At 26.0% G+C, this 57,671-nt stretch carries 42 protein-coding genes, 1 tRNA gene and 3 rRNA genes (2 of these 46 cut by a window edge); 33 read left to right on the top strand and 13 right to left on the bottom strand.

The genetic code is table 11. The features are described from left to right. The 3 genes in view from proC to proB are tightly spaced (at most 12 nt apart) and all read left to right on the top strand, a layout consistent with a single transcriptional unit that may run on beyond the window. Window positions 1-159 carry the 3' end of a pyrroline-5-carboxylate reductase gene (proC, locus tag IGS63_RS01320; RefSeq protein ID WP_190615252.1) on the top strand. Its footprint begins 615 nt before the window's first position, so only the last 159 of its 774 coding nucleotides appear in the window; its start codon lies beyond the left edge, outside the window; it ends in the stop codon at window positions 157-159. A gap of 12 nt (window positions 160-171) precedes the next feature. Continuing rightward, entirely contained in the window at window positions 172-1,416 is a 1,245-nt protein-coding gene (locus IGS63_RS01315) for a glutamate-5-semialdehyde dehydrogenase (protein WP_190615251.1), read from the top strand. Window position 1,417: 1 nt separating this feature from the next. Further along, entirely contained in the window at window positions 1,418-2,491 is a 1,074-nt protein-coding gene (gene proB / locus IGS63_RS01310; RefSeq protein ID WP_232521255.1) for a glutamate 5-kinase, read from the top strand. A gap of 35 nt (window positions 2,492-2,526) precedes the next feature. Here proB and lnt read toward each other — a convergent pair whose 3' ends face one another. The 6 genes from lnt to IGS63_RS01280 form a co-directional block, all read right to left on the bottom strand. After that, window positions 2,527-3,999, bottom strand: a complete 1,473-nt coding sequence (gene lnt / locus IGS63_RS01305) for an apolipoprotein N-acyltransferase (protein WP_190615250.1) — start codon at window positions 3,997-3,999, stop codon at window positions 2,527-2,529. 10 nt (window positions 4,000-4,009) lie between these two features. Beyond that, window positions 4,010-6,871, bottom strand: a complete 2,862-nt coding sequence (locus tag IGS63_RS01300) for an ABC transporter permease (protein ID WP_190615249.1) — start codon at window positions 6,869-6,871, stop codon at window positions 4,010-4,012. A 9-nt stretch (window positions 6,872-6,880) separates the two neighbouring features. Beyond that, window positions 6,881-7,552, bottom strand: coding sequence for an ABC transporter ATP-binding protein (locus tag IGS63_RS01295; protein WP_190615248.1), 672 nt, complete (start codon window positions 7,550-7,552; stop codon window positions 6,881-6,883). An 87-nt stretch (window positions 7,553-7,639) separates the two neighbouring features. After that, entirely contained in the window at window positions 7,640-9,205 is a 1,566-nt protein-coding gene (locus IGS63_RS01290) for an Rqc2 family fibronectin-binding protein (RefSeq protein WP_190615247.1), read from the bottom strand. Window positions 9,206-9,215: 10 nt separating this feature from the next. Beyond that, window positions 9,216-10,385, bottom strand: a complete 1,170-nt coding sequence (locus IGS63_RS01285) for a vWA domain-containing protein (protein WP_190615246.1) — start codon at window positions 10,383-10,385, stop codon at window positions 9,216-9,218. Further along, window positions 10,382-11,464 (bottom strand): AAA family ATPase, encoded by a 1,083-nt coding sequence (locus IGS63_RS01280; protein WP_190615245.1) that lies wholly within the window; start codon window positions 11,462-11,464, stop codon window positions 10,382-10,384. Before IGS63_RS01280 ends, IGS63_RS01285 begins: the two co-directional genes overlap by 4 nt. Before the next feature lie 242 nt (window positions 11,465-11,706). Here IGS63_RS01280 and IGS63_RS01275 point away from each other — a divergent pair, with 242 nt between their 5' ends. From IGS63_RS01275 to rrf, 9 genes are all read left to right on the top strand, one after another. Further along, the gene (locus tag IGS63_RS01275) at window positions 11,707-13,050 is read left to right on the top strand and encodes an FAD-dependent oxidoreductase (RefSeq protein WP_190615244.1); all 1,344 of its coding nucleotides are present in this window, start codon (window positions 11,707-11,709) and stop codon (window positions 13,048-13,050) included. A 403-nt stretch (window positions 13,051-13,453) separates the two neighbouring features. Then, complete coding sequence (locus IGS63_RS01270; RefSeq protein ID WP_190615243.1) at window positions 13,454-14,143, top strand: response regulator transcription factor; 690 nt, start codon at window positions 13,454-13,456, stop codon at window positions 14,141-14,143. Next, on the top strand, window positions 14,140-15,153 hold the full coding sequence (locus IGS63_RS01265; RefSeq protein WP_190615242.1) for a sensor histidine kinase: 1,014 nt from the start codon (window positions 14,140-14,142) through the stop codon (window positions 15,151-15,153). Before IGS63_RS01270 ends, IGS63_RS01265 begins: the two co-directional genes overlap by 4 nt. After that, window positions 15,140-15,895, top strand: coding sequence for an ABC transporter ATP-binding protein (locus IGS63_RS01260; RefSeq protein ID WP_190615241.1), 756 nt, complete (start codon window positions 15,140-15,142; stop codon window positions 15,893-15,895). The genes IGS63_RS01265 and IGS63_RS01260 overlap by 14 nt, the downstream gene beginning before the upstream one ends. Further along, on the top strand, window positions 15,870-17,306 hold the full coding sequence (locus IGS63_RS01255; RefSeq protein WP_190615240.1) for a hypothetical protein: 1,437 nt from the start codon (window positions 15,870-15,872) through the stop codon (window positions 17,304-17,306). The genes IGS63_RS01260 and IGS63_RS01255 overlap by 26 nt, the downstream gene beginning before the upstream one ends. Window positions 17,307-17,632: 326 nt before the next feature. After that, window positions 17,633-19,158: ribosomal RNA gene (locus IGS63_RS01250) — 16S ribosomal RNA — on the top strand. 40 nt (window positions 19,159-19,198) lie between these two features. Beyond that, window positions 19,199-19,275 (top strand) — tRNA-Ile (locus IGS63_RS01245). 37 nt (window positions 19,276-19,312) lie between these two features. Continuing rightward, window positions 19,313-22,230, top strand: a 23S ribosomal RNA gene (locus IGS63_RS01240). A 30-nt stretch (window positions 22,231-22,260) separates the two neighbouring features. Next, window positions 22,261-22,375, top strand: a 5S ribosomal RNA gene (rrf, locus tag IGS63_RS01235). The 16S, 23S and 5S rRNA genes sit together here with 1 tRNA gene alongside, the layout of an rRNA operon. Before the next feature lie 190 nt (window positions 22,376-22,565). Here rrf and IGS63_RS01230 read toward each other — a convergent pair. The 3 genes from IGS63_RS01230 to IGS63_RS01220 form a co-directional block, all read right to left on the bottom strand. Then, the gene (locus tag IGS63_RS01230) at window positions 22,566-26,267 is read right to left on the bottom strand and encodes an Eco57I restriction-modification methylase domain-containing protein (protein WP_190615239.1); all 3,702 of its coding nucleotides are present in this window, start codon (window positions 26,265-26,267) and stop codon (window positions 22,566-22,568) included. 11 nt (window positions 26,268-26,278) lie between these two features. Beyond that, window positions 26,279-29,491, bottom strand: coding sequence for a helicase-related protein (locus tag IGS63_RS01225; RefSeq protein ID WP_190615238.1), 3,213 nt, complete (start codon window positions 29,489-29,491; stop codon window positions 26,279-26,281). A 339-nt stretch (window positions 29,492-29,830) separates the two neighbouring features. Further along, the gene (locus IGS63_RS01220) at window positions 29,831-31,540 is read right to left on the bottom strand and encodes an AAA family ATPase (protein WP_190615237.1); all 1,710 of its coding nucleotides are present in this window, start codon (window positions 31,538-31,540) and stop codon (window positions 29,831-29,833) included. A gap of 822 nt (window positions 31,541-32,362) precedes the next feature. On the opposite strand from IGS63_RS01220, the gene abc-f reads away from it, so the two are divergent. Continuing rightward, entirely contained in the window at window positions 32,363-33,949 is a 1,587-nt protein-coding gene (gene abc-f, locus IGS63_RS01215) for a ribosomal protection-like ABC-F family protein (RefSeq protein ID WP_190615236.1), read from the top strand. Between the two features lie 90 nt (window positions 33,950-34,039). Here the strand turns inward: abc-f and fsa are convergent, their stop codons facing one another. Further along, window positions 34,040-34,699 (bottom strand): fructose-6-phosphate aldolase, encoded by a 660-nt coding sequence (fsa, locus tag IGS63_RS01210; protein WP_190615235.1) that lies wholly within the window; start codon window positions 34,697-34,699, stop codon window positions 34,040-34,042. Between the two features lie 166 nt (window positions 34,700-34,865). Here fsa and IGS63_RS01205 point away from each other — a divergent pair, with 166 nt between their 5' ends. From IGS63_RS01205 to IGS63_RS01180, 6 genes are read left to right on the top strand one after another with little or no spacing between them, the layout of a single operon-like run. Then, complete coding sequence (locus tag IGS63_RS01205; protein ID WP_190615234.1) at window positions 34,866-35,423, top strand: flavin reductase family protein; 558 nt, start codon at window positions 34,866-34,868, stop codon at window positions 35,421-35,423. After that, a complete protein-coding gene (locus IGS63_RS01200; RefSeq protein ID WP_190615233.1) occupies window positions 35,416-36,030 on the top strand; it encodes a hypothetical protein in 615 nt (204 codons plus the stop codon). The genes IGS63_RS01205 and IGS63_RS01200 overlap by 8 nt, the downstream gene beginning before the upstream one ends. A 13-nt stretch (window positions 36,031-36,043) precedes the next feature. Continuing rightward, a complete protein-coding gene (locus IGS63_RS01195; protein ID WP_190615232.1) occupies window positions 36,044-36,853 on the top strand; it encodes a hypothetical protein in 810 nt (269 codons plus the stop codon). Then, window positions 36,828-37,841 carry a phenylalanine--tRNA ligase subunit alpha gene (gene pheS / locus IGS63_RS01190; RefSeq protein WP_190615231.1) on the top strand — a complete coding sequence of 338 codons (1,014 nt, stop codon included), beginning with the start codon at window positions 36,828-36,830 and terminating at the stop codon, window positions 37,839-37,841. The genes IGS63_RS01195 and pheS overlap by 26 nt, the downstream gene beginning before the upstream one ends. Before the next feature lie 11 nt (window positions 37,842-37,852). Beyond that, complete coding sequence (gene pheT, locus IGS63_RS01185; RefSeq protein ID WP_190615230.1) at window positions 37,853-40,216, top strand: phenylalanine--tRNA ligase subunit beta; 2,364 nt, start codon at window positions 37,853-37,855, stop codon at window positions 40,214-40,216. 11 nt (window positions 40,217-40,227) lie between these two features. After that, window positions 40,228-40,590 carry a hypothetical protein gene (locus tag IGS63_RS01180; protein WP_190615229.1) on the top strand — a complete coding sequence of 121 codons (363 nt, stop codon included), beginning with the start codon at window positions 40,228-40,230 and terminating at the stop codon, window positions 40,588-40,590. 31 nt (window positions 40,591-40,621) lie between these two features. On the opposite strand, the gene gcvH is transcribed toward IGS63_RS01180, so the two are convergent. Continuing rightward, on the bottom strand, window positions 40,622-40,969 hold the full coding sequence (gcvH, locus tag IGS63_RS01175) for a glycine cleavage system protein GcvH (RefSeq protein ID WP_190615228.1): 348 nt from the start codon (window positions 40,967-40,969) through the stop codon (window positions 40,622-40,624). A 196-nt stretch (window positions 40,970-41,165) separates the two neighbouring features. On the opposite strand from gcvH, the gene IGS63_RS01170 reads away from it, so the two are divergent. The 11 genes from IGS63_RS01170 to IGS63_RS01120 all read left to right on the top strand — a co-directional run bounded on the left by IGS63_RS01170 (window position 41,166) and on the right by IGS63_RS01120 (window position 52,251). Next, window positions 41,166-44,336, top strand: a complete 3,171-nt coding sequence (locus IGS63_RS01170; RefSeq protein WP_190615227.1) for a PD-(D/E)XK nuclease family protein — start codon at window positions 41,166-41,168, stop codon at window positions 44,334-44,336. Window positions 44,337-44,350: 14 nt separating this feature from the next. After that, entirely contained in the window at window positions 44,351-45,481 is a 1,131-nt protein-coding gene (locus IGS63_RS01165; RefSeq protein ID WP_190615226.1) for a cysteine desulfurase family protein, read from the top strand. A 36-nt stretch (window positions 45,482-45,517) separates the two neighbouring features. After that, the gene (locus IGS63_RS01160) at window positions 45,518-46,396 is read left to right on the top strand and encodes a YicC/YloC family endoribonuclease (RefSeq protein WP_190615225.1); all 879 of its coding nucleotides are present in this window, start codon (window positions 45,518-45,520) and stop codon (window positions 46,394-46,396) included. Between the two features lie 38 nt (window positions 46,397-46,434). Then, window positions 46,435-46,728 carry a DUF370 domain-containing protein gene (locus IGS63_RS01155; protein WP_190615224.1) on the top strand — a complete coding sequence of 98 codons (294 nt, stop codon included), beginning with the start codon at window positions 46,435-46,437 and terminating at the stop codon, window positions 46,726-46,728. Then, window positions 46,725-47,351: a guanylate kinase gene (gene gmk, locus IGS63_RS01150; RefSeq protein WP_190615223.1), complete on the top strand. Its 627-nt coding sequence runs from the start codon at window positions 46,725-46,727 to the stop codon at window positions 47,349-47,351. Before IGS63_RS01155 ends, gmk begins: the two co-directional genes overlap by 4 nt. A 4-nt stretch (window positions 47,352-47,355) precedes the next feature. Beyond that, entirely contained in the window at window positions 47,356-47,583 is a 228-nt protein-coding gene (locus IGS63_RS01145) for a DNA-directed RNA polymerase subunit omega (RefSeq protein WP_190615222.1), read from the top strand. 4 nt (window positions 47,584-47,587) lie between these two features. Then, the gene (locus IGS63_RS01140; protein ID WP_190615221.1) at window positions 47,588-48,118 is read left to right on the top strand and encodes a hypothetical protein; all 531 of its coding nucleotides are present in this window, start codon (window positions 47,588-47,590) and stop codon (window positions 48,116-48,118) included. A gap of 2 nt (window positions 48,119-48,120) precedes the next feature. After that, a complete protein-coding gene (locus tag IGS63_RS01135) occupies window positions 48,121-48,552 on the top strand; it encodes a type II secretion system protein (RefSeq protein ID WP_190615220.1) in 432 nt (143 codons plus the stop codon). Then, window positions 48,542-49,810, top strand: coding sequence for a HEAT repeat domain-containing protein (locus IGS63_RS01130; RefSeq protein WP_190615219.1), 1,269 nt, complete (start codon window positions 48,542-48,544; stop codon window positions 49,808-49,810). The genes IGS63_RS01135 and IGS63_RS01130 overlap by 11 nt, the downstream gene beginning before the upstream one ends. Before the next feature lie 37 nt (window positions 49,811-49,847). After that, entirely contained in the window at window positions 49,848-50,384 is a 537-nt protein-coding gene (locus IGS63_RS01125; protein ID WP_190615218.1) for a ComF family protein, read from the top strand. A gap of 175 nt (window positions 50,385-50,559) precedes the next feature. Beyond that, complete coding sequence (locus IGS63_RS01120; RefSeq protein WP_190615217.1) at window positions 50,560-52,251, top strand: fibronectin type III domain-containing protein; 1,692 nt, start codon at window positions 50,560-50,562, stop codon at window positions 52,249-52,251. Window positions 52,252-52,313: 62 nt separating this feature from the next. Here IGS63_RS01120 and IGS63_RS01115 read toward each other — a convergent pair whose 3' ends face one another. Beyond that, window positions 52,314-54,227 carry an ATP-binding protein gene (locus IGS63_RS01115; protein ID WP_190615216.1) on the bottom strand — a complete coding sequence of 638 codons (1,914 nt, stop codon included), beginning with the start codon at window positions 54,225-54,227 and terminating at the stop codon, window positions 52,314-52,316. A 423-nt stretch (window positions 54,228-54,650) separates the two neighbouring features. Here IGS63_RS01115 and IGS63_RS01110 point away from each other — a divergent pair, with 423 nt between their 5' ends. From IGS63_RS01110 to IGS63_RS01100, 3 genes are read left to right on the top strand one after another with little or no spacing between them, the layout of a single operon-like run. Further along, entirely contained in the window at window positions 54,651-55,370 is a 720-nt protein-coding gene (locus IGS63_RS01110; protein ID WP_190615215.1) for an ABC transporter ATP-binding protein, read from the top strand. Continuing rightward, a complete protein-coding gene (locus IGS63_RS01105) occupies window positions 55,360-56,007 on the top strand; it encodes a hypothetical protein (RefSeq protein WP_190615214.1) in 648 nt (215 codons plus the stop codon). Before IGS63_RS01110 ends, IGS63_RS01105 begins: the two co-directional genes overlap by 11 nt. A gap of 29 nt (window positions 56,008-56,036) precedes the next feature. Continuing rightward, a complete protein-coding gene (locus tag IGS63_RS01100) occupies window positions 56,037-56,717 on the top strand; it encodes a hypothetical protein (protein WP_190615213.1) in 681 nt (226 codons plus the stop codon). Window positions 56,718-56,947: 230 nt separating this feature from the next. On the opposite strand, the gene IGS63_RS01095 is transcribed toward IGS63_RS01100, so the two are convergent. Next, a protein-coding gene (locus tag IGS63_RS01095) for a hypothetical protein (protein WP_190615212.1) crosses the window boundary here: on the bottom strand, window positions 56,948-57,671 show its final stretch. It continues 854 nt past the right edge of the window; 724 of the gene's 1,578 nt are visible here — the last part of the coding sequence; its start codon lies off the right edge, out of view — the gene reads right to left on this strand; the stop codon is at window positions 56,948-56,950.

Raw genomic sequence — 57,671 nt, 5'->3', positions numbered from 1 at the left:
TTAGAAGAAGAAAAAATAGAATTTTCAGCATTAAGACAAATGGTTTCGTCTCCTGGTGGGGTTACGATACAAGGACTTTATTCTATGGAAAAAAGAGGAATAAAAGGAACAATTATGGAAGGTATTTATGAATCGTATCAAAAGATGAATAATATGTAAGGAGTGATTCTTATGGAAGAACTTTTAGAAAAAGTTGAGAAACTAAAAAAAGCTTTTGAAATATTAAAGTTAAAAAACGCAAATGAAAAAAATGAAGCAATTTTAAGAATAGCTGAAGCTTTGAAAAAAAACGAAAAATATATTTTAAAAGAAAATGATAAAGATGTTCAAATAGCTATAAAAAAAGGAATTAAGTCTTCTTTGATTGATAGGTTAAAATTAAATTCTAAAAGAATAAATGGAATGATTAAAGCATGTAAAGAAATAATTGAGTTAAAAGATCCTATAGGAGAAATTTATGATTCTTTTTTAAGAAAAGATGGAATTAGAATAAGTAAGGTGCGAATACCAATAGGATTAATAGGTATTATTTATGAATCAAGACCAAATGTTACACTTGAGGCAAGTATTTTAGCTATTAAATCGGGAAATACACTATTATTAAGAGGCGGATCTGATGCTATAAATTCAAATTTAGCAATAGTTAAAGCTATAAAAGAAGGTTTGAAAAATTCTTTAATTCCTACAGATAGTGTGCAAATAATTGAAGATACTAATAGAAGCATAGTAAATGAAATGTTGACATTGAATAAGTATATAGATTTAATAATACCAAGAGGAGGAAAAGATTTAATAGATTTTGTAATTGAAACTTCAAAAATTCCTGTTTTAGAAACTGGTACGGGAATATGTCATATTTTTGTTGATGAAAGTGCTAATATAGAAAAATCTATAGAAATTATTGATAATGCTAAAACACAACGTCCTGGAACGTGTAATACAGTTGAAACTGTTTTAATACATAAAAATATTGCAAAAAAAATATTACCAAAATTAAAAGATAAACTTTTAGAAAAAAATGTACTAATTAGAGGATGTAATGAAGTAAAAAAAATTATTGAAGTTGAAAGTGCAACAGATAAAGATTGGACTACTGAATATCTTGATTTAATTATTTCTATAAAAGTTGTAGAAAATATTAATGAAGCAATCTCACATATAAAAAAATATTCAACTTCTCATTCTGAATCGATATTAACAGAAAACTATTTAAATGGAATGAAATTTGTAAATGAAATAGATTCTGCTGCCGTATACATTAACGCTTCTACAAGATTTACAGATGGTGGAGAATTTGAAATGGGAGCAGAAATGGGTATAAGTACACAAAAATTACATGCGAGAGGACCTGTTGGATTAAAGGAATTAACAACGTACAAGTATATAATATTTGGTAATTATGATTCGAGGAGATAGTATGAAAAAAACAAATATAAAAAGAATAGTTATAAAAGTTGGAAGTAACCTTTTAATAAAAGATGGCGAAATAAATAAAACTTATATAATAGAATTGAGTAGAAAAATTTCAAATTTATATAAAAGAGGAATAAAGGTAATCTTAATATCGTCTGGAGCAAATGCAGCTGGATTGAATTATTTAAATCTTTCGAGAGCAAAAACACTTTTACAAAAACAAGCTATTTGTTCAATAGGTCAAGTTCAAATGATGAAAATATATGAAAATGCCTTTAATTTTTTTGGTCAAAAAATATCTCAAATTCTTTTAACAAAAGATGATTTTACTAATAGAAAAAGATTTTTAAATTTAAAAAACACTTTAATAGGTTTAAATCAATTAAATATATTACCTATAATAAATGAAAATGATAGTATTTCAACAGAAGAGATAATGTTTGGTGATAATGATATGTTGTCTGCAATGTTTTCAATTGGGTGGAATGCAGATGGTTTAATGTTAATGACCTCTGTTGATGGAGTTTATAATGATGAAAAAAAAATAATGAAAGAGTTTAAAGATGAAAGTTCTATTTTATCTATGAAAAAAACTTCTTATGGTAGTGGAGGTATAAATTCAAAGATTGATTCAGCAAAATTATCTTCTAATTCTGGTATAAAAACATGTATATGCAATGGCAAAAAACTTGAGAATATTGATTATTTTATAAATAATGAAAGTTGTGGAACTATGTTTTTTCCTAAGAAAAAAATTAAAAATAGAAAAGCCTGGATAATTTTTTTATCTAAAAGCAAAGGAAGGGTATTTATAAATAGTGGAGCTAAAGAAGCTTTGGAAGAAAATAAAAGTTTGTTATCAATAGGAGTAATTAAAGTTTATGGGAGTTTTGAAAAAGGTGATGTTGTAGATATTTATGATGAAAATGAAGATAAAATTGGAAAAGGAATTATAAATTATTCATATATTGAAACAGTAAAAATTATTGGTAAAAAGAGTTCTGAATTTGAAAAAATACTTGGTTATTATTCTTATGATGAATTAATTCATAGAGATAATATTGGCATAGTAAAATAAAGGTCAGTTCATTGAACTGACCTTTATTATTGAATCTATACTATTGATAATATTAAAGCTCCTATGAATAGCAATGCTTTAAATACACCACTTATATTAGAATAGATACTTGTTTTTTTATTTAAATTTACTGAAACTGTATCTATAACTTCTTTGTGCTCAGAATAAACTTTTTTAATTCTTCCATACTTATCTACCATTGCAGTTATTCCTGTATTGGATACTTGTAAAAAATCTCTTCTTGTTTCAACAGCTCTAAAAATACTTTGGGTAAAATGTTGAATTAAAGCTGTTTGAGTATTAAACCATCCATCATTTGTTATTGCAGTTAAAAATTCAGCACCTTTTTTTGTTTCTTGTATAGATACCTCTGGAAAATAAGTTTCAAAACATATTTGTACACCAAATTTAGTATTATTTACATTGAATGTTTTAAATTCACTACCAGGTGTATAAAATACAAATAATTTAAATATTTTGAATTTGTTAAATATAGCTTCATAAGGCAAAAATTCAGCAAAAGGAGTTAATTTTATTTTGTCATATGTTTCTTTAATTTGTCCTTCTTTATCGTAAAGCCAAGCTGTGTTATAATAATCTGTTTCAGTTTTTTTTGGATATCCCATTAAAACGGGTTTTTTTATAGTTTTAATATTTATTTTTAGTGCTTCTGATACATTAGTGTCTTGTATATCTTCCATAAAAGTTGATTCAGGTAAAATTATTAAAGAACTTTTTTCATCTTTGGCTCTTTGAAGTAAATCAGAAAAAAGAGTATAGCTTTTCCAAGTGTTAGCATTATACTTTATCTCCTGAGGAACGTTTGTTTGTATTGCTGTTATTTTAAAAGTTTTGCTATTTTCTGTTATAGGTATAAATCTTTCAATAGAAAAATTGATTGCATATATTGCAGAAAAAATTAATATTCCTTTTATTATTTTATCTCTGGAATCATCAAATGCTATAGCTGAATTTACTAATATTATTATAAAGGTTAATCCCAAATAACCAAAAATAGAAGCTATTTGAAGTAATCCAATATGATTATATAAAGCATAGCCTAAAGAACCTCCAGTAACGGCAAGGTCTCCCATTTCTCTTAATGCTTCTGCTGCAGTATATGAAAAGGCATAAAAAAACATTAAAGAAATATAATTAACTTTTCTATACTTTCTATGATATAGTTCAGATAATATCCATATCAATAAATATGGTAAAGATAATAAAAATATTTCTCCAATAAAGCCTAAAAATCCAAATATTGGTGGATAGTGGTTTAAAACTTCTGGTATGTTTTTTGTTAAAACAGGCATTTGCCACCATAGTGTAGTAGCTAAAAGTGAATTTGAATATATTATTGTGTGCAAAAGTCTTTGATATGTTTTGGTTGATTCTGACATGTTTTTTAAATAAAAAACTACAGAACCCCAAATAAAAAACGAAAACAGATTTCCAGGCATTGCTAAACCAGTTAAAATACCTGAAATTAATGTTAAAAGATAAGCCATATTAACCCCCTTAATCCATAACTTTCATTGATTCTGCTGGTGAAATTTTTGAAGCCTTTCTTGCTGGGAAAAACGTGAATATTATTGAAATTATATAAAATATTAATCCCATTAAAAGCAATGATTTCATAGGTAATTTAAATGATAAGTTAGAAAAAAATACTTTATATATTTGATAGCTTGTTATTATTCCAGATACTATACCAATGATAATACCAGTCAATATAACAAAAGTTGATTCTATAAAAAAAACACCAAAAATCATATTATTGGTATATCCAATAGCTTTCATCATTCCTATTATTCTTTTCCTTTCTTCTACAGATTTTATAGTTGTTATAGATATTGAAAGTATACCAACAATTAAACCAAAATACAAGAATGAATTAATTATTTTTACAATTCCACTTGTTACCTTTAATCCAATGTCTATTATATCATCTACAAATATAAAAAATTGATTTTTTTGTTTAAGATATTTTGTTAAATCTTTTTTAGCATTTTTGTTGTTTGAAAGTGCAAAATAATATCCATGTATTCCATCATTTTTAAAGTTTTGAATGTTTAAATTTTTAACACTTAGTAAAGGACCTATGGCAAGTGTATCGCTTACATTTGAAATTATGGCAGCAATCTTAAAAGACACAGCTCCTTTTCCAGTACTTTGTGATTCTGGTTTTGATCCTGGAATAAAGGTTATTTTATTTAAATTGAAAGAGTAAGTTTTTCCAAGTTCTAACTTAATATCGTTCATTCCATCGATATAATTTTGAGGAACTATTGCAAATCCAGTATTGTTATAAATAAAGTTCCAAATTTCTCTGTCTGTTTTGTTTGATAATTCTGGTATTTTATCTTTTATTTTTAATTTATTGAATGAAAAAAATTCGTTTGAACCAAATATTAGAGGTATTTCAATATTGTTTTTTCCTGCTGTTAGCATATAAAATTCTCCAGCTGTTTTAATACTGTCTAAAGAATTTAATTCTTTAGAATTAAGTTTAATTGGTATAAATCCACCAGGCATTTCTACTACAACACCATCAAATCCAGCAAATAAAGAATCTTTTTCTAAAGCTAATTTTTGAGTTTGTAAGTAAGGTAAAATTGTTACTACTACTATTACAAAGATTACTATACCATACAATGAAACAATTAATCCAGTTTTCTTTTTTTCTCTCATAGGATAGGTTAAAGCGATTTTTAATATTGGAATCATTTTTTTAATTTTTATGCTTAAAAATATTTTCTCAAAAATAATAAAATTATTTATTGTAAGTAAAATAATAGATATTAAAATCAATATACTTTTACTGCTGAGCATAAGTATTTCATCACTTTTGAATAAAAATGGTAATAATAAAGTTATTAAAGGAGTTATACTTTTAAGCAAGTTGTTTTTCTTTTTTAATATATATGGAAATAATAAAATTAAAAATGAAATAGATGTGTAGCGTACATAATTAATGTTTATAAATAAAAAAGCAATAGACAGTATAAAAAACAAAATATAATTAAATAGAGAGTTTTTTTCTCTAATATTTTTAATATTTTTTATAGCTTCTACTACATTTAATTTGCTTATTATTAGTGTATAAAAGTAAGTTATAGATATTGGAATTATAATTCCAAGAAGTACCCCAATATAAATTGAGTTTAAAGTTATATGATATGAATTAAATGTTGGTATAGATTGTACGATATTTGAAGACGCTATTGAAGAACTAACTTCTGCAATATTACTAAAGGTAAACTTAGACAAAAAAATACCAGTAAATATTCCTATTGGAACAGAAAATAATGTATATAAGATACTTTCATAAAAAATAATATTTCTTATTCCAGTTTTTTGTACACCAATAGCTCTTAAAATACCTAATTCTCTTTTTCTTTCATCTACCATCATAGAGTACATATTTATAATTAAAATACCACCAGAAATTATTGCAAAACCACTAAAAAATATAAATATAGCAGCAATTTCTCCACCAGATAATTTTTGTATTTGATTGTCTTTTGAATAAGTTATAGAAGGTAAATTTTTATATTTATTGTATATTTTTTTAATTTCTTTAGTATGAGAATTCCCTTCAATTATTCCACCAGTGTTGGATATCAAAAAATCTGTGTAAGTACCTGTTGGGAATTTTTTACCTTGTCTTGCAGAATTTAAAGTTAAAAAAACAGAACCATTAACTCCTTCAGCGTGACGTCCTCTATAATTTAATATTCCTTTTAAATCTACAATTTTTTTAACTTTATAAGTTTTTGGAAATAGAAAGGATAATGTATCTTTACCTTGAATAACTTCAATTGAATCCCCTACTTTTATATTTAATGTTTTTGATAGATCTTTTGTTATTATTGCTTCATTATCCTTTAAATCTAAAAATTCATCTGGAATATTAATTTTAGTACTACCGAAATTTTTTAATTTTGAATAGTCCATTCCAACAAATCCCACTTGTTTTATTTCAGAAAGTTTTAATGACTTTAAATTTCCTTTTTTTGAAATAGGATAAGTTGTTTGATATATTGGTATAACTCCATCAATTAATTTTTTTTCTTTTAATTCTTCAAGAAAGGGTTTAATACTTTTTTCTTTTATACCAGTTCCAGAAAAGAGTACTTCATCTACTTCTCCAAAATATTTTTCTATATTTTCATAAACATAATTATTAAAAGAATCATTTATACCAAGAGCCCCTATTATAAAAGCCATACCAATCATAGACCCTAATACCATTAAAAAAGCTTCTGTCTTTTTTCTGAAGATATTTCTAAAAGCCATTTTCATTATAATATTTTTTCTATTTAATATAAAGAATATGAATATTAAAATTGTAGCTATTATGATTAAGTAGTTGATCATGAATTTCACCTACCTTTCAGATATAATTTTTCCACTATCCATTTCAAAAATTTTACTTGAATACTCTGTTATTCTTATATCATGAGTTACTATTACAAAGGTTTGTGCATTTTCTTTATTTAATTTAACTATTAAATTCATTATTTCCATACTTGTTTTTGTATCAAGTGCTCCAGTTGGTTCATCAGCCCAAACTATTTTTGGAGTAGTTACTAAGGCACGAGCAATTGCAACTCTTTGTGATTCTCCACCACTTAACATGGAAGGAAAACTTTTGCTTCTTTTAGAAAGTCCAACTTGTTGCAACATTTCTAAAGCTTTTTTTCTTGATGTTTTTTCATTTTCTCCATTTATTAATAAAGGTAATTCAACGTTTTCAACAGAATTTAATACTGGTATTAAATTATAAGATTGAAAGATGAACCCCATGTTTTTTGATCTAAATGAAGTAAGTTCATTATCTTTTAATTCAGTTATTTCAATACCTGCAACTTTAATTTTCCCTTCTGTTGGTCTATCTATTCCAGATAAGCAATTTAATAATGTTGATTTTCCAGAACCTGATGGTCCAAGTATGGAAACTATTTTTCCTTCTTCAATTTTTAGATTTATACCATTTAAAGCGTCAACTTCTAAGTCGCCAGTATTATATATTTTTTTTAAGTTTTCTGTTACTATCATAAAATTCACCTCCTATTTATTAAATTATACAACTTTTTATGCGTTTTTTTGGAAAAAATAGTAGATTATTGGAAATAATCTACTATTTTAAATATTTTTTATTAATTTTAAAATGGGGTTGGTTATTATAGTTTTGTAGTTTTTATATAAAACCATACCAGGTTTTGCACCACCTGGTTTCCAAACGTTTTTTCTTTGAGTGTAATCTACAGCAACATTTGAAGACAACTTTGCTCTTGAAAAAGTTGCAGCTAATGAAGCAGCGTATTCAATTACTTTAAGTGGAACTTCTTTTCCAGCTGATTTTATTATTGTGTGGGATCCAGGTATTCCTTGAGTGTGTAGCCATATGTCTTCTTTATATGCGTTTTTAGTTAGTTCATCATTTTGCTTGTTGTTTTTTCCTACATATATTTCAAAATTCATGTATTCAAAATGTCTATATGAATTCTTTACTTTTTTTATTTTTCTCTTTTTCTTAGATTTTATCAGTCCAACTAAAAACATCTCTTCGTGAATTTCTTCAAGAGTTTCAATGTCTTCACTTGAATCTATAGTTTCCCAAAGTTGATACAGGTATTCGAGTTCTTTTATAAATTTCTTAATTCTATTTTTTGAAAACTCTACCATTGTTTTTGTTTTTTTGATTTTTTTAAAGTATTTTTCTAAGTTAGTAGTTGGATTTTTTAATGGATTTAATTCTATTTTTACTTTTTTACCACTTTCCCAATCCGTTACTTCTATGAATTTATCTCCCCTTTTTGCAGTATATAAGTATGATTGAAGTAATTCACCTTTTTTTATCATTTCTGGAAGTTTTTCTTCTTTAGATATATCTTTTAAAAGATTATTCTTTGTACGCTCATTTTTTTCTATATTTTTAATTACTATTTTTTCAAGTTTTTTCTTTGTTTCAATAATTTTAGATTTTTTAGTTCTTTCTTCAAAGAGCTTTAAAATACCTTCTGAAGGGCTTAATTCTTCATATATATAATTTTCAGGAGTTATGGAAGAAACATCTGGTTTTTCTAAATCTTTAAAATAGTATACAGTATTATTTTTAATCTGATTACGAGCTTTTTCTATACCTATTTTTCTCAATATTTCTTCAGATTTTTTAGAAAACCCCATGAATGGAAAATCAAGTAAGTTAATATCATCAAATATCAATGCTTTTGAATCATCGTAATAAGGTATGTACTTAGCTCCAGGTAAAATACTTCTCATAGAATCGGTTGATTTTTTTAAAGCATCAATAATTTTATTTTCATCATTTACCAAGATTAAGTTTGATTTACCCATTAATTCAAAGTATAATTTAAAAATTTTTAAATCTCCAAGCTCATTGCGGTTTTTTATTTCAATGTATCCAATTCTATCCAAACCCATTTGTTTTACATTAACAATCTTTCCACCTTTTATTTTTTTTCTTAAAAGTAAAGAAAAGTTTTGAGGAGAATCAGGAACATCAGGTTTTTCATTTAATAATACTATATAGGCTGGATTTCTGAGTGAAAAAAGTATATTTTTTTTATTTAGCTTTATTAATAATTGATGATTAACTGGTTGATAAATGTTTTTAATAGTCATTCCAGTAGTTTCAGTGTTTATTTCATTTATTAATTTATGTATTACAAGTCCATCTATTGGCATAAACTACACCTCACAAAGTTACTATTTTTTTATTTCCATATATGTCTATAACTTGAGAAAAAAATTCTGGATTGTGCTTTTTTGAGAGAACAAAAAAACATCGCCTATTTATATTTGGAACTTCAACCCATCCATCAGTAAATACAATAATTCCTTCAGGTCTTAAGTTTTCTTCAACGTAGTCAACGGCAGGTTGCAAATCTGTTGATCCTTTTCCTTTTAAAACCGTATCTCTCCATTTTCCTTTTGAATATTGAAGTACTGATTGAACATTTTCATCAGCTTGAATTAAACTTATTTTTCCACCAGATACTCTTGCTATATCTTCTATTTCACTGAAAAAATCATTGAATTCTTCTTCAATTATAGAACCACTTGTATCTACTATTACAGCAATTTTAGGACCTCTTTCTGTTCTCCAACCAGGTTGATCATCGTATCTTCTATTTGGTCTCATTTGCGTTCTATATTTATCTACAATTACTGAACTACCAAAAAATCTTCTTATTAGTGTTTTCCAATCAAATTTATTTTTTTTAGCCATTATTGAAATTGCAAGTTCAATTCCATTTGGTTCATTACCAGCAGATTTGTCATAGGCTTGAGTTACAACTTCGCTTATTATATCAAAGGTTATTTCTTCTGGTAATTCACTTTCAAATTCATGTGAGTCAGGAGAGGAATCATTTACTTCTTCCATATCTATGAAGTTGCTTTTTTCTATTATATCCATAGCATATGTGAAGTATTCTTCTGCTGTTTTATTCAACATATTAATTGGTGCTGTTACAAACAAAGTTTCGTTGTCTGTTCCATGACCCTCTAACAAAAAAACATCTAATGGTTCTGAAAGAGAGTCTAATTCTTTTATGTATTGATTTATGGAAGCATCCATTGCAAGTCCCCAAATACCTTTTTCCCTTTTTTTAGGTTTTATAAAGATGTGACCAAATATTATATGATAAATTTCATGTTTTATTAAAGCTTTTGTGAAACGTATTCCATACGACTTTAATCTTCTTGGATTGTATAAAAGTCTAAAGTTACCAGAAGAAGTTATAGATAACTTTGTTGTTCTTATATTTTCAGTTGGAATATTTTCAAAGTGCATTCTAATGTATGAAAAAAATACACTTTCCTTTGCAAGTTCTATCCATGCCTTTTCAACTATATCTTTCATAGTTCCTCCAACCATTTTTCTTCACTTAAAGAAATTGATAATTCTTCAAGTAATTTATCATAAAATGCTTTTTTTACTCCAGTGCTTTTTTCAATTAAATTATCTAAGTTTCTTAAAACTGAAAATATGGAATCTTTTGGAATATATTTTGATATTGATTTTATATTTTTTGCAATTATTTTATGTTCTGAATTATCTATTATTTGTATCATTTCATTTTCTTCTAATTTTTCTATATAATTATTTATCCTTAAGATTAAACTAACTTTTTCTTCTGTATTTAAATCATTTAATCTTTCAAAGAACTTTCCTTCAATTAATAGTTCTTGTGCAGTTGGTAGAGTCTTTTTATTATTTAAATGATTAAAAAAAGCATTTGTTGCATCTGCACCGAGTATAGATGCTCCAAGGGAATAACCATACTTTTTAATATCATTTTCAGAAAGATTTTTTAATACATTAGAGAATTTAAACCAACTTCTTGGACTTGGTCTTAAGTCTAATTTCATTGATACTATATGATCTGGAGTCATATATTCTGGATAATTATTTATGAAATCAATTACTTCATCTTTAACTTTTTCTTCTTTTGCCCACTTTGTCCAATCATTTACATTTGCATTTAAGGTCAAGTGAAAAAATCTTGACATGAATGCAGGATCTGTTATCAAATCTACTTGATCATACTCTTCATCTGGTGGGTTTGCAGCTGCCATTATCCAAGTATCTTTTGGTAAAACATGATTATGAATTCTTCTATCAACTAAAAGTTGCATTATTGCATTTCTTATAGAACGATGTGCTCTGTTTATTTCGTCTATCATTATTATTGTATTTGGATTTTCAGGCCACCAATCAGGTTTTAAAAATATTGTTTTATTAGTGCTTTTTGAAGGCATACCTATTAAATCTCCTGGCTCCATTTGAGAAATTACTAAAATTATTAAATCTCTCCCTGTTTCTTTGGCTATTTCTTTAGCTATATCTGTTTTTCCAACTCCAAAATGTCCCCATAAAAGTGGTATTTCATTTGATTCCATTATTTTTTTTGATAAATACTTTATTTCTGATGGTATCATAAAGTCGCCTCCTTGAATTTTTTTCTTAATTTTCTTTATAAAAAATTATACTCTAAGAATAATTAAAAATCAAATACAGAATAAAAAGTAGTTAATAGTAAAAAAGTAACAAAATAAAATCAGTTTAAAATAATACTTGACATTATAATATTTTTATTGTACAATTGAATTGTAAATAAGATGTTTTTTGTTTCAATTAAAAGTGTTTTTTTTCACTTGAAAATAAAAATGGAGGAATTTATATGAAGACAATAATTATAGGTTGTACTCATGCGGGAACAGCAGCTGCGCTTAATGCTAAAAAATTATATCCAGATATAGATATTACTGTATATGAAAAAAATGATAATATTTCTTTTTTATCTTGTGGTATAGCATTGTATATAGAAGGTGTTGTTAAGGATAGAAATGGTTTGTTTTATTCTTCACCAAAACAATTAAAAGAAATGGGAATCAATGCAAAAATGAAACACGAAGTAATAGATGTAGATGTGAATAATCATAAGATAAAAGTAAAAGATTTAGAAACAAATAAAGTATTTGAAGATTATTATGATAAATTAATAGTTACAACTGGATCTTGGCCAATTGTTCCAAATATAAAGGGCATAAAAATGGAAAATATACTTCTTTCAAAAAATTTTCAACATTCAAATGTGATAATTGAAAAAGCTAAGATAGCTCAAAATATAGTAGTTATAGGCGCTGGATATATTGGTGTTGAATTAGTTGAAGCATTTGAAAGAATGGGGAAAAAAGTAACTTTAATAGATATGCAAGATAGAATACTGAGTAAGTATTTAGATAAAGAAATTACAGATATTGCTGAAAATAAACTTTTAGAAAATAAAATAAATTTAGCTTTAAATGAAAAGGTTCAAGAATTTATTGGAGAAAACAACAAAGTAAATAAAGTGATAACAGATAAAAATGAATATAAAACAGATCTTGTTATACTGTGTATTGGATTTAAACCAAGTACAAAGTTATTTGAAAATAAATTAAATATGACTGATGATGGAGCTATAATAGTAGATGAATATATGAAAACAAGTAATAAAGATATACTTGCAGCAGGTGATTCTTGTGCAGTAAAGTATAATCCTACAAACACGCATAAATATATTCCACTAGCAACTAATGCCGTTAGAATGGGAACTCTTGTTGCTATGAATTTATATGAAAATAAAATAAAGTATATGGGAACTCAAGGTACATCTGGAATAAAAATATACAATCATAATATAGCTTCTACTGGATTAACAGAAGTTTTAGCAAAAGAAAATAATATAAATTTTGATACTGTAATTATAAATGAAAATAATAGACCGGAATTTATGCCAACATATTATAAATTAACTTTGAAATTAGTATATGAAAAAGAATCACATAGAATACTTGGAGCTCAAATAATATCAGATGCCGATTTAACACAATCAATTAATACTTTATCTATTTGTATACAAAAACATATGACAATAGAAGAGCTTGCATTTGTTGATTTCTTTTTTCAACCACATTATAACAAACCATGGAATTTTTTAAATACAGCAGCTTTAAAAGTTTTAGAAAAAGAATTTAAATAGATGAAATTCATCTATTTAAGTTCTTTTTTATTTTTATAAAATATTGTATAATTAATATTAGATTACTTATAAAATACGTGAATGTAATGATGGAAAATAGTAAAAAATAAAACATTCGCTGTTCAAATTTTCTAAAAAATGGAATTTGTTCACGGAAAAATATTAAAAATTCAAAACTTGCTTTTATAATCCAATTGAAGCCACTTACAATGTATATAAATGAAGATATAATGATAAGATTAAACTATTTAGTTGATGTGTTGGGTTATGAACCTGAATTTGTTGCTAAAAATTACCTTAAAGGGTTGGGTCTCATAAAAATAAAATAAAAAGCCATTTGGCTTTTTATTTTTTTGAGTTAAAATGTTATAATCCAATTAGAAAAAATAATTGGGGGAATAGTATGAAAAAACTTTATTTGATTGAAGATGATAAGAAATTAGCAACTCATTTAAGTGTTTATTTGAGGAAAAATAGATATGAAGTTTACACTGTTTTTGATTTTAGAAAAATAGAAGAAGAGTTTAAGAAAATAAATCCGGATTTAGTTATAATGGATGTAAATCTTCCATACAACGATGGATTTTATCTTTGTAGAAATATAAGAAAAGTTTCAAAGGTTCCAATAATATTTTTAACTGCAAGGATTGATCCTAAAGAACAAGTTTTAGGAATGGAATTAGGTGGAGATGATTATATAATTAAACCATTTAATTATCAAGTTTTAATTGCAAAAATAAATGCAATTTTTAGAAGGTATAGTAGTTTTGATGAAGTTACTTTGAAATACAAGAAGTTTAAATTGAGTGCAGATAAGATGTTGTTATATTTTGAAGATAAAAAAATAAATTTAAGTAAAACAGAATTTCAAATATTGTGGAAATTATTTGAAAAACAAGAAGAAACAGTTAATAGGGATGAAATACTGGAAAGTATTTGGAAAAATGGAGATTTTGTTGATGAAAATACATTGAATGTAAATTTAACGAGACTTAGAAATAAATTAAAAACTTTTGGCATTAAAAATTTTATTAAAACTATAAGAAAAAAGGGATATACTTTGAATTCAAACTATGAAGAGGAAGAAAAATGAAATTAAAAATAATAAGCAATTATTTTTTAGATAGAAAATATTTTATAATATTATATTATTTTTCAACAATACTAATTTCAATTTATTTTAGTGCAGAAACAAAAAAAATAGATATAGTTTATCCACTTATTATGTCTAGTTATATTCTAGTAATATTTTTTTTAATAGATTTTATAAGATATTATATTTTCAACTTGCACATGTTGAGAACTTCTAAAAATAGATATTATAAAATAAAAAGTTATACAAAAGAACAAAAAAATATTTTAGATACAATAGAACTCGTTAATATTTCGGCATTTGGTGAAATATCAAAAATTAAAACTGAAAATGAACAAAAAAATTTTTTTATTTCACAATGGATTCACAATTTAAAGACACCCGTTTCAGTTATAGATTTGATACTTCAAGAAAATGAAGAGTATGAATTTATAAATGAAATAAAAGAAGAAAATGAACGTATTAAAAATTTATTAAATCACCTTTTAAATATAATGAGATTAAATGAATTTACAAGAGATTTTGATCCTCAAAAGTATAATTTTTATGATGAAATAATTGATATAGTAAAAGAAAAAAGTGCACAATTTATTCATAATGAAGTATATCCTGAAATAAATGGAAATAATAAAATAAATATAATAGTTGATAAAAAATGGAATAGATTTTTAATAGAACAAGTTATAAATAATGCTATAAAATATTCTGATAAAAATAAAAAAAGCAAAAAAGTTATTTTTAGATTAAAAGAAAAAGAAGATATAATTTTAGAAATTGAAGATAATGGAATAGGAATTCCAGAATATGATATAAATAGAGTTTTTGAACCATTTTTTACAGGAGAAAATGGAAAGGATTTTTTGAATTCTTCTGGAATAGGTCTTTATACATGCAAACTCATATCTGAAAAAATAGGAGCAAAAATAAATATTGAATCTAAATTGGGAAAAGGGACAAAAATCATTATAAGTTATAAAAAGGAAGTAGGTTTTAAAAATGAAAAAGATTAAAATAAAAAATTTATATAAAGTTTATGGTGCACATAAAAATTTTGAAGGAACAAGGGCATTAAACGGTATAAATTTAGAAATAGAAAGTGGACAAGTTGTTGCAATAATGGGGCCATCTGGATGTGGGAAAACTACATTATTTAGCATGATATCTGGTATAGATACACCAACATCTGGAGAAGTATGGGTAAAAGATAAAAATATTTTTAAAATGAATTCAGAAGAAAGGGCAACTTATAGAAGAAACAATATAGGATTAATATTTCAAGAAGATATGCTTATAGATTATTTTACAATATATGAAAATATAAGTTTATTAAGAAATGATACTAATGAAATAAAAAAATTATCTGAATACTTTGGAATAAATAAATTTTTAAATAAATATCCAAAAGAACTTTCATTTGGTGAAAGACAGAAAGTTGCAGCTTGTAGAGCATTTATAAATAATCAAGATTTAATACTTGCAGATGAACCAACTGGTAATCTTGATTCTAATTCTTCTAAAAAATTTATTGAGTATGTTTTAAAATTAAATAATATAAGAAATGATACATTTTTAATGGCAACGCATGATCCTTTTGTTGCTAGTTATTGTAATAGAGTAGTCTTTTTAAATGATGGGAAAATAATTATGGATATATATAAAAAAGAGTCAAGAAGACATTTTTTAGATAGAATATTTGATTGTTTGGTTATATTAGAAGGTGAAATTAATGATATGGAACAGGAAATTTTATAGAAATATAATTTTAAAAAATATTATAAATGAAAAAAATATTTATTTTTCATACTTTTGGCCTATAAGTACATTAATAATGATTTTTTTTATATTTTTAAATTTAAATATGAACATAAAAATAGAAACAACTTCATCTCTATTAAAATATTCATTAATAATTATAGTTGCTTATTTTATTATATTTAATAAAATTATACAAAATTTAATTAAAGACATTAGAAAAAAAAATATAGAGAAATTTTATAAATTGGGTTTTACAAAAAAATTTATGTGGAAAATATTTTATATGGAATTTTTTATAATAAATATAATTACGATACTTTGGGGAATAATGGAAGGTATAATTTTTTTAAAATTATTTTTTTCTATTACAAAATCAATTCTCTTTTTACAAAATAATATGAAGTTAGAAATTAAAACATTTATTATAACTTTTTTTATTTTTTTGATATCGATTAATTCTATTTTTTTACTAAAAATAAAAATGAAAAAAATAAAAGACTATAAATTTTTTTTATTTTCAATATTTTTAGTTATCTTTATATCGTTATTTCTATTTTCTTATGCATATAAAAATTTTAAAGTTGCTTCAATAAATTTTGAGGGTTATTTAAAAGCGGTATTAAATGATAAAAAAGTATTTTCAAAAGAAAAATTTAAAGATTTATCAGTAATAATAGATAAAAAGTTTATATTGATATCAGAAGAAGATTATCCAAAAATAAGTGATTTGTACTATTTTAAAAAAAATAGTTATTTAAAAATAAAAAACAAAGTATATGAAGTAAAAAAGATAATAGAATTAGAAGATAAATTTTTGAGAGATGTTTATGTAATAAAAAAAGATAGTTTTCAATTTTTAAAAAATAATTTTAAAATACAAAAATACAAGATCGTGAATAACTATCCAATAAAAATAGAAGACTGGATAAAAGTTATAAACATAAATAATAATCTAAATTCTTATATTACAAATGATGTAATCTTAAAAAGGTTATTGTTTTTATATCAAAAAAGGAAAAATATTTTTTTATATGATGTATTTATAATATTATTAACAGGTTTTATAGTCTTTATATCTTCAATGTTTCAAATATACTTTTATTCAATAAGAGAAATGAAAAAAAATGAAAAAATTATTATAAATATGTATAAACTGGGTATTTCAAAAAACAAACAATTGAAAAATATGTTAAAAAGGCTAAAAATTAGATTCTTTTTACCATCTTTTTTTGGATACATTGTTCAATTTCTTATTTTTATTGTACTTGAATATAATTTTTTTGTATTTAACAATAACTCTATAATTAATTCATTTTTTTATGAAAGTTTTATACTCATTGTAATTACTATTATAGAATTAATTTTTTATTATAATATAAAATTAAAATATAAAAAGATACAAAATTAAATTTATCTTTATAAATGCAAAAAATGTCCCTTTGAGGGGACGAGGGTTTGTTGAAAGGATGTTATTTTGATTTTGCATTCACTAAATTTTAAACTCCAACCCAACCAACTAACTAACTTCTCATTCAATTAACACGACGTTGAAAAAAGGTTAAAAGAAATGTAATTGACAAAAGAAGGAGAAAGTGATAGAATGATTGAGTCGCTGAGGGAAAAGCAAGCGAAGGAGAAAGAAGCTCATTGAAAAATGGATAGAGGTAGTAAAATAAAACTTTTCGAAAGAAAAGGACGCTAGTAAGAAAGAACTAGAGTGAGAATCAAACCATTCGAATGGAGGGTTTGATCCTGGCTCAGGGTGAACGCTGGCGGCACGCCTAACACATGCAAGTCGAACGAAGAAATCCACTTCGGTGGAGAGTATTAGTGGCGAACGGGTGAGTAACGCGTAGGAATCAACCCTTTGGACTGGGATAGCTATGGGAAACTGTAGGTAAAACCGGATAAGCTCGAGAGAGGAAAGGAAGAGAAGCGCCAAAGGACGAGCCTGCGTCCCATCAGGTAGTTGGTGAAGTAAAAGATCACCAAGCCGACGACGGGTAGCCGGTGTGAGAGCACGAACGGCCACAAGGGAACTGAGAGACGGACCCTACTCCTACGGGAGGCAGCAGTGGGGAATTTTGGACAATGGACGGAAGTCTGATCCAGCGATGCCGCGTGAAGGAAGAAGTCCTTCGGGATGTAAACTTCTGAATTTACAGAATATAAAGTACTGGGGACAGTACAAGGAAGGTATGTAAAGAAAAGCCCCGGCTAACTACGTGCCAGCAGCCGCGGTAAGACGTAGGGGGCGAGCGTTGCCCGGAATCACTGGGCGTAAAGGGAACGTAGGCGGTTATGTAAGTCAGGTGTGAAATGTCACTGCTCAACGGTGGAACAGCGCTTGAAACTGTATAACTTGAGGATACTAGAGGAAGACGGAATTACCAGAGTAGGGGTGAAATCCGTAGATATTGGTAAGAAGGCCAGTGGAGAAGTCGGTTTTCTGGAGTAATCCTGACGCTGAGGTTCGAAAGCTAGGGGAGCGAACCGGATTAGATACCCGGGTAGTCCTAGCCGTAAACGATGTTCACTAGGTGTGGGATGTCAAAGTTCCGTGCTGAAGCAAACGCGATAAGTGAACCGCCTGGGGAGTACGTCCGCAAGGATGAAACTCAAAGGAATTGACGGGGACCCGCACAAGCGGTGGAGCATGTGGTTTAATTCGAAGCTAACCGAAGAACCTTACCAGGAATTGACATGGAGATAAGGTAGTAGAGATACTACTAACTTTCGCAAGAAAGGAGTCTCACACAGGTGGTGCACGGCCGTCGTCAGCTCGTGCCGTGAGGTGTTGGGTTAAGTCCCGCAACGAGCGCAACCCCTGCCATTAGTTGCCAGCATGTGAAGATGGGCTACTCTAATGGGACAGCCGTCGACGAGACGGAGGAAGGAGGGGATGACGTCAGGTAAGCGTGCCCCTTATGTTCTGGGCGACACACGTGCTACAATGGTACGGACAGAGGGAAGCGAAGCTGAGAAGTGGAGCAAATCTCACAAACTGTACCTCAATTCGGATTGCAGGCTGAAACCCGCCTGCATGAAACCGGAATCGCTAGTAATCGCAGGTCAGCCAAACTGCGGTGAATACGTTCTCGGGTCTTGTACACACCGCCCGTCACGCCACCCGAGTTGGAAACGCCCGAAGATGGATGCTGTAACCGCAAGGAACGGATGCATCGAGGGTGGAGCTAGTGAGGGGGGCGAAGTCGTAACAAGGTAGGTGTACCGGAAGGTGCGCCTGGATCACCTCCTTTCTAAGGAGAACAACTACCTCTATCCATTATTGAGTGAGATGGGCTAGTAGCTCAGGTGGTCAGAGCGCACGCCTGATAAGCGTGAGGTCGGAGGTTCAAATCCTCCCTGGCCCACCAGATCACAAAGTTCATTGACAAGTGCATAAGAAAGAAAGTCCAAAGTAAAAAGGGCATACAGGGGATGCCTAGGCGACCAGAGGCGAAGAAGGACGTGGCAAGCTGCGAAAAGCTACGGGGAGAAGCAAGCAATCGAAGAACCGTAGATGTCCGAATGGGGAAACCCGGAAGAGCCCGAAAGGGAGGCGAACCCAGCGAAGTGAAACATCATAGTAGCTGGAGGAAAAGAAATCAAAGAGATTCCCTGAGTAGTGGCGAGCGAAAAGGGAAGAGCCCAAACCAAATTGATGTAAAAGGGTACAGCCGTTGTCAATTTGGGGTAGAGGGACAGCTTAACTCGAACTGTAAATAGAGGGAATAGGTAAAGAGGAAGTCGAAGTATATGGGAAGATAAACCAAAGAAGGTGAAAGTCCTGTAGACGAAAACTCGTAAACTAATCGAAGCTGATCCCAAGTAGCGTGGGACACGAGGAATCCTGCGTGAATCAGGGGAGACCACTCTCCAAGGCTAAATACTCCTGGTCGACCGATAGCGAATAGTACCGTGAGGGAAAGGTGAAAAGGACCCCGTGAGGGGAGTGAAAGAGAACCTGAAACTGTATGCCTACAGGAAACGGGAGCGGAAGTGACCGTGTGCCTTTTGATTAATGTGCCCGCGAGTTATCGTATATGGCGAGGTTAAGTCGAAAGAGACGAAGCCGAAGGGAAACCGAGTTTTAAAAGAGCGAAAGTCAAATGCGATAGACCCGAAGCCCAGTGATCTATCCATGTGCAGGTTGAAAGTTAGGTAAAACTAAGTGGAGGACCGAACCGGTAGGTAGTGAAAAATCTTCGGATGACATGTGGATAGCAGTGAAAAGCTAATCGAACTGGGTGATAGCTGGTTCTCTCCGAAACGTGTGTAGGCACGGCCTCGACAAAGAAAGTGTTGGGGGTAGAGCACTGATTGACGTATGGGGGCGACCTCAGAAATCAGTCAAACTCCGAATACCAATACTGAATAGTCGGGAGACAGACTACGGGGGATAAGCTCCGTGGTCGAAAGGGAAACAGCCCAGACCGCCAGCTAAGGTTCCGAAGAAATGGCTAAGTGTGAAAGGTAGTGAAGTTCTGAAGACAGCCAGGAGGTTGGCTTAGAAGCAGCCACCCTTTAAAGAGTGCGTAACAGCTCACTGGTTGAAGAACAATGCGCCGAAAATGTAACGGAGCTAAAGCCATACACCGAAGCTGCGGAATTGGAGTAATCCAATTGGTAGGAGAGCATTGTGTAGTAGGGAGAAGGTAAACTGGAAGGTTTGCTGGACGAGACACAAGAGCGGATGCGGGCATGAGTAGCGAAATGAATGTGAGAATCATTCACCCCGAAAGTCTAAGGGTACCTGGGGAAGGGTCGTCCACCCAGGGTAAGTCGGAGCCTAAGGTGAACCCGAAAGGGGTAATCGATGGGAAACAGGTAAAGAGTCCTGTACCAGTATGAACGAGATATAAGGGGGGACGCAGGAGGTGAATCGCCGAGACCAAGTTGCAAGGTCTTCTAAGCAGTAAAGCCGAAGAAACGAGTAGGGAAAACCGCTTGTGGAGGAAAAGCTGTGAAGGGAAGGACGTAAGTCTAACGGGGAGGAGTCACACTGCCAAGAAAAGCCTCGTATATCGCTTGAGAGAAATACTGACCGTTCCGTAAACCGACACAGGTAGACGGGTTGAGAAAACTAAGGGGAGCGGAATAACCTCTGTTAAGGAACTAGGCAAAATAGCCCCGTAACTTCGGGAGAAGGGGTGCTCTTGATGGTGTTGCAAAATGCGATTGAGAGTCGAAGTGGAAAGTCCCAGGCGACTGTTTACCAAAAACACAGGTCTATGCGAACACAAAAAGTGGAAGTATATGGACTGACGCCTGCCCAGTGCCGGAAGGTTAAGTGGAGTGGTGAGAGCTACGAAACGAAGCCCCGGTAAACGGCGGCCGTAACTATAACGGTCCTAAGGTAGCGAAATTCCTTGTCGGGTAAGTTCCGACCTGCATGAATGGCGTAACGATCTGGGAGCTGTCTCAACAGAGGATCCGGCGAAATTACAGAGTGGGTGAAGATGCCCACAACCCGCAGTTAGACGGAAAGACCCCATGGAGTTTTACTGTAGCCTGACGTTGTAAATGGTTATAATGTGTACAGGATAGGTGGGAGGCGAAGAAGGAAGATCGCAAGGTTTTCTAGAGCCGACGTTGGGATACCACCCTCATTATAATGATTTACTAACGGTGGAATGTGAAGAGCATGAGCCGGACAGCGTTAGGTGGGCAGTTTGACTGGGGCGGTTGCCTCCTAAAGAGTAACGGAGGCGTACGAAGGTCGGCTCAGGTGGGTTGGAAATCCACCGGTGAGTGCAAGGGCAAAAGCCGGCTTGACTGCGAGACTGACAGGTCGAGCAGAATGGAAACATGGTCCTAGTGACCCGGCCGAGGCGAGTGGAAGCGCGGTCGATCAACGGATAAAAGTTACCCTGGGGATAACAGGCTAATGACGCTCGAGAGTTCATATCGACGGCGTTGTTTGGCACCTCGATGTCGGCTCATCGCATCCTGGGGCTGAAGTCGGTCCCAAGGGTTGGGCTGTTCGCCCATTAAAGCGGTACGTGAGCTGGGTTCAGAACGTCGTAAGACAGTTCGGTCCCTATCTGCTGCGGGCGTAGGAAGCTTGAGGAGGGTTGCTCTTAGTACGAGAGGACCGGAGTGAGTGTACCGCTGGTGAATCAGCTGTCAGGCAAATGGCAGGAGCTGAGTAGCTAAGTACATGACCGATAACCGCTGAAAGCATCTAAGCGGGAAACGGGCTCCAAGATAAGGCTTCCCGCTCATTTATGAGGTAAGGGTAGTTCGAGACTAGAACATAGATAGGCCACAGATGTAAGTGCAGTGATGTATTGAGTCGAGTGGTACTAATAACCCGAGGCTTTGGACAAACTTTCTTATGCACTAGTGAGTGAATAATTTGGGACGAGGATAAGGTAAGGGGAACCACCCAGATCCATTCCGAACCTGGCCGTTAAGCCTTTATCTGCCGATGGTAGTACACTTCGTGTGTGCAAGAGTAGGTTTTTGTCCCGCCATTCTTTTTGAGTCAACCTTTCGGTTGACTCTTTTTTTTTTTTAAAATTATTATATATTTAACAAAAAATAAAGAAGCGGCTTAGCCGCTTCTATTTTATAAAGTTTTGTATATTTTTTATTTTATTTGTTGTTCAATACAAATGTTTATTTTCATTATTATAAATAATTTTTAAAAATATTTCATTTTTTAATTATTAAAATTACGTACTATTTCTTTTTCTTCTTCTGTTAATTCATATAAGTCATAAACCATTTCATCAATTTTATTTTCTAATTCTGTTGTATCTTTCTTTTGTTTTTTTAATTCTATTATTTGGTTTACTATTTTAATAAATATTTTTTGATTTGAATTTTTTACTTTTATTGGAATATTCATTAATGGTTCTTTATCAATTTGATAAGTATTTCCTTGCATTTTTCCCATGTTTCTTAACCAAAATTCAATAAGTTTTGAATTTAAAATTCCAGTTAAATATTTTAAATTTATTCTTATTGTTTTTATTGAAAAAAATGATTGTGAAATATAACAATCAAAATTATTAAAAGAAAATGTAGGTTTTGAACATTTCCTTAATGATATAATTTTTTCTCCTTTAAAAAAGTTTTCGTTTCTAGATCTATGTAATCCATAAGGTTTATTATCTGATGTATTTATTGATAAAAATAAATCTAAATGTTTTTTTATATTTGGAAATTTATTAATCTTATTATTAATATTAGGCTTTGTATAAATGATCCAAAATTTATTTTTATTGTTTGTATAGTATTTTTTAATTTCATTTGTTGTATAATATGGTCTTATTAATGTATTTATTTCATTTTCACTTAAATTTAAATTTTTTAATTCATTATTTGTTAATACAAATATTCCGCTTCCTTTTTTTAAATTTAAAATATTTGCATTTTTTTTGTTTAAAAAATCTTGTGGTACAACTATTCCTTGTGCGATTTCATTCTTTTTTAAATATATATTTTTATTTTTCTTAATTTTATTAATAATTATATAAGTTTTATTATCTAAAAGTTTAATGTTATCATCTTTTTTAAAATTATTTTTAGAAATTTTAGATGAATAATATTTAAATTTTTTATTTTTATTTTTTCCTAAAAATAAATTCAATTCATTTTTTTCTATATTTTTATCTAAAACTTCTCTATAATCGACAATATATTCTTTGCTTTTATTATCTTTTTCTATCAAAAATATCATTGTTTGTTGAGCAGCATTTTCAAAAACCATATAGTCACCAAAATTTATAAATTGTTTAATTATGCCATCTTTCATTATATGATTTCTCATTTTTTTACCACCGAATGTAGTTAACCAGTTATTAGGTGCTATAAAATTAAGAGTCCCTTTGTTTTTTAAAATATTTAAACCTAAAGAAGTAAAAAAATACCAAAAATCCATTTTTCCTATATAATATTTTTTTCCAAAATTACTATTTTGAACAGGAATAAATATTTTTTTATTCTTTCTTTCTCCAATATAAGGTGGATTTCCAATAACAATATCAAATCCTCCTTTTTCTTTAAAAACTTCTGCAAATTCAAGTTTCCATAAAAAATAAGGTTTTCTTTTTTCTTTTTGTAATTTTTCAAGTTCTTTTATTTTATCTTTATTTCCACTTTCACTCAAAGTAAATTTTATTAATTCCCATTCCAAAGAGTTTAGCGATTCTTTTATTTGTTTTTTCTTTAATGAATTTTTTTCGATAAAAAAATTTTTATGTAAAGCTTTAATATTCGATAAAATATCTCTTTGTTTTTCTTCAAAGTCAGTATAAAAAAGTTTTGGATTAATTATTTTATCCTTTTTTTTATATTCCTTATTTAAAAGTTTTTCATCAAAAAGATTTATTCCTTCAAATTCATCTAATAAAGAGTTTCCAACCATTAAATTAAAATCAAGGTTTGGTAATGGATTTATATTATTGTTTTCACTATCAACAACTATTGATAACCATAATCTAAGTTTTGCTATTTCTACTGCACTAGGCTCTATATCTACTCCAAATAAACTATTTTTTATTGTTTCGATTTTCAAATTATATAACGAACGTTCTATTAATAGTTTATCTTTAATATTCCAAAATTCATCTAATTTATTATCTTTTTTTAATCTAAAATATTCATGTATAATAAAATATTCTGTTAATACATTTCTTACTTTTACAATTTCAATAAGCATTCCAAGAGGAAATGCTCCAGAACCTATTGCAGGATCTGCAATTTTTACATTTTTTAATGCTTTATCTATTTTATGTATATTTTTAAAAATGCTTATGTGTATTCCCCATTCTTCATCTTTTACTTTTTTACCATTTTTATATTCCATTTCAAAAATGTGTGTGTCATATTCTTTTACAAATTCTCCAATTTGTAATAATTCTTCAAATTTTTCTCTTTCTACTTCTTCTATCTCATTATCAAGATAGTTAATTAAAGACTCTTTACACATATAATATACAATTTCTCTTGGAGTATAAAAAGCACCTTTAAATTTTCTATCTTTTACATCAAGTAAATTTTCAAATACTTTTCCTAACATTTCAGGATCAACTGCTATTTCTGTTTCATATGGTTCATTCTCTGCTATTGTAAAATTATATCTATCAAATATATCTAAAATACCTTCTTCTTTTTCATTTGAAAAAATTGTATCTGGAATATGAAAATTTGTTGTTTTCCAATCATATCCTTCATAGGGTTCAAATAATCCTCCATTTAAAAAAGGAATTTTACAATTAAATTTTTTATAATATTGATTTTCTCCTCTATATGTATTTAAAGCTTCGTAAAATAAATATTCTAAATAATCATTAAAGAAATTTTTATTAGTAGTAAATCTTTTGTGGTGTTCAAATAACTTTCTTACAAAATTTTTTTCTCCATCTCCCCATTTACCTTCAAATGGAGTATTTTTAAAACAATTCATTATTATATCTAATTCATTATCATCTAAATTTTCTATTACTTCTTTTTGACTTTTATATTCATTTTTATTTATTCTTTTATAGAGGTTATTTAATAATTCTTTTTCAGATGGAGTTTTATTTTTCAAAATATCTTCAAATTGTTCTTTATTCAACTTTTCATGAATAGCCTTTACTCCAAGCCAGCCTTTTTTTTGTAAAAAATATAAAAATGCTAATTGTCCCATCAATTTTTTAGAAAATTCCTCTGAAAACTCCTCAACTTTTTCAGTGTGTTTTAATGCTTCTTGTACAAATTCTTTATCTTTTTCTAAATGTTCTTTTAACTCAAGATATTTTTCTTTATATTTATCAAAAAATTCCTTTGTTACTTTTTCTATTTGGAATATATTTTCAAGTTGTTCTAATGTTGCTTCTTCATTATTTTTAACTAATTGATTTAATTGTTTTTCTGCTGTATGTGTAGCTTCATTTTTTCCTAAAATATACGAATATCTTTTGGCTGGAGTTAATTTTTCTTTTATACCTTCAAAAGTAAATGAATAATCAAGTTTTATAAAAGATAATCTCCAAGAATTTGATACATCATTATAAAAACTAACTAATGCTGCATCATGCATAGGAATTTTATCATTTCCCTTTAATAAGTTTGCAACAAAATTTCTTTGTTTTGTTCTTGCTTTTGTTGGATCAATAGTATTACCATTATCTAATTTATCTTTTGTTTTTACAGCAATTACATATATTTTTTTTCCTTCTTTATCTTCATAATCTTCTACAATTTGGTAATATTCTATATATTCTGTATATTCTTTTGGTTCCTTTTGAATAGTTCTATTTCTTACTGTAGTATTTATAACTCTTGCAGTAAATTGTTTAAAAATTTCTATATTAAATCTATTACTTACTAATTTTTTTATGATTTCATTTCTTTTTTGTTTTATTTGTTTCATTTTTCACCTCTTTAATTAATATATTCTGATAAAATAACTTCTATTTTACTTGTACTATTTTTTACGTCTGTTTTTTCAATATTTTTATAACTATCAGGTATTATTTCAAAAACAATATCTAATAATTTATGAGGATTAGTTTCTTTTTTCAATAATTTTTCTATTTCATTATTAATATTTTTTATTATCTCTTTAGATAAATATCCATTTTCAAATAATTCTTTTATTTTATAAAATCTTTTTTCTTCTTTTCCACTAAAGGTCTTTTTATAATTTTCAAATCCTTTAATTAATTTTAAAAACTTTGCATCATTTCCTATTTTTTTTATTGGTGTTTTTTTAATATTTTCTTCTTTTTTGATTTTAAAATATTCTTTATTCCAATTTAACATATCAAAAAAGTTATCATTTATTTTGATTTTAGGTTCATCTTTTTGGCATTTTAATATTTTTACTCCTTCAAAAAAAGTAAGTTCTCTACCATTAAAATCAGAATTACAAATATATATTCTTTTTAATTCTCCATCGCGTATAAAACTAACAACATTTTCTTTGCCTAAATTATTACATTTTGAAGATCTACTTTTTTTAGGTAAATTTTTAATTTTTAAAAATAATTCTTCATTATTATCTCTTATATCTCTTATTATTTTTAAATATTCTAATTCGGAATCGTCCCAATTTTCTTCATCTAAACTTAAATTTTTATTCAATGCTTCATATAATTTTTCTCCTGAAAATTCAAAAGAATTTATTTCTTCATCTTCTGTAAGAAATTTTGAATCCTCACCAAAAGTATTATGAAATGATTGTAATTTTGAAATAATATTTTCTTTTAAAGAGATATGTTCATTTGATTTTCTTGTAGGGAAAAAATTAAATACATGTATTTTATCAAAATTAGTTCCTACTCTATTTATCCTTCCTATTCTTTGCATAATTCTAGTAGGATTCCAAGGTAAATCATAGTTTATTAAAATATTTGCTCTATGTAGATTTATTCCTTCTGCTAATACATCAGTTGTTATAAGTATTTCTATATCATTTTTTTGTTTATTTTTTGGAATATTTGGATCAAAATTTTCTATTATTATATCTTTTAATACTAAACTCGAGCTTCCTGTAAATACTATTACGTTTTTATTTAATTTATTTTGTAATTGAATTTTTAAATATTCTGCTGTTTCTTTTGATTCTGTAAATATAATTTTTTTTGAATTTTTTAAAATATTATTATTGTTCAATTCAGTAATAAAATAATCCAATTTTGGGTCTGAATTTATTTTTTTAATATTTCTATTCATTTCTTCAAGTATTTCTAAATCTTTTTCTAAATCTTTAATAAAACTTTCATTAAAATTATCTGGAGTATAATATTTTATTTGTCCATCGTTTATTAATTCTATGATTTTTTCTTCTTCCTCATCATTTAATAATTCATATATATCATATTTTTTACTAATATATATTTTTCCAGAATTATACATTTTAATAAAATTTATATATGATTCTTTAAATCTTAATACGGATTTAGAAAAAGCATAAAAACTACTTTCAAGTCTTTTTATCAATAAAACTTTCATAAATCCTTTTAAATTTAATTGTCCAGAGATTAATGTTTTTTCTTCTTCTGTTGGATTTAATAAATATGTTAATGTTTTATACCTTGAATAAGTTAAATTATTGATTAAATATAATATGCCATCAAATAATTTATCTATTTCATCATCAAATTTATATATTATTTGCTCAGGCGTTCCTATCTTTGGAAAAGTTAAACCTTGTTTTTCCATATCTTCTTTATAGTATTTTTCTATTTCACTTCTTACTCTTCTAACCATGATTTTTCTTAAAACTTTATCTCTAATTTCTGCTGAATTTTTCTTAATTATTTTTTCAAATTTGTTTTTATTTTCTTCTGTAGAATTGTTTTTGTATAATTTTTTTGATTTTTTTTCATTGTTTAACATTTTCATAAAAAAGTTTTCTATATTTGGTTGGCCTTCTATAATATTTGAATTATTTTTAGGTTGAAAAAGTTTTATTAAATTTAAAATATCTGTAGAGTAATTATTTTGTGGTGTGGCTGATATAAGGATAATTTTTTTATTTAAACAAATCTCATGTAATTTTGCATAATTAGAAGTACCATCATTTCTAAATCTATGAGCTTCATCAATAAAAACATATTTAAAATAATCATTTTCATAATTTTCTAAAATATCCTCTAATTTTCCTAAAGATTTTACTGTGGCAGATACCCCAAAATCAACAAGTGTTTTTTCCCAATAACTTACTAATACAGGTGGACATATAATTAATTTTCTTCCACCTTTTAATTCTTTTGCTAAAAGAGTTGCAATATATGTCTTACCTAGTCCAACTACATCTGCTAAAAATACTCCATTATATTTATTTAATATTTTTTTAGCTTGATTTACAGCATCTATTTGATATTGAAATTTTTTAAATCCCTCTGGTAGCATTTCACCTTTAAATTTTATTTTATCATCATTAATTTCATCATAAAAATATTCATATAAAAATTTTAAATATAACTCATATGGAGTTATATCTTCTCTAATCCAAGTTTTTTTAGTTATTGTTTCAATATAATCTTTTGTAATATCTATACCTTTTTCCCATAATTTTTCAAATTTTTCCAAAGCATATTCTACATCACTTTTATTTTTTAATTCTACATTAAATTCAAGGTTTCCTTTGAGTCCACTATGTGAAAAATTACTGGAACCTGTTATTAATTTTCCAAAATCTTCTGATTTTTTTTCATTTTTTCTTATAATATAAACTTTAGCATGTAGTGGTTCATCAGGATAAATTCTCATTTCTAATTTTTCATCTTGTATAAACTCTATAAATTTTTTAATACCTTTTTCTATATCAATTTTATCTTCTGAATTATCCATTTCTTTTTTTACTATTTTATTAAAATTTTTCTTTATTTCATTTGTAGATAAATATTCTATATCTTTTGAAGCTTCTAATAATTCTACAGTTTTTTTATCTACATTTAATCCAACTAAAATTCTTATTTTTTCAACACCTTCCAAAGCTTCATACATTTCATAAAAACCACTTGTCCTAAAGTACCCTACTAAAACATCAAAAAATTGAGTATTATTCATTAGTATTTTTCTAAATCTATCTGCAAGTGTTTTTCCTTTTTCATTTGTAAAAAATGTTAAGTCATTATTATTATTCATTTTTTCCCCCTTTTATCTAAATTTATATTTAATTATATTATATAATATATATTTTTACATAGCGTTATTAAAAATACAATAGATAAATATATACAAGGAATTTGATAGTAATATTAAAAAATTTTATAATAGTATATAATTTTTTATTTTAAATGAAAAAAATTAAATAATTTAACTTTTGAAGTTAATAAAAATGATATAATTGGAATTAAAGGAGATAATGGTAAAAAAAACTATATTAACATATTTAATATCTAGAATATTAAATGAAAATGAAATTTACTATAATGATATTAAAAGAACTAAATTTTCAGAGAAAAAAATATTAAAAAATATTTTTTATTCAACCTCATCAAGATGTTTTAACTCTCTGCCAACAAAGATCATTACTACTTTTTTTAATGGTCCGTTGAACTCTTTGTTTATAGTTTTTTCATATCTCTTTATTTGATTTACTGCTTCTTTTATCTTTTCTTGATATACTTTTTCTGTATAGTCTTTCTTTTTTATGTATTTTAACTCTATTATTGCATTGTAGGGTACTTCTTCGTATCTTTTAAACATTGCTAAGTCTATGTATCCACCTTCTACTGGATACTCGCTTTTAACGTATGCCCAGGGGGTTAAGATTAAATAACTAAACAGCAGCATCTTTATGTGTTTTTCACTAAAGCTTTGAAAGTCTCTGTCTGATAGTTTTTTTAATACACTTTCTATTTCACTTGCCAACGAGTTTATATTTCCATCTACCAACAACTTTCTTATTGCTATCTTTATTTTTCCTGTATCTATATAGTTTTTTGCTCTTGTTTTTATCATTTCTAAGAAGTATTCTGAGTATATCTTTTTTATTGAATAGTTTGGTATCTTTAAGTTCATCACAAATCCTTTTGATTCTATTGTTAAAAAGCCTAAATAAAAGAGTAAGGTTTTAACATCATCTATTTCCATCTTCCTTTCAAGGTTAAATGCTCTTGTTAACTCTTCTATTTCTGTTTTATCTGTCATCAATATTTCATTTAAAAGGTTTCCTATTGCTTCTTTTTCATTATCTATATTATTTATTCCAACAACTTCACCAAGTTTAAATAAATTTTGAATCTTTTTATAATCACTTGCTATGTTCATATCTATTACATCTTTTGGTTTTCTTTTTTCTCTATTGTATTCAGAGATGAAGTATAAGACCATATCGCTGTTGTAAACCTTTTCACTTGCACGTTCATTAAACATGTATCCATTGTAGCTAAACTTCATATCTTGTAAAATATCATCATTTATTTGATACTCTTTGAGAATATCTTTGACTTCACTTTCAGTAAATCCCATCATTTCATTTAACTCTAAGGTTGTTGACATGTTTTTTGAGATGTTGAATCCACTCGTTAAACTATCTAAGGTTATTGGTGCTACTCCTGTTATGAATAATCTATCTATAACAGATCGTGTCCCTTCTTTTATTACTTCATAAAACTTTCTAACAAAACCTGTTTTACTGACGATATTTTTAAATTCATCGAGTTTAAAACTCAAAAGTTCATTTGCAAAGTGGTCGTATTCATCTATTAATAAGTATATTTTTGTTTTTAAGTTTAGTTCTTTATACTGATTTATAAATGTTCTCAAAAGAGTTGAAGGCTCTTTTATAGAATTATTTAATTTTATATTTAAGTTATATCTATTAATAAAACTTGATAATTTTTCAAAAACTTCTGAATTAAAGTCAAATTTCAACTCTTCTTTACTATCTGTATTCAATCCAGAAAAATTAAACTCTAAAATATGATAACTACTCTTTTTAGGTGTTGGATGTTTTTGAATGTACAAGTCTTTAAAGATAGTATCAAACTTATCTGAATACTTAACATCATAGTATTTACTCATAGTGTCAAGCCACAAACTTTTTCCAAACTTTCTTGGTCTTAAAAAGAAGATGTATGATTCTGGCATATCTTCAATTATTTCTATATACTTAGTTTTATCTACATAGTAAAAATTTTCAGTTCGTATTTTTTCAAAGTTTTGAAGTCCATATGGAACCTTTTTCATTTTGATCACCTCAGTTTTATTATAACACATGGAATTTTTATATTTGTATTATATTTTCTCTAATTTTTTTATGTATCCATTCAATCACAATTCAAAGATTTTATCAACTCTTCTTTTATTTTAATCATGACTATGTTTATATTAACAATATAATCTCTATAAGTTAATTTATCGATTATAGCAACAAATATTACAAGATCATTAAATATTTTATTTCTAAGTTTTGAATATATTTTTTTATAAAAAATTTACTGTTCTTATCTAACTTTTTAATCTTGAATTTAACAATCTTTTATATTTATATCTCATACAAATAATGACTTAGAGATAGCAGTATATGCAGTGGTATTTAGTTGAACTAGTAGAATTTAGTAGAGGTCATAGTACTACATGAAACACATTAAGATGGAAATGGTTGGAATTAGGACATTATAAATAAAAAAATTCAATGTTACAATTTTTAAGAAAAAATATCGTCTAAAATCATTTTATATAAAATATTATATAATACGTAAAATTTTGAAATCAAATGAAATATGTTATAATGAAATAGATTAATTTTTTTGATGAAGATAAATATACATAATAAAATTAATGCTTTAGAAGATGAATATTATACAATTATCAATGACAAAGTCAGTAATTTGGAAAAATAATTGTGATTTAGCATCTTTATAAATATTTTAGAGTTTAAAAAAATAGTATAAAAATCAAATAAAGGAGGTAATCCCATGAATAATAAAATTAATCTTTAATACTAACTACGGGAAATAGTGATTAACCGTAGTTAGTTAATTCTTATTTTAAAAGGAGTGATTAACTATGGCTAATATAAAATTAAATAATTTATCTTTTTATTATACATCACCGTATAAACTCATATTTCAAAATTTGAATCTTACAATAAATGTTGAATGGAAATGTGGTTTAGTTGGAAAAAATGGTAGGGGAAAAACTACTTTATTAAAACTTTTAAAAAGAGATTTAGAACCAAGCATTGGAGAAATAAATATTCCAATTAAAGTTAGTTATTTTCCATTTAAAATTGAAAAAAAATATACATTAACATATGATATTCTAAAAAATTTAATAGCCCCATTTTCAGATATGGAAAAAAAGATGGATTATTTATTACAAAATAAAAATATAAATGAATACGGTGAAGTTTTAGAAAAATATACATTTTTAAATGGATTTATTATAGATACATTAATTGAAAAAGAATTTAATAAAATGGGATTAAAGTTAGAACTATTAAAAAGACCATATGAAACATTGAGTAGTGGAGAAAAAACTAAGATAATGATAATAGCAATGTTTTTAAGAAAAGATAATTATTTGCTCATAGATGAACCAACAAATCATCTTGATATAAGTTCAAGAGAACAACTAGGAAAGTATCTTTCTAAAAAGAAAAATTTTTTAGTTGTTTCTCATGATAGGTATTTTTTAGATCTTTGTATAGACCATATAATATCAATTAATAAATCTAATGTAAAATTATTAAATACAAATTATAGCGAATTAGAATACAACTTAAAATTAGAAGAAGATTTTGAAAAGAAAAAGAATGAAAAAATAGAGAAAAAAGTAAAAAATTTAAAAGAAGCCTTGATTAGATCAAAAGTTTGGGCTAATAATCGAGAAAAAGATAAATTTAAAAAATACCATCCAGATACAAGTATTATAGACAAAGGCTATGTTGGGGGTAAAGCAAAAAAATTAATGAAAATGTCAAAAAATTTTGAGTTAAATATTCAAAAAAATATTGAAGAACAAAAAGGACTTTTAAAAAATGTAGAAAAAAATTATGAATTAAAAATATTTAATTCAAATAAAATTCCAAATAAATTACTTCAAATTTATAATTTAAATGTTGAATATGGAAATAATACTATTTTAAAAAACTTTAATCTTACACTATACAAAAAAGAAAGAATAGCTATTTTTGGAAAAAATGGAAGTGGAAAAACAACATTATTAAAGGCTATTTTTAATGAAATTAATATTAAAAGCGGAAATATATATAAACCTAAATTCATAAATTTTTCAAGAGTAGAACAAGTATCAAATTGGGAAGATACAACATTATATGAATATATTCAAAAAAAGCAAATAAATGAAAATAAATTTAGACAAATTCTTGGAAATTTTGAAGTGAGGGGTGAAATACTTGATAAACAAGCAAAAGAATTTAGTGATGGTGAAAAAAAGAAAATTGATTTATGTTTGAGTATAGTAGATCCAGTTACTGTTTTAATTTGGGATGAACCACTTAATTATATAGATATACCAACCAGATTAAAACTCGAAAAAGCAATATTAAAGTATGAACCAACTATGATTTTTATAGAACATGATAGGTATTTTATAGAAAATATAGCTACTAAAATAATAGAAATAAAATAAAAAAATTTTTTATGTTTTCAAAAAAACAAGTGAGTTTCAAAAGTTGAAACTCACTTGTTTTAAAGGTTTAATAATTATTATATTAAAATTTTATTTTTTACTCATATATTCTTGATATTTTTTCCAATCAGCATTGAATCTTTCTAGTCCTAAGTCTGTCATTGGATGTTTAAACATTTTTTCAATAACAGCAAATGGTACGGTTACTATATCTCCACCAACTATTGCAGCTTCAAGAACGTGTTCGGGGTGTCTTACACTTGCAACAATTATTTCTGTTTTATAATCATAATTTTTAAAAATTTGTACTATTTGTTCAATTAATTCCATTCCCATATGTCCTATATCATCTAATCTTCCTATAAAAGGACTAACATATGTTGCGCCTGCTTTTGCTGCTAATATAGCTTGTAATGCGCTAAAAACTAAAGTCACATTTGTTTTTATTCCTTCAGCAGAAAGGACTTTAACAGCTTTTATTCCTTCTTGAGTCATTGGTATTTTAACAACTACATGTTCACTAATTTTTGCTAATTTTCTAGCTTCTTCAATCATTCCTTCAGCGTTGCTTGAAGTAACTTCTGCACTTACAGGTCCTTTTACAACTTCACAAATTTCTGATATTCTTTCTTCAAAAACTGCATTTTCTTTAGAAACTAATGTAGGGTTTGTTGTAACTCCATCAATTATTCCTAATTTTTGTGCTTCTTTAATTTGTTCAATATTTGCCGTGTCTAAAAATATTTTCATACTACACCTCCAATAAAATAATAAAATAATATTCACATTCATTATATCAAATCATTTTTACATTGATTTTAAGTATATAATTTAATTATTGTTTTGAAAATTTAATTTTATTAATGTATAATAGAAAGTATGTATAAAAAATGTATATTCTTAAAGAGGTGCTTTTATGGATATAAAAAGTTTTTATAGAAATATTGCTCTTCCCGTGTGTACTGTTATGGCTGGAGATGAAAAAAATTATAATATAATGACTGTTGCGTGGAGTACGCCACTGTCTATTAATCCAACTTTATTCGGTTTTGCAATAAAAAAAACGAGATATACCTATGATTTTTTAACAAAGTATAAAGAGTATTCTGTTACTTTTTATAATTTTGAAGATTCTAAAATGATAGAACAAATTGGAAGGATTTCTGGTAGAGAATTTGATAAAATAAAAAATTTAAATATTGAAATTGTTAAATCAAATAAAATAAAAACTCCATATGTAAGAGGTTATTTTTCATTTGAATGTGTATTAAATAATATTATTAATGTTGGAGATCATGATTTTGTAGTTGGTGAAGTTATTGAAGTTCATGAAAATTTAAATAATAATTTTAATCCTTCTTTATATGTTGGCAAAGATAGATATTCTACTATTAATTCATCAAAGGTTTATGATTTTAATACTTTGGAAATTGTAAATGAATTGAGAAAAAACAGGAGGAATAATAATGTCTGAAGTAAACAATGTTATTCTGAGAATTTTAAATCCAAGTATTGAATTTCCAGAAATAACATTAGAAAAAGGAAATTGTTTAGGAATTTATACAGAAAATGTAAAAAAACTTTCAAAAAATTTTTTTAAGTTAATTTGTGAACCACAGAAATTTGCAGAAAAGGTTACTATAAATAATCTTGTTTTAGATAAATCAACATGGATAGGTAGAACGTTTACTCACATAGTTTCTCCAGAGTTATGGGAAGATAGTATTTTAAATATTTTAAAGAATAAACCTCAGAGGCGACACTTAGTTTTTATTTTTGCTACTGTTGAAGAAGTTAATAAAAAAGAACTTTATGAGATATCTAAACTTATTGAAGATTATAAAAAAGAAGGTGCTGTTCTTGTTATAAGTAATTCTTCTGAATTATTTGAAGCTACAGTAGATACTTTATTGGATGAAAAAGAAAATGAAATTTATTTAGAAAATGGACTTTTCTATGAAGATATAAATACTGGAAAAATTTATGATGATATTGAAGAAGAAATAAAAGCAAAATTATTTGATATTAGAATTAAAAAGACAAAAATAAATATTGAAGAAAACAATGAAAAGTTTTATTGAGGGGAGGAGAAGAGTGAAAATAAAAAAAGTATTTTTTATTTTTATTATATATTTTTTATTAATATATTTTTTAAATGATATTTCTAATAAAATTTTTGAGAATGAAAAAATTATATATATAGGTAAAGTACTTTTTAACAAGGAAAAACTTGTTGAAATGAATAGCATGCCAGAATATGCAAAAGCTGTTATAAAATATAGTGATGGTAAGATGTTAGTTTATATACCTAAAAATACTGAGTACTTTAGAAAAATACTTCCAGATTTAAAAATAATTGCTTCAAATATTTCTGTTTTAGAAAAAAAAGTTATAGTTCCTACTTTTATAGAAAGTGATACATTAAAAAGATCAAGAGTTTTTGAAATTACAAAAGATGTTTATTATTTTATTTTTGCAATATTTATAGCTATTTTAGGATTTGTTTATAGACCTTTTTCTTCAAAAAAATATTTTTTATTGAGTTTTAAGTATAAAAAACAATTTATAATTCCAATATTTATGTTTTCAATTTTATCTTTTTTTATTTATTTAACTTCATATTTTTTTGATTATTCAACAATATCTATTCCTTTTTTTATAGGAGTTTCAATAGTTTTTATAGAAAATATTTTTCAAAATAAAATTTTTAGAGCTATGAGTTTAATAATATTAGTTTTTATTCCTTTTGTAAATGATACTTATTTTATATTTATAGTTTCAATGATAATAAATTTAATTGTATCTTTAATATTATTAAAAAAATATAACTTTATAAAAGAAAAAAGTAAAGATGAAAAAACCGGGGAGGTAATTGAAAATGATAGACAAGACAACAATGATTGAAGAATTAAAAGAAAAGCTTCAATCTCTTTCGACAATTCAAGAAGTTCAAAATATAAAAGCACAGTACTTTGGTAAAAAAGGTCAAATAACAGCCTTAATGAAAAACATTGGCAGAATAGAACCAGAAAAAAAGAAAGAATATGGAATGCAAGTTAATGAATTAAAACAAGAAATAGAAAGATTATTGAATGGGAAGTTAGATGAAATAAAAAAAGAAATAAAAAAACAAGAAGAGTTAAAAAATTGGGTTGATGTTACGGCTCATGGTGCAGAGAGAAGTTTTGGAAAAGAACATTTGATAGCAAAAACAATAAGAGATATATATGAAATTTTTACGCAATTTGGTTTTACTGTTGTAGAAGGTCCAGAAATTGAGGAACCTTGGTTTAATTTTGATGCTTTAAACACTCCAGAATGGCATCCAGCAAGAGAAATGCAAGATACATTTTATTTAGAAGATGATCTTTTATTGAGAACTCATACTTCAGCAGTTCAAATAAGGACTATGTTGAAAGAGGAACCACCACTTGCAATAATTTCTTCTGGTAGAACTTATAGAAAAGATGAAATAGATGCAACTCATTCAGCTATGTTTCATCAGCTTGAATGTTTGTTTATAGATAAGAAGGTTACTGTTGGAAACTTAAAGATGTTTTTAGAACAATTGACTAAAAAAATATTTGATAATGAAGATACAAAAGTTCTTTTAAGACCAAGTTATTTTCCATTTGTAGAACCTGGATTTGAAGTAGATGTAAGTTGTATGAACTGTGGTGGAAAAGGTTGTAATGTTTGTAAAGGAACTGGTTGGATAGAAGTACTTGGTGCAGGATTAGTTCATCCAAAGGTTCTTGAAAATGTTGGATATGATCCTGAAAAGTGGCAAGGTTTTGCTTTTGGTGTAGGTGTTGAAAGGATTGCTATGTTGAAGTATGGTATTTCTAATATGAGAGAACTTTATAAAAATGATATAAGATTCATAGATTAGGAGTGATTTGAATGAGATTATCAATGGAATGGATTAGTGATTATATAAAGTTAAAAGAAGATGAAACTGGAATTGTAAATAAGATAAAACAACATACAACGAATGTTGAAACGGTTGATGAAATAGCAAAGGGTGTAAAAAAAGTAAAGGTTGGTAAGATATTAAAAACAGAAGGTCATCCAGATGCAGATAGACTACAGGTTTGTACAGTTGATGTTGGTGAAGAAGAACCTATAATAATTGTAACTAACGATTTGAGTATAAAACCAGGTCATACAGTTCCAGTTGCTGTTGATGGGGCTGTTTTAAAAGATAACTTTAAGATAAAATCGAGAAAGATGCGTGGAGTTTTTTCTCAAGGAATGTTTTGTTCTCTTGAAGAGTTTGAGCTTGAAGAAAATGCTCATGGTGTTTATAAAATAAATGAAGATGTAAAGCCTGGTACAGATTTTTTAGAATACTTTAAAATAAATGATAAAGTTATTGAAATAGAAGTTTTTGCAAATAGACCAGATTTACTTTCATATGTTGGTGTGGCAAAAGAGTTAGAAACAATAAATGCTGGTACAGATTTTAAATTACCAGAATATACAAAACTTGAAAAAACAGATGTATTTCCTATAAAGTTGGAAACAACAGACTGTAATAGATATACAGCAGCTATAATGACAGATATAAAGATTGGACCTTCTCCAATATGGTTAGTTAGAAGATTGGCATCTGCTGGTATAAGAAGTATAAATAATATAGTAGATATAACAAATTATGTTATGCTTGAAACAGGTCATCCAGTACATGCGTTTGATATGGATTTAATTGGAAATCAAATAGTTGTAAAAAAAGGCGAAAAAGGGACGAAGGTTTTACTTTTAGATGAAAAAAAATATGAATTAAACGGAACAGAAACTTTAATAACAGATGGTGAAAAAATATTAGCACTTGGTGGAGTTATGGGTGGAGAACTCAGTGGAATAAATGAAAACACAAAAAGAATTTTATTAGAAGTAGCTCATTTTGATCCTGTAAATACAAGAAAAACATCAAAATATCATAAACTTCAAACAGATGCATCTTTTAGATTTGAAAGAGGTGTAGATCCAAATGATGCAGAGTTTGTTATGGGAAGGTTGGTAAAACTCATATCTGAACTTGCAAATGGAAAATCAGATGGCAAAATGGTAGATGTTTATCCAAATATTATAGAACCAAAAACTATAAAGGCTAGATATGAATATATAAAAGATAGGCTTGGTGTTGAAATATCAAAAGAAGAAGTGGAAAAGATATACGATTCATTTGAATTTAAATATCAAACAACAGAATTTGGATGGGTTGTTACTGTACCAACAAATAGACATGATCTTTCAATAGAAATAGATATTGTTGAAGAAGTGGGAAGAATTTATGGTTATCATAATATTGAATCATCTTTTCCAGAAACAGTAATGAAAGCAGGTACAAAGGGTGCAGTTGTATCTTTTAAAGATGAAGTTTCTAATATCGTGAGAAGCACTGGATACAATGAAATAATGACGTACTCTTTTATGAATATTGAAAAAATGTGGATGGAAAAATCAGAAATAAAATTATTAAATCCACTTTCAGCCGAATATGAATATATGAGACCTTTAGTTTCTTATGGAGTTCTTGAAAGTATTTCATACAACTTTAGAAATCAGAATAGAGATGTAAAGTTTTTTGAAATTGCAAATGTTTATTCAAAAGATGAAAGCTTAGAAAGTAAGATAAAAGAAACCTTACACTTATCTATTGGTGCAACTGGAAGAGAAAACCCAGATGATTTTACGGATAAGAGAGAAGTTTCTTATTATACTTTAAAGGGAGCTGTTGATACATTATTTAAAGAATTAAATATAATTCCAGAGTATAAAAGAGTAGAAATAGAAGGTATGTCTTATTCTCAAACTGCAGAAATTTTTGTTGATAAAGAAAAAGTAGGTTTTATAGGATTAGTGGATAAAGACTATGCTAAAAAGTTTTATGGAATAAAAGCACCAGTTTATATTGGTGAATTAGATTTATCAAAGTTATTTGAATTAAAGGTACCTTTAACAAAAGAAAATAAAAATTATGAATATCCAGCAATAAAGAGAGAATATTCTTTTATAGTTCCAATAAAAGTTGCATTCAGTGAAATTGAGGAAATTATAAATAAATCAGGAAAGATAATAGAAAAAATAAGTATATTTGATATATACAAAGGAAAAAATATGGATGAAGATAAAATAAGTATTACTATAACTATTACTTATAGAGCATCAGATAGGACTTTAACTGATGAAGATGTAAATAGAGTTGAAAATAAAATGTTGAAAAAACTAAACAATATTGAAGTTTCACTTAGAGAAAGATGAGGAGGTGAAGTATGTCTCAAGTTTTTGGAGAAAACACTGGAAAAGGTTTTGAAAAAGAAGAACCTCTCACTATATTTTTGAAAGCAATAGAAAGTGCTGTTTTTAAATCTGCAGTTAGAAAAAATAATAGAGTATATTTATCTGATATATGGTTTATAACCTCTTTGCCTAAAGATTTAATAGTTGAAGTGATTACAAAATACGCAGATACTATAAAAATTCCAGAAGATATTCAATTTATATATGATGATAAAAGAAAAACAAATATATGGGTGAGACCAGAAAAAACTGAAGAAGAAAAGAATGAAGAATTAAATGAAGAATTAAAAGATGATGAATTTAAGAATGAAGAAAATCAAATTATAGAAGAATAAAAAAAGAGTGTTTTAAACACTCTTTTTTTATTTATTCTGCATCGGTATCAGATAATTCATCTAGTTCAGAAGTATTAGAAAGTTCGATTTTTACAATCCAACCTTTTCCTTCTGCATCTTCATTGATAATTTCAGGAGTAGCATCTAATTCTTCATTAATTTCAACGATTTTTCCACTTATAGGAGCGTAAACATCAGCTGCTGATTTAACTGATTCAACAGAACATAATGTATCTCCTTTTGATAATTCTGTTCCAACTTCTGGTAAGTCAACGTAAGTTATATCTCCAAGTTCTTCTGCTGCATGATTTGAAATTCCTACAGTTGCCACATTTCCATCAACAGAAACGAATTCATGTGTCTTTGTATACTTTTTCATGAATAAGCCCCCTTTTTTATAATTTATGAAACTTCCACGATATTATAACATATAAAATGAAAAAAAATTCATATCATTTAAGTTAAATTTTCTTTTTAATGTTTAATTTTTAAGGATTAACTAATAAATTCTGCTTAAATTCAAATAAATATGGTAAAATATATTAGCATTTAAAAAGAAGGTGAGTAAGTTAGCTATGATAAATTTTGATTTTTTTGAATTAAAAAATACTCATTTTGATGAAGTTGCAGAAAAAGTTAAAAAATTATATGAAAAAGATCCTTTAAATTTTCTTTTTATAGGACCTTCTGGTTTTTATGTTAAACAAGTTGCAGATAGAGTTGCAAAAAAACTTAATAAAACAATAAATAGAGATGGATTTAGAGTTATAAATCAATACATAACGGAAATTTTTAAAGTTTATAATCCAACTTCAATTATAATTGATAGAGATTTTTTAAAGATATACATTGAAAAAGAAATAGAAGATTTAATAGAAAGAGAAAAAAATGATGTGGAATTTTCAAAGTATGTAAATGTACTTTCTAAATCTACAAAATCAACAGAGTATATATTAGATATCTTTGAAAAAAAATGGGAAATAAATAAGATTGAAGATAAAAAAGCTTTAACTTACTCTAATGTTTATTTAAACTTAGAAAATATGGAAACTAATACTAATTTTTATAAACTATATAAGAAATTAGAAGAATCATTAGAAAATATTTTAAATAAAAAATTTAATGATGAAATTAATATAGGGCAAAATTATGATTCTATTAGTATTTATAAATGGTTTTATACTAACTTTAAAGATAAATTAGGGAAAAATATAGTAATATCTGGTTTTTTTGATATATCTCCTGTAACTTCAAAAGTATTAGAAAAATTAGTTGATTCTTTTGAAAATTCACATATATATGCTTGGGAAATGCTTAAAGATAGAAGTTTTGAATCTTTAAAAGGTTTTTATAAATTTATGGATGATAAAATTAAAGTTTCTAAAAGAAAGCAAATTTTATTAAAAGATGTATTTAAAGAAAAGAATATTTCAATTTATAGAACTTCTGACATTGTTTTAGAAGTTGAAAAAATATCTAAAGATATAAAGAAAAAAATTTTAGTTGGAATTCAACCAGAAGAAATAGGGGTAGTTGTTTCTGATGCAATGACAGCCAAGATGTTTAGTGATTATTTTGATGAAATAAATGTTCCTCATAGATTTAAAGATGATAATCCTTTATCTCAAAGTAGAATAGTTTCTATTTTATTACAACCATTGAAAACTGTGGTTAGAGGATATGAAATAGAAGATATGCTTGCAATGATTGAAAGTGGATATTGTGGTAAAATCAATATAAATATTGATGAATTTGAAAAATATTTAAAAAAATTAAATCTTTTTTATAGTTCTAAATCATCTTTAAAAAAAAGAAAAGACGAATGGAATTCAGCTTTTGAAGATGAAATAAATAAACTTAAATATTCGATAAAAAACACAGAAGAATCAGAAAGAGTTAAAAGAGAATTGGAAACATTAAATGAATTGTTGAGAGTGTCCGAAGATCTTTTCAAACTACTTAAAGAAATAGAAGAATCTTCAAAAAACTTTAATGTATCAACTTATAGAGAGTTTTTAAAAAAATGGGAAGAAGAGGAAATTTTAGAAATAAAAACTTTGAAAAAATATGAAAATTTTGAAGTTATAAATTCTGAAATAATAGCTTTAAAAGAGTTTTCTAAAATGTTGATAAAAACTGAAAGAACTCTTGAAAAAATTATTGGGGATAAAAAAATAAATATTTCTAAATTTTATAGAATAATAAATGATTTATGTGAAATAGAAAAATTTAGAAGTTCAGAAAAGTATTCAAATACAATTGAAATAATGAATTTGAGCGATTCAAGATTTGTTAATAAAAAATACAAATATTTTATTGATTTTACTGAAAATAATTACCCTAAAGTGAGTATTAATCCCTTTTTAACTTCAATGAATATAGCTAATGAAAGTTTGAAAATATCAGAAAAAATGCATAGAAGAAGTTTGTTTATATCAATGATTTTTTCAGAAAATATAATTTTTTCTACACCTATTTCTACTCTTGATGGAGAACCTATTTTATCTTCACCATATGAAAAAGAATTTTTCAAATATTTTGATATAAAAGAAGTAAAAATGTATGGAGAAAAAAAAGAAGTTATTCCAAAAGATGCGGATGAAATTTTTTCTGAATTAGAAAAGGATATGTATTATATACTTCAAAATAAAGATTTTAATTTAACCAAAGAAGTAAAAAATTTAAAAGAAAACATAAAAAATAATAAATGGAAAATAAATGAAAAAACTAAAATTGGAACTATAAGTCATAACAAAGTTTCAACTTATGTTGACTGTCCATTTAGATATTATTTATCTTACATAGCTAAAATAAGAGGAGATAAAGATTTTAATATCTTTTCTGAAGGATTGATAAAACATGCTGCTATGAAAACTTTATTTGGAGAATATCCATATTATGATCATATGGATAATTTATATTTGAATAGAGAAAAATTAATTAATGAACTTTCAAATATTATTGAAGAAATTTGGAAAGAAATGATTACTGAAGGACTTGAAAAATATTCTGCAATAAAAGAAGTTGAAATAGAAAAGATATCTGAGGAATTGTATGAATCAATAGGTGAAATTTTAAAAGATTATATAAACATGGGTAAAAAATTAAAGTTAAACTATTCTGATGTTTTAAAAACAGAATACTTTGAAGAAACTAATATAAAAATTGGAAAATATAAGTTAAAGGCTGAGGCTAGAATTGATAGAATTGATAAAACTAATGGAAATTATATATATTTAATGGATCAATTTGAAGATAATTTAAAACCAGAAGCTTATTCTATTATTGATTATAAAAATAAAGCATCATTTCAAAGTGAACAATTATTTTTATACTATAAGGTTTTAGAAAATTCAAAAGAGTTTGATTTAAAGAATAAAGATGTTTATTTAAAGTTTCAACCATTAGATGGATCTGGAAAAATGGGAGATAAGTTTATAAAAATACAAAAAGATATGTTTATAATAAAGAAAAAAGGTAATAGCAAACAATTTCTTGCCTTAGATTTAAAAGAGTATGAAAATTGGTTTGAGAAAATATTATCAAATATTGAAGAATCAAACTTTGACCCTATTTCAATAAAAGATAGAGAAATAAAAAGGTTTTTAGAAGAAACTTCAGAGAAATATGGAAATAGAAAAACTGGAGAAAAATACTATGAATGCGAATACTGTCAATATTTAAAGTTGTGTAGTATGTTAGAATATTTAAAAAATTTCAAAGTAAAAAAAGGATGGAAAAAATAAGAAAGGAGAGAAAAATGATTTATTTTGATAATAATGCAACGACTCAAGTTGATAAAGAAGTTGCAGATTTGATTTATAAATATATGACTGAAAGATATGCAAATCCAAATTCAATACATGAATTTGGAATTGAATCAGAAGATGCAGTTGAAGAATCAAGAAATAGTATAGCAAAACTTTTTGGCGTTTTACCATTTGAAATTTATTTTACTTCGTGTGCAACTGAATCAATCAATTGGGCATTGCGTGGAGTTGCAAAAGCAAATGAAAAATATGGAAAACATATAATAACTTCTAAAATTGAGCATAGTGCAACAATAAACACATTAAAAACGCTTGAAAAAGAAGGATTTGAAATTACTTATGTAAATGCAAACAAAGATGGAGTTATTTCTTTAGAAGAAATAAAAAAATCTTTAAGAGAAGATACAATTCTTGTTAGTATAATGGCTGCTAATAATGAAACTGGAACTATTCAACCAATAAAAGAAATCTCTAATTTGATAAAAGAAAAATCACCAAAAGCTTATTTTCATGTTGATTGTGTTCAAATAGTTGGGAAAATGGACTTTAAATTAAAAGATTTAAATTGTGATTTAGCATCATTTTCTGCTCATAAGTTTCATGGTCCAAAAGGAGTAGGTATTTTATATAAAAAAGAAAGAACAAGAATTTTTCCAATTATTACTGGCGGAAGTCAGGAAAGAGGAATGAGAGGCGGAACACAAAATGTTCCTGGAATAGTAGGAACTGCATTGGCTTTGAAAAAAGCATTTGAAAACTTAATTAAAATGAAAAAAATAGAAGAAATAAGAAATTATATAAAGAGTGAAATGGAAAGTATGGGAGCAAAGATAATAACTCCAATTGATAACTCTGTTCCAAATACATTAGCTGCCTTTTTTCCTAAAACAAGAGGAGATGTAATAGTAAATGCTTTATCAGATGAAGGAATATACATTTCTACATCAGCGGCATGTTCTAGCAAAGGCGTTTCTGGAAGTAGAGTATTAAAAGAATTGGGATATTCTGAAACAGATTCAAAAGCAATGTTGCGAATTAGCCTATCTCACACGAATACAATGGAAGAGGCACAGTATTTCTTAAAGAAACTAAAAAATGTATTAAATTTTTTGAAATTTTAAAAATTTTAGTGTATAATAAACTTGGAGGGAAAAAATATGAGAAGTATGACTGGTTATGGAAGAATAGAAAAGATTATAGGCAACTATAACTATACTGTTGAAATAAAATCTTTGAATGGAAAGTATTTAAATTTAAAAACATCACTTGCAGGAATATTTTCACCACTTGAATTGAATGTTCAAAATTATTTAAAAAAACAATTTAAAAGAGGAAATATAAATGTTTTTGTTGATATAAGATTTTTGAATCCATCAGATTTTGTAGAAATAGATATGGGATTAGCTAAATCTTATAATGAAGCTTTAAATAAAGTTGCAGAAGAATTAAATTTACCAGACAAACCAAACCTTGATATTTTAACAAAATTTAGAGATGTAATAAAAGTAAAAATAAACGAAAAATCTCTTGAAGAGGTTTGGGGAGGATTAAAAGAAGTATTAGGAGAAACAGTTGAAAAAGTAAAGGAATTTCAATATTCAGAAGGTGAAAACTTAAAAACAGTAATTACTGAATATATGAATCAAGTTGAAGATTTAGTAAGCAAACTTGAAATAGATGCAGGTAAAATAAAAGATATCTATAGAGAAAGATTAATGAATAATATAGAACAAGTTTTAACTTCAAAAGAAAAAATAAATGAAGAAAGATTAGAGCTTGAAGTTGTATTAACAGCAGAAAGAGCTGATATTTCAGAAGAAATAGATAGATTAAAAAGTCATATAAAAAAGGTAAGAACAATTATAAATTCTAAAGATGAAGTAAAAGGTCAGAATCTTGATTTTCTTTCACAAGAAATGCATAGAGAGTTTAATACAATAGCTTCGAAATCTAAAATGACAGATATAACAAACTATTCAGTTGAAGGAAGAGTTTTAATAAATAAAATTAGGGAACAAGTTCAAAATATACATTAATAAAATATATTAATAAATAAAAAACTGGAGGTGTTTTTATGTACGGTTTAATAAATATAGGATTTGGTAATGTAGTTGTAGGAGATAGAGTAATTGCCATAGTTAATCCAGGGTCACAACCATTAAAAAGATTGAGAGATGTAGCAGAATCACAAGGGAAACTTCTTGAAGTTAATCATGGAAGAAAAACAAGAGCTTTTGTTATAACTGATTCTGGTCATGTAATAGCAAGTGCAATTCAACCTGAAACAATAACAAATAGATTTACTCAAAATTTTTATGATATAGAAAAAGCTTTAGAAAGAATACGTAAAGAGGCGTTTAACGGATGAAAGGAATTCTCTACGTTGTAAGCGGTCCATCGGGAGCTGGAAAATCTTCAATGATAAAAAAGGCTCTAAATGTAGTGGATGGATTTACTTTTTCGGTTTCATATACAACAAGAGCTATGAGACCTGGAGAAAAAGATGGAATAGACTATAATTTTATATCAGAAGAACAGTTTAAAAAAATGGAAAAAAATAATGAATTTTTAGAGTGTGCAGAAGTTCATGGATATTATTATGGAACTGGTAAAGAAGAAATAAAAAATAAATTGGCTGAAGGATACAATATAGTTTTAGATGTTGATGTTCAAGGTGCTTTAAATATAAAAAAAGTAATGGCTGATGATACTGTTTTAATATTTATTGCTCCACCATCTTATGAAGAGCTAAGAAGAAGATTAGAAGGAAGAGGAACAGAAAATCATAAAGATTTGACTAAAAGATTAGAAGATGCTCACTGGGAACTTTCAAAAATTTATGATTTTGATTATTTAATAGTTAATCAAAATTTAAATGAATCAATAAATCAATTGATTTCTATAATAATAGCAGAACAATTGAATATAAATAGAATAGGACAGCATCTTGGAAAGTATAAATTTTTTAAACAAACGTTTAATGAGAGGTGAGCTAATGAAATTAGGATTTAATTACGATAAAATAATGGGTAAAATTGGTTTAAAATATGTAGTACCAATAATAGCTGCTAAAAGAGCCGAAGTTTTAAAAAATACAGAAGAATTAGAACAAACTAAAAAGTCAAGAGATTATGTAACAAAGGCTATGAAAGAAATGGAAGAAGGTACTACTTTTGTAAAAAATCAAGAAAACCTTGATTCAGTGAGAACAGACTTAAAGTGATAATATGAAAAAAATAATTATTATTTTTTTACTTTTAATTGGAATAATTTCCTTTAGTATAAATATTAATACTGGAATTTCTGTATTGACAGATAAAAAATCAAATGTTGCTTTGAATTTTGGATTTAATTCAAAAACATTTGACTTTGCTTTTGACATGTATCCAGATTTTACAACGCAAGTAAAATTAACTACAATAACGGATATATCAGTTTTAATATCTAAAATAAATAATAATATAAATGTTGAAGGTGGCATTATATGGTTCAATGATAATCCAACTGGAACAAAAGAAAGAAGTTTACCTTTTATTTATGCAGGATTTAAGTATGAGGAGTCATTATTTTTTGGTAAACTCTATTTTGGATATCCATTACAAGAAAATGTAAGTTTGGATTTAGCAGACTATTTAATATTAAAAGCTGGAGTAACAATACCAAAGCCACAAAATTTTATTGATGATATAAAGATAGAATTTAGATTTACAAAAGACAGAAAAGATTTTTCAATATATATATCAACTCCGGTAAGATAATAATGAAAAATGGATTTATTTTGATTGAAACTGTTTTTGAATTATTAATAATTTCAATAATGACTTTAGCGGTCCTTGCAACTTTCGCAAGGACTGTCTTTATTTTAAAAAAAGTCATGAATGATATAGTGGATTTAAATATAAAAGAAAATTCTATAATGGAAACAATTAGGATAACAAAAAATGAAATTAAAAATCTTTATTATTATAATGAATATATGATTATTTCTAATAATAATGGAGAAAAAACAGGATTAAAATACAATAAATATTCAAAAAAATTATATAGGTATAAAAATAATTATGGAACTGTTGGGATTACATATATAGGAGATAACATTACAAAATTTAATTATGAAAAAAATTTTTTAAGTATAGGATTTGGAAAAGATATATTAAAAATAGCTATTCAGGAGGAAAAAAATGGCCAGTGAAATAATAGAAACATATAAATTACTTCAAGAAAAAATAAAGTCAGAAAATGCAAAGGTTTTTTTTGATATGTTAGATTCACCTTATCCAGCTTTTAAGTCAAGAGCTATACAAGAATTAACTAAGTTAAAAATAGATACACCAATAATAAAAGATTATCTTAATGATTCAGATGCGGGAGTTAGATTAGCATCATTAAAATATCTTGAAAAAATGAATTTATTAGAAGAAAATCAATTAAAAGCAGCAACTAAAGATTTAGCCCCATCATTGAGAAGAGAAGCAATAAAAATGTATATAACTTCTGGTTATGAACCTATTGATTATATTTTTAGTCATACAACAGATCCTGATCCAACGGTTAGGTATCAATTATTAGTAAGTTTTTTAGAATTTTACCCAGAAGAAAGTGAAAAAATATTAACTCTTTTAAAAGATGATCCATACATAAAAATACAGCAACTCATATATGCACTTGAAAATATATCGGAAACTATAAAGTCAAAAGATGTACAATTAGCAGTAAAAAAAATGGCAATGGCAAGATATTTTGAATCAAACGATTCAATTACATTCTTTAATTTAATAAAAGAAGTTTATCCAGAGTGTGAAAAACAAACACAAATAATGATAATAAAGTTTATGGCAACAATACCATGTGATATAATAAAAAGTTTTGTGGAAAATAAAATAAATGAAGAAAAAGACAATGAAATATTAATAGAGCTTGTAAAAACTATAAAAAAAGTTTGTGGAAGTGAAAATTTACCATCTTGGATAATAGAAACTTTTATAAACGAAAAAGACCCAAAATTAATAAGTTTTGGACTAAAGTTAGCTTCAGAAAAAGATGATATGTCTTATGTAGACTTTTCAAGAGATTTATTGAAAAAAATAGATGATGATTATGTTCTTGGAAGTGCAACTTATTTGGCATACTTTCAAGACTATAAACTAATGGATCATGTTCCATCATTTTTAGAATCCTTATCTTCAAAAAGAATAAATACAGGGATAAGAATAATAAAAAAATTAAAATTGGAAAATTTTGTACCAGAAATTGCTCAAATATCTGGAGATAAAAAATATCCAACAACTGTAAGAAAAAATGCATTAAACACATTAAAATACTTTAAAGCAAAACAATATTGGGAAATTCCTTACAACATATTAAAGGATCCAAATGAGCGTGGAGACTTAAAATTAGCCGCTTTAAATGCACTTTTAAAATTAAATGCAGAGATGGTTACCAATTTATAAAAAAATTTTTTCAACAATATTTGAAAGTAAATGTTTTTTGTGTGGAAAACCTACAACAAAAAGAATATGCACAAAGTGTATAAATGATATGTATGAACCAGTGCGTTCTAGTAATAATATATATCATTGTACACACTATTATAAATCATCAAAAATGATAAAAATGTATAAATATGCATCTCACCCATCATTTTCAAAAATAATGGGTGAGATGCTTTGTAAATTATTTATAGATTTAAAAATTCCAGAAGAAGTTTATACAGTTACATTTATTCCTTCAAATAAAAAAAGTTATTATGAAAAAGGTTTTATACCAGCTAAAGAAATAGCAAAACACTTTGCAAAATATTTTGATTTTGAATTAAAAGAATTATTAATAAATAAAAGCAAAAAAAGACATGCAGAAATGACACAAAATGAAAGATTAAATTCTGTAAACTTTGAAATAATAAAAAAAGTACCCAAAAATATTATAATAATAGATGATGTTTATACAAGTGGTGCAAGTATGAATACAGCAATAGAATTATTAAACACAAATACCATTGGATTGACCTTTGCAAAAACAAGATAAAATTTCATATTATTTTTTCTACTTGAAAAATTTGTTAAATAACTTTAACCAGCTTAAGTTGAAAATAAAGTTAAAAAAATGTTATAATTAAATCTTAAGTAAGCAAAATTTCAGTTAATACATTTATGCTTGATATGTTAACTGAAAAATCTAAAATATTGCAGGGGGTTTGGTTATGAAAAAATTTTTCACTGTTGTTGTACTTTTTTTAGTGTTTTTGTTTGCATCGTGTACAAAATTTAATGAAGTAAAGAGTTCTAAAGAATTTTTAATGACTCGAAGTATTTCTCAAAAAGTATTATTTGACAATGCTCATTCACAAACAGCAGGAAATGCAGATTGGACCATAAGAGGTGGTTATTCAACACTTGCAGATGATATAAAATTACTTGGATACACCGTTGAAGAATGGGGAAACGATGAAAGTGGTTCTGGTCAAATAGATGATGATGCCAAAATCACTTATGATGTATTAAAAAATTATTTTGCTTACATAATTCCTGAACCAAATATTCCTTTCACAAAAGCAGAACAAGATGCAATAATACAGTATATTAATGATGGTGGAAATGTCTTCTTTATTAGTGATCATGAAGGCGCTGATAGAAATGCAGATGGCTGGGATGCAGTCGAAATATTCAATGGATTTAAAAAAGGAACACATACAATAGATAGCAAAAACAGTTACACAGATGATTTTGTAGGAAGACTTGGATTTAGATATGAGGAAAACAATGTTTATCAAGCACCAGTTACAGATATTAGAACACATTCAATAACAACAAATGTTTCTCAAGTTGCTGTTTGGAATGGAAGTACTCATTATATGATTTCAAATACTATAAATGGGGTTGTCTATACTTCAACAACTTCAGCTGGTCCTTATATCATTGCTGGAACATATGGGAAAGGTAAGTTTGTTTCATGTGGAGATAGTTCTATGTTTAATGATGGAACGCGAGGAGATGGTACAACAGATAAATACAGTGGATATTTTGAATATGATAACAGAACTTTTGCTAGTAATGTAATAAGATGGTTCAACCAAAATTCTTCATCGGAAGGAATAAATGCTCCAAATAATTTAACAGTAAGTTCTATTAATACCAATAGTGCAAAATTAATGTGGAGTGATAATAGCCAATCAGAATTAGGTTATAGAATCTATCTTTCAACAGACAATGTGAATTTTATAAAAACCGTTGAATTAGGGGAAAATGCTACTTCTTATACTCTAAATAATTTGAATTCAAATACAACTTATTATATTAAAGTTTCTGTATATTATGGAAATAATGAAAAAGAATCATCAATTATTTCATTTACTACGCTTCAACCATTTACCAACAAAAAATTATATCTTACAGAAGTAGTAGATGCTTATGATTATAATTATGAATATATTGAATTTTATAATAATACTTCTGAAAGCATAAATCTTAATGGATGTAAACTTGTATTAGATAGAAAACGTACTGACGGAACTCTTTATACACCAATAGAAATTTCACTTTCAGGTATTTTAAAATCAAAAGGATTTTTGATTGTAGCTAGAAATTCAAGTAAGAAAAATTTTCAAAATTATTTTGGTGTTAGACTCTCTAAAAATACAATTTTTATAAATAGTAATAATAAGATGTATATAAATAAGAGCGAACAAAGATTTGTTATTAAAGATTCAAATGGAAGCATTATTGATGATAATAAAACTTCAAAATTTTTGACTAATGTTTTGAACAATATAAAAGTAAGAAATGATTTTATAAATTATGGATTTGAAGATATTAACATTGTTGATGAATGGACAGATTATTACGATACATCAGCAGGTTATTTAACTCAAGAACAATTAAATTTTATTCAATAAAAAAATTTAAAATTATAAAAAATAAATACCCCTTTTAAAGGGGTATTTATTTACAAATATACTTAAAATTTTATTTTAAATAAGGTTCCTTGATTAATATGGCTTTCACATATTATTTCGCCATTTAAAGTATTTTTTACTAAATTATATACTATATATAATCCAAGACCATCTTTATTTTTTGAAGTTGTATAATAGGGTTCAAATATTTTTTTTAAAGTATCTTCATTTATTCCAATTCCATTATCACTGTATTCTATTAATAATTTATCATCTTTTTTCTTTACATTAACTTTTATAATTTTTTTGTCAAAAGTATTATTGGGAAAAGCATATTCAAGTGTATTTGTAATTAAAATTGTAAATATTTGTTTTAAAACTCCTGGATACCCTTTAATGTTCATTTTAGGTATTTCTGTCATAACTTTAATATCTTTTAAATCAAAAAAATTTAAAGTATTAATAATTAATGTTTTTATATCAAAAATACTTAAAAGTTCGTCACTTTTTGTTGTAGAAATATTCTTAAATGTATTTAAAATATTGGCGCTTTTTAATAAGTTTTTTAAAACGATATTTATAGTGTTATTCCAGTCCAAAAGATCTTTCTTTAAGGAACTATCACATTTTTTTATTTTTTCTTCTAATTGTTCTAACATAAATGAAGTTCCTGTTATACTTACTCCAATAGGCGTATTTAATTGATGAGCAATTTCCATTATTAAGAAACTTAAAGAAGATAATTTTTCTGCTTGCATAATTTTTTCTTTGGAATTAAGTATTTCTTTTGTTTTTTCTGCTACTTTTAAATCTAAAGTTTTATTTAGTTCTTCTAATTTTTTATAAGAATTTTCTAATTCATTATTTTTTTCATATAGTTTTTGATAAGAAGCTTCTAACTCTTCGTTTGTTGCCAACATTTCTTCTTTATTTTCAATTATTTCAGTTGCCATTTTTTTATAATTTATATAAATATTAAAAATTTCTGAAATATTTGTCTTTATATCTTCTCCAATTGTATTTGTAAGAACAAAATTTTTCATATTATTTGATAACTGTTTTGTTGGTTTTGTAATATTAATTTTTATTTTATTTTTAATATAGTTGTACATTAAAATAGTGAATATTAAAAATATTAAAGTGGCAAAAATAATTAAATAAAAAATATATTTTAATCTTTTAAATACAAGTGTAAATTCTATAAAATAGTTTGAAGTACCAAAAGATTTTCCTATATAATAAGTTTTTTCGAATAATTTAGTATTTAATATTACTGTTGATTTTAAAGAATTTTTTAAATAAAGATATTTTTCTTTAGGATATTTTTTTTCAAATAAACTTATTGATCCAATATATGTTTTAACTTTAAAATGTTCATTTTTTAAATAAGGGTTATTAAATAACTTTTTATTGAAATAAGTATTAAAATTTTCAAATAAAATTCCAATTTCAAAAATACTCCCATTTGAAAGTTTGGTATATCCGTATAATCGTGTTTTACCAGTCAAGGTTTCAAAAGTGATTGATTTAATCAGAGTTTCGCCTACTTTTATAGAAGAAATTTCTTTCCAAAAATTTTTAAATATCGAGAGATCTAAATTTAAATCCGTTGAATAATCTGTATCATATACTATTCCTTTTTCATTTATAAAATAGTAGTTTAAATTAATTACTTTTAAGGTAGTTTTGATATTTTTTAATTTATTTAAATAAATTTTTTCTGTTTGTGGTTTTAAAGTATTTTTTGATGTTAAAAAATTTTGAAGAATATTATAAACAGCTGTTTCATAATTTTTTATTTCATTATTAACACTTTCAAATGTATAGTTTAATGCAAGTTCAGTATTTTTAATTTTTAATTCATATTCATAAGAAAACAAAATAGTTATTATTATAAAAAAGAAGAATAAGAAAATAGAAAAGATATATATTATTTTAAAATAAACATTTGAAATAATAGTTTTTAAAGGTTTCACTATATCAGCTCCCAAAAATATAATTGTATCATAAAAACATGATTATATCATATTTCAAAAAAAAAATTATAAAATTTAAGTTGATTATTTGAATTTATTTTTGATATTAAATTAACATAAAGTATCTTAATTTAATTTTAACACAAAAAATAAAAAAAATCAAGATTTCTAAAAGTAATATGTGTGAATAAAAGAACTTTAGAAAAGTAAATAATGATTTAAATAGATTTGTAAAAAAATAAAAATTTTTAGTTAATATAAAAAGTGATATAATATTTACGTTAGTTTACAAAAAATAAAATTATTAAATACATATGTAAATTATTGTTTTTGTTTAAGAATATTTTCACAATATATTTTATAAAAATAAAAGATTATTAAGATTGATAAAGTAAAAAAATATAAAAAAATAAAGGAGAAGAAATGATAAAATTTGAAAAAGTTTCATTCAATTACAAAAATAAAGTTGAAGTATTAAATGATTTAACAGTAGAGTTTCCAAGTAATGAAATAACAGGTTTAATTGGACACAATGGAGCTGGAAAAACGACCATATATAGATTGATATCTAACTTAATATTACCAAGTGAAGGAAAGATTATAATTAATCAAGATATGATAACTGATTATAAAAAACAAGTAGCTTATATTCCTTCAGGAGCATCAATTTATGAAAGATTAACAGCATATGAAAATTTAGTATTTAGAGCAAAAATTATAGGATTGAGTAAAGATGAATATGATAAAAAAATAAAAATACTTTTAAAAAAATTGAAACTATCAAAAAGGATTCATGATAAAGCATATGATTTTTCAAATGGAATGAAAAAAAGATTAGGATTAGCATCTGCATTAATAGGTTCTCCAAAATTGTTATTGATAGATGAAGCATTAAATGGAATAGACCCAGAGAGTATAAATATTATAGTCAATATATTAAAAGAATTAAATGAAAATGGTACGACAATAATTATTACTTCACATGACCTGAGCTTGATACACGACTTGTGTACAGAAATAAAAATATTGAATGAAGGTGAATTTGTATATCAAGGTGAAAAAAATAAAGAGTTTAAAGACTTTAAAGAATTTTATCTTTCTCTTACCACCAATTATGATGAGGAGGAAGATTTTGTTGAATGAAATAATAACAATTTTTTATAAAGAATTTCAAGAATTTATTTCAGTAAATAAAAAACGTTCTATGGTGTTAAAATTAATATATTTACCAATAATGTATTTGATTTTATTATTAGAAAATAGGCCTAAAAATTTTTTAATATTTTTAATGTTTATTTTATTTATAATAGGAATATACTCAGTTTTTATTACATATAATTCAGTTCAAGAAGAAAAAAACAAAAAAACATTAGAAACACTTTTGAGTATAGGATTAAAAAGAAAAAATATATTTGTAGGAAAAATAATCTTACCAATAATAGTTTCATTAATCATTACAATATATAATATTTGCTGTATATATATAATTAATCTTTTTAATTATTTCCCAAAAATTGAAATTAATCTTATTTTATTTTTCGCTATTCCAATATTGTTTGGAGTATTGAATGCTACAATGACCTTTTTATTAACTTTAAAAATGGACAAAAGTTATTATATGAGTTATTTTATTAGTGCTACAGTATTTATATTTGGATTCATTATTTTTTATCCAATAAGTTTGATAAAGACTTTACTCTTAATAATGTATATGATAATAATGATTTGTATTATAATGATTTTTACAATACAAAGATTTAATAAATATAAAATATTTTAAGACAAAGAAATAAAACTAAGAAATATGAGGTGAGTAAAATAGATACAATATTGGCAATTTTTTATAAGGATTTAAAGTATTTAAAGTATCAAAAAAGAGAAATTTATTGGTCTATAGCAAGTATTTTTATTTTTCCAGCACTTTTATTTATGCCTAAAACTCCTTTTTCATTAGTGGGATATTTTTTTAGAACTAGTGTAATTTTATTTTCAGGACTAATGCCTTTGGGTGTAGCTGGTAGTTTTTCTGGTAACTCCATAAGCTTTGAAAGAATGGATGAAACATTAGAATTTTTATTATCCTCTGGAATAAAACCATTGAATTTTTATATAGGAAAAATAATTTTACCACTTTTATTGGGGATGATATATTCAATTATTTCTACAATTGAAATGAGCACATTATTAAAGTATGTTTTTGTCGATATAAGTATTCCATTAGAAACGTTAATAATAATACCATTATGTTCAGCAATTATAGGATCAAATGGAGGTATTATTTCACGATTACTTTTTAAATCAGACGTTAAAGCTGTAAATATAGAAGCGATATTTACACTAATAATATTAATTTTACCTTATATAATAGTGAGACCAGATTTGGGTGGCATCAATGCTATTATTTACATGATTATAATACTATTTGTGTTTTTTTCTTTGATTGTATTGGGGATTCATCAGATAAAAAATAAAAAAGTATTAGATTTTTAAAATAATTAGTAATGAATTCTTTAATAAAATATATTGAACTAAATAATGAAGAATTTTTAATATCATTAAGTAATATATAATTATTATAAATAATAAACTTTCACTACAATTATTTGATTTTGATAAAGTTATTCTCATGTAAGATAGAAAAATGATTAAAAGTAGATAAATAATAAAATTTTAGATTCATCTTAATATTCGAATTAAATAATATATTTTTAATAAAATACTTATAATTTTTTTAAAATGTTTAATAAAACTCTCCTTTCAGAAGATTTTGAAAAACACCAAAAAGATAATATCGTTGGTGTTTTTTTTAATTTATACTTATTTGTAAATTCTTTTAATTCATCAAAAATTTTTAACTTAATAGAAAAATTAAAATCATATCTTGAATAATTTCTTATAAAAGTGTCTATTACGTATTTTTCTTTACTTTCTAAATTTAAATAATTTTCAAAAAATAACTTTCTTTTTTTTATAGTGAATTTTTTAAAAAAATGATAGACTAAGTCTATTCTTCCTTTTAAAATATTGTTTGGATTAATCATGTTAATAACAAATAGTTTTAAATCATAATCAAGATTTAATGTATTTATAGTATTCAAATTATTGTATAACTTTTTTAAATTAGAATTCTTTTTATCTAAAATAGATACATAAGTTGTAATAAACACCATTTTTTTATTAGTATGGTTTAACTTAGAAAAAGTATTTAAAGATTCAATAAATTTTTTATCTATTAATAGTTTCAAGTATTCATTTAAAATTGGAAAAGGTGCATTTGTATTTGGAGTTATTTTAAATCCTAATATAAATTTTTGAATAGTATTGCCTTTAATTTTTTTTGTTTTATTATTAAACAAATCTTTTAATCTTTTATAAGAAATATTTGTTAATTTTGATGCTTTAAAAAAATTAGAAAAATATTGACTTAAATAATCTTTTAAAAAT

Origin of the sequence: Tepiditoga spiralis, from assembly GCF_014701195.1 — a bacterium.
In the GTDB taxonomy this organism is placed as follows: domain Bacteria; phylum Thermotogota; class Thermotogae; order Petrotogales; family Petrotogaceae; genus Tepiditoga; species Tepiditoga spiralis.
Note: the sequence above shows the minus strand (reverse complement) of the source record. Positions and strands in the feature narration are given on the sequence as shown.

Bases quoted from the DNA above. Each gene is read 5' to 3' on its own strand.
- IGS63_RS01315 (WP_190615251.1), top strand. From the start codon at position 172: ATGGAAGAACTTTTAGAAAAAGTTGAGAAACTAAAAAAAGCTTTTGAA.
- proB (WP_232521255.1), top strand. From the start codon at position 1,418: ATGAAAAAAACAAATATAAAAAGAATAGTTATAAAAGTTGGAAGTAAC.
- lnt (WP_190615250.1), bottom strand. From the start codon at position 3,999: ATGGCTTATCTTTTAACATTAATTTCAGGTATTTTAACTGGTTTAGCA.
- IGS63_RS01300 (WP_190615249.1), bottom strand. From the start codon at position 6,871: ATGATCAACTACTTAATCATAATAGCTACAATTTTAATATTCATATTC.
- IGS63_RS01295 (WP_190615248.1), bottom strand. From the start codon at position 7,552: ATGATAGTAACAGAAAACTTAAAAAAAATATATAATACTGGCGACTTA.
- IGS63_RS01290 (WP_190615247.1), bottom strand. From the start codon at position 9,205: ATGCCAATAGATGGACTTGTAATACATAAATTAATAAATGAAATAAAC.
- IGS63_RS01285 (WP_190615246.1), bottom strand. From the start codon at position 10,385: ATGAAAGATATAGTTGAAAAGGCATGGATAGAACTTGCAAAGGAAAGT.
- IGS63_RS01280 (WP_190615245.1), bottom strand. From the start codon at position 11,464: ATGATACCATCAGAAATAAAGTATTTATCAAAAAAAATAATGGAATCA.
- IGS63_RS01275 (WP_190615244.1), top strand. From the start codon at position 11,707: ATGAAGACAATAATTATAGGTTGTACTCATGCGGGAACAGCAGCTGCG.
- IGS63_RS01270 (WP_190615243.1), top strand. From the start codon at position 13,454: ATGAAAAAACTTTATTTGATTGAAGATGATAAGAAATTAGCAACTCAT.
- IGS63_RS01265 (WP_190615242.1), top strand. From the start codon at position 14,140: ATGAAATTAAAAATAATAAGCAATTATTTTTTAGATAGAAAATATTTT.
- IGS63_RS01260 (WP_190615241.1), top strand. From the start codon at position 15,140: ATGAAAAAGATTAAAATAAAAAATTTATATAAAGTTTATGGTGCACAT.
- IGS63_RS01255 (WP_190615240.1), top strand. From the start codon at position 15,870: ATGATATGGAACAGGAAATTTTATAGAAATATAATTTTAAAAAATATT.
- IGS63_RS01230 (WP_190615239.1), bottom strand. From the start codon at position 26,267: ATGAAACAAATAAAACAAAAAAGAAATGAAATCATAAAAAAATTAGTA.
- IGS63_RS01225 (WP_190615238.1), bottom strand. From the start codon at position 29,491: ATGAATAATAATAATGACTTAACATTTTTTACAAATGAAAAAGGAAAA.
- IGS63_RS01220 (WP_190615237.1), bottom strand. From the start codon at position 31,540: ATGAAAAAGGTTCCATATGGACTTCAAAACTTTGAAAAAATACGAACT.
- abc-f (WP_190615236.1), top strand. From the start codon at position 32,363: ATGGCTAATATAAAATTAAATAATTTATCTTTTTATTATACATCACCG.
- fsa (WP_190615235.1), bottom strand. From the start codon at position 34,699: ATGAAAATATTTTTAGACACGGCAAATATTGAACAAATTAAAGAAGCA.
- IGS63_RS01205 (WP_190615234.1), top strand. From the start codon at position 34,866: ATGGATATAAAAAGTTTTTATAGAAATATTGCTCTTCCCGTGTGTACT.
- IGS63_RS01200 (WP_190615233.1), top strand. From the start codon at position 35,416: ATGTCTGAAGTAAACAATGTTATTCTGAGAATTTTAAATCCAAGTATT.
- pheS (WP_190615231.1), top strand. From the start codon at position 36,828: ATGATAGACAAGACAACAATGATTGAAGAATTAAAAGAAAAGCTTCAA.
- pheT (WP_190615230.1), top strand. From the start codon at position 37,853: ATGAGATTATCAATGGAATGGATTAGTGATTATATAAAGTTAAAAGAA.
- IGS63_RS01180 (WP_190615229.1), top strand. From the start codon at position 40,228: ATGTCTCAAGTTTTTGGAGAAAACACTGGAAAAGGTTTTGAAAAAGAA.
- gcvH (WP_190615228.1), bottom strand. From the start codon at position 40,969: ATGAAAAAGTATACAAAGACACATGAATTCGTTTCTGTTGATGGAAAT.
- IGS63_RS01170 (WP_190615227.1), top strand. From the start codon at position 41,166: ATGATAAATTTTGATTTTTTTGAATTAAAAAATACTCATTTTGATGAA.
- IGS63_RS01165 (WP_190615226.1), top strand. From the start codon at position 44,351: ATGATTTATTTTGATAATAATGCAACGACTCAAGTTGATAAAGAAGTT.
- IGS63_RS01160 (WP_190615225.1), top strand. From the start codon at position 45,518: ATGAGAAGTATGACTGGTTATGGAAGAATAGAAAAGATTATAGGCAAC.
- IGS63_RS01155 (WP_190615224.1), top strand. From the start codon at position 46,435: ATGTACGGTTTAATAAATATAGGATTTGGTAATGTAGTTGTAGGAGAT.
- gmk (WP_190615223.1), top strand. From the start codon at position 46,725: ATGAAAGGAATTCTCTACGTTGTAAGCGGTCCATCGGGAGCTGGAAAA.
- IGS63_RS01145 (WP_190615222.1), top strand. From the start codon at position 47,356: ATGAAATTAGGATTTAATTACGATAAAATAATGGGTAAAATTGGTTTA.
- IGS63_RS01140 (WP_190615221.1), top strand. From the start codon at position 47,588: ATGAAAAAAATAATTATTATTTTTTTACTTTTAATTGGAATAATTTCC.
- IGS63_RS01135 (WP_190615220.1), top strand. From the start codon at position 48,121: ATGAAAAATGGATTTATTTTGATTGAAACTGTTTTTGAATTATTAATA.
- IGS63_RS01130 (WP_190615219.1), top strand. From the start codon at position 48,542: ATGGCCAGTGAAATAATAGAAACATATAAATTACTTCAAGAAAAAATA.
- IGS63_RS01120 (WP_190615217.1), top strand. From the start codon at position 50,560: ATGAAAAAATTTTTCACTGTTGTTGTACTTTTTTTAGTGTTTTTGTTT.
- IGS63_RS01110 (WP_190615215.1), top strand. From the start codon at position 54,651: ATGATAAAATTTGAAAAAGTTTCATTCAATTACAAAAATAAAGTTGAA.